Origin of the sequence: Escherichia sp. WS3063, assembly GCF_046486595.1 — a bacterium.
Lineage (GTDB): Bacteria > Pseudomonadota > Gammaproteobacteria > Enterobacterales > Enterobacteriaceae > Escherichia > Escherichia coli.
Genome location: NZ_JBJQKY010000008.1, coordinates 1 through 57,671, shown reverse-complemented (window position 1 = coordinate 57,671; position 57,671 = coordinate 1). Strand labels below are relative to the sequence as shown.

Genomic DNA, 57,671 nt, shown 5'->3' with positions numbered 1-57,671 from the left:
ATGACGGGCAGACTGGCGGTTAATCCTGCCGTCAGATACCCCAAACCGCTCAAAAAGCAGCCGCATAAACCAAAGACGACAATCTTTTTGGGTCCCAGCAAATCGGCGTAACGTCCGGCATGAGGGCGGCTCAGCAAGGTGGCGAAATATTGCAGGCTGATAACCAATCCTGCCCAAAAAGCGCTAAAGCCCATCACATCATGGACATAGCCCGGTAATACAGCGAGCGGCAACCCGATGGTGAGGTAGCTGGCGAAGTTAAACATGACAATGGAGACAATGCGCAAATTCAGGCGCAATCCGTTTAGCGCGGGTTCGGCTACGGGTTCGGGCATGAGGATCACCACATTTTTACAACAGTGTTTCATTTTTACCACGTGCTGACGTGAAAATCAGCAGTAAGAATCAGAATATTGCTGGCGTGACTCCCGCTACACTTAATACAAAAAGTCACAAGGAAGCCCCAATGGAAACCCCTCAACCCGATAAAACGGGCATGCACATTCTGCTCAAGCTGGCCTCGCTGGTGGTGATCCTCGCGGGAATTCACGCAGCGGCAGATATCATTGTGCAGCTGTTACTGGCGCTGTTTTTTGCCATCGTCCTCAACCCGCTCGTCACCTGGTTTATTCGTCGGGGAGTACAACGCCCCGTTGCCATTACGATTGTGGTGGTGGTGATGCTGATCGCACTAACCGCGCTGGTCGGCGTACTGGCGGCATCGTTTAACGAATTTATCTCTATGCTGCCGAAGTTTAATAAGGAGCTGACGCGCAAACTTTTTAAATTGCAGGAGATGTTGCCTTTTCTTAATTTGCATATGTCGCCGGAGCGAATGCTGCAGCGGATGGACTCGGAAAAAATGGTTACCTTCACCACGGCGCTAATGACCGGGCTTTCCGGGGCAATGGCGAGCGTGCTTTTGCTGGTGATGACCGTAGTTTTCATGCTGTTTGAAGTGCGCCACGTCCCTTACAAAATGCGTTTTGCGTTGAATAATCCACAGATTCACATCGCCGGACTACACCGCGCCTTAAAAGGTGTTTCGCACTATCTTGCATTGAAGACACTGCTAAGTTTATGGACAGGCGTAATCGTCTGGCTGGGGCTGGCGCTAATGGGCGTACAGTTTGCGCTGATGTGGGCAGTACTGGCGTTTTTGCTCAACTACGTGCCCAATATCGGCGCGGTAATTTCCGCCGTACCGCCAATGATTCAGGTGCTGCTGTTTAATGGCGTTTACGAATGTATTCTGGTCGGCGCATTGTTTTTAGTGGTCCATATGGTCATCGGCAATATTTTAGAACCACGGATGATGGGCCATCGCCTGGGGATGTCCACCATGGTGGTATTTCTTTCATTGTTAATTTGGGGATGGCTGCTCGGCCCGGTAGGGATGCTACTTTCGGTACCATTAACCAGCGTGTGTAAAATCTGGATGGAAACCACCAAAGGCGGTAGCAAACTGGCGATTTTACTGGGACCGGGCAGACCGAAAAGTCGATTACCGGGATGAGGCGACAAGTGTTACGATACGCACTTTCATTTTCCATTAAACGTTGGCCCTGATATGTATCGGATAGTTCTGGGGAAAGTTTCGACCTTAAGCGCAGCTCCTCTGCCACCGGGTTTACGCGAGCAAGCACCGCAAGGTCCACGACGCGAACGCTGGCTGGCGGGGCGTGCATTGCTTTCGCACACGCTTTCCCCGCTACCGGAGATCATCTATGGCGAACAAGGCAAACCTGCATTCGCGCCGGAAACGCCGCTATGGTTCAACTTAAGCCATAGCGGTGACGATATCGCCCTGCTGTTGAGCGATGAAGGCGAAGTCGGCTGCGATATCGAAGTGATTCGCCCGCGCGCCAACTGGCGCTGGCTGGCGAACGCCGTATTCAGCCTTGGGGAACATGCCGAGATGGACGCCGTGCATCCTGATCAGCAACTGGAAATGTTCTGGCGCATCTGGACGCGCAAAGAAGCCATCGTTAAACAGCGTGGCGGCAGCGCCTGGCAAATCGTCAGCGTAGACAGCACCTATAACTCCTCGCTGTCAGTCAGCCATTGTCAGCTAGAAAATTTAAGCCTGGCGATCTGCACCCCTACCCCCTTTACGCTCACCGCCGACAGTGTGCAATGGATCGATTCAGTTAACTGATCCGCCCACCCGACTGCCCATCTATTGATCCAGAACAGGTAATCAGTATGACGAATACTTAAAATCGTCATACTTATTTCCGCCATCTATTTTAATCCATTGGGGTTACCATGTTCTCTACACTCCGCCGCACTCTATTTGCGCTGCTGGCTTGTGCGTCTTTTATCGTCCATGCCGCTGCACCAGATGAAATCACCACCGCCTGGCCGGTGAATGTCGGGCCACTAAACCCGCACCTTTACACGCCTAACCAAATGTTCGCCCAGAGCATGGTTTATGAACCACTGGTGAAATATCAGGCAGACGGTTCGGTGATCCCGTGGCTGGCAAAAAGCTGGACCCATTCAGAAGATGGCAAAACCTGGACCTTCACCCTGCGTGATGATGTGAAATTCTCTAACGGTGAACCGTTTGATGCAGAGGCCGCGGCAGAAAACTTCCGCGCTGTGCTCGACAACCGTCAACGTCACGCCTGGCTGGAGCTGGCAAACCAGATTGTTGATGTCAAAGCTCTCAGTAAAACCGAGCTGCAAATCACCCTGAAAAGCGCCTACTACCCTTTCCTGCAAGAACTGGCCCTGCCCCGTCCTTTCCGCTTTATCGCCCCCTCGCAGTTTAAAAACCACGAAACCATGAACGGAATTAAAGCGCCGATTGGCACCGGGCCGTGGGTTTTACAGGAATCGAAACTGAATCAGTACGATGTCTTCGTCCGTAACGAAAACTACTGGGGCGAAAAGCCGGCGATTAAAAAGATCACCTTTAACGTGATCCCGGACCCGACTACCCGCGCAGTAGCGTTTGAAACCGGCGATATCGATCTACTATACGGTAATGAAGGGCTATTACCGCTCGATACCTTCGCCCGCTTTAGCCAGAACCCGGCTTACCACACCCAACTGTCACAGCCGATCGAAACCGTGATGCTGGCGCTCAATACTGCCAAAGCCCCCACCAACGAGCTGGCAGTCCGTGAAGCTCTTAATTACGCGGTAAACAAAAAATCGCTGATCGATAACGCGTTGTATGGCACCCAGCAGGTCGCCGACACCCTGTTTGCCCCTTCCGTGCCCTATGCCAATCTCGGCCTGAAACCGCGCCAGTACGATCCGCAGAAAGCGAAAGCGTTGCTGGAACAAGCAGGCTGGACGCTGCCCGCAGGCAAAGACATCCGCGAGAAAAATGGTCAGCCGCTGCGCATTGAACTGTCGTTCATCGGCACCGATGCGTTAAGCAAATCAATGGCCGAAATCATTCAGGCTGATATGCGCCAGATTGGCGCGGATGTCACGCTGATCGGCGAAGAAGAGAGCAGTATCTATGCTCGTCAGCGCGACGGTCGTTTTGGCATGATTTTCCACCGTACCTGGGGCGCGCCATACGATCCACACGCCTTCCTGAGTTCAATGCGCGTACCGTCGCACGCTGACTTCCAGGCACAGCAAGGTTTAGCCGACAAGCCACTGATTGATAAAGAGATTGGCGAAGTGCTGGCGACACACGACGAAACACAACGTCAGGCACTGTATCGCGACATTCTGACCCGTCTGCATAACGAGGCGGTTTATCTGCCCATCAGCTATATCTCAATGATGGTGGTTTCAAAACCGGAACTGGGTAACATCCCCTACGCGCCGATCGCCACCGAAATCCCGTTCGAACAGATTAAACCGGTGAAACCTTAATGTTGCGTTATGTATTACGCCGCTTTCTGCTGCTGATCCCGATGGTGCTCGCCGCCTCGGTGATCATTTTTCTGATGCTGCGCCTCGGCACCGGCGACCCGGCGCTCGATTATCTGCGTCTGTCTAACCTGCCGCCGACGCCGGAAATGCTGGCTTCTACCCGCACCATGCTGGGGCTGGATCAGCCGTTGTACGTGCAGTACGGAACCTGGTTGTGGAAAGCGCTGCATCTTGACTTTGGTATCTCATTCGCCAGCCAACGCCCGGTGCTGGACGATATGCTGACCTTCCTGCCCGCCACGCTGGAGCTGGCGGGTGCGGCGCTGGTATTAATTCTGCTCACTTCCGTGCCGCTCGGCATCTGGGCGGCGCGCCATCGCGACCGCCTGCCGGATTTCGCCGTGCGTTTTATCGCGTTTCTTGGCGTGTCGATGCCTAACTTCTGGTTGGCGTTTTTACTGGTGATGGCATTTTCAGTGTATCTGCAATGGCTGCCCGCGATGGGTTACGGCGGCTGGCAGCACATCATTTTGCCTGCGGTTTCCATCGCTTTTATGTCGCTGGCGATTAACGCGCGTCTGCTGCGCGCCAGTATGCTGGACGTCGCCGGTCAGCGTCATGTGACCTGGGCGCGACTGCGCGGCCTGAACGACAAACAGACCGAACGCCGCCACATCCTGCGCAATGCCTCGCTGCCGATGATCACCGCCGTGGGGATGCACATTGGCGAACTGATTGGCGGGACGATGATTATCGAAAACATCTTTGCCTGGCCGGGCGTCGGGCGCTATGCGGTGTCGGCGATTTTCAACCGTGACTATCCGGTGATCCAGTGCTTTACGCTGATGATGGTGGTGGTTTTTGTGGTCTGTAATTTGATTGTCGATTTGCTCAACGCCGCGCTGGACCCGCGTATTCGTCGTCATGAAGGAGCCCACGCGTGAACTTTTTCCTCTCCTCCCGCTGGTCGGTTCGCCTGGCGCTGATCATTATCGCCCTGCTGGCACTGATTGCGCTCACCAGCCAGTGGTGGCTGCCGTATGACCCACAGGCGATTGATCTGCCGTCGCGCCTGCTTTCACCGGATGCGCAGCACTGGCTGGGTACCGATCATTTAGGGCGCGATATTTTCTCGCGGCTGATGGCGGCGACCCGCGTGTCGCTCGGCTCGGTAATGGCCTGCCTGCTGCTGGTGCTGACATTAGGGCTGGTTATTGGCGGCAGCGCTGGGCTGATTGGCGGGCGCGTTGATCAGGCCACCATGCGCGTCGCGGATATGTTTATGACCTTCCCGACCTCGATTCTGTCGTTCTTTATGGTCGGCGTACTCGGCACCGGGTTGACCAACGTGATTATCGCCATCGCCCTGTCGCACTGGGCGTGGTATGCGCGCATGGTGCGCAGCCTGGTGATTTCGCTACGCCAGCGCGAGTTTGTGCTGGCGTCACGGCTTTCCGGCGCGGGCCATGTGCGGGTGTTTGTCGATCATCTGGCAGGCGCGGTGATCCCCTCGCTGCTGGTGCTGGCGACGCTGGATATTGGTCATATGATGCTGCACGTCGCGGGGATGTCCTTCCTCGGCCTCGGCGTGACCGCGCCTACCGCCGAATGGGGCGTGATGATTAACGACGCGCGCCAGTATATCTGGACTCAGCCGCTGCAAATGTTCTGGCCGGGGCTGGCGCTGTTTATCAGCGTGATGGCCTTTAACCTGGTGGGTGACGCACTGCGCGATCATCTGGACCCTCATCTGGTGACGGAGCACGCACACTAATGCCGCAACAGATTGAACTACGTAATATCGCGCTACAGGCCGCGCAGCCGCTGGTGCACGGCGTATCGTTAACCCTTAAACGCGGGCGTGTGCTGGCGTTAGTCGGCGGTAGCGGCAGCGGGAAATCACTGACCTGCGCCGCGACGCTGGGCATTCTGCCCGCAGGCGTTCGCCAGACGGCGGGGGAAATTTTAGCCGATGGCAAACCGGTTTCTCCCTGTGCCCTGCGCGGCATCAAAATTGCCACCATCATGCAGAACCCGCGCAGTGCCTTTAATCCGCTTCACACCATGCACACCCACGCGCGGGAAACCTGCCTGGCGCTGGGGAAACCCGCCGATGACGCTACGCTTACCGCTGCCATAGAAGCGGTGGGGCTGGAAAACGCCGCGCGCGTGCTGAAGCTCTACCCGTTCGAGATGAGCGGCGGCATGTTGCAGCGCATGATGATTGCGATGGCGGTGTTGTGTGAATCGCCGTTTATCATCGCCGATGAACCGACCACCGATCTCGACGTGGTAGCACAGGCGCGCATCCTCGATCTGCTGGAAAGCATTATGCAAAAACAAGCACCGGGAATGCTGCTGGTTACCCATGATATGGGCGTGGTAGCGCGTCTGGCGGATGACGTGGCGGTAATGTCTCACGGTAAGATTGTTGAACAGGGCGATGTAGAAACGCTGTTTAATGCCCCCAAACATGCGGTAACGCGCAGCCTGGTTTCCGCTCATCTCGCCCTCTACGGTATGGAGCTGGCATCATGACTTTACTTAACGTCTCCGACCTTTCCCATCACTATGCGCACGGTGGATTTAGCGGAAAACATCAACACCAGGCGGTGCTGAATAACGTTTCCCTGACCCTGAAAAGCGGCGAAACCGTCGCTCTGCTGGGGCGCAGCGGCTGCGGAAAAAGCACTCTCGCGCGGCTGCTGGTAGGCTTAGAGTCTCCCTCACAAGGGAATATTAGCTGGCGCGGCGAACCGTTGGCAAAGCTCAATCGCGCCCAGCGTAAAGCGTTCCGCCGCGATATTCAGATGGTATTTCAGGACTCCATCAGCGCCGTGAATCCGCGCAAAACCGTGCGCGAGATCCTGCGAGAACCGATGCGACACCTGCTATCGCTGAAAAAAGCCGAACAACTGGCGCGCGCCAGCGAAATGCTGAAGGCGGTCGATCTCGATGACAGCGTTCTAGACAAACGCCCACCGCAGTTAAGCGGCGGTCAGCTCCAGCGCGTCTGCCTGGCTCGCGCGCTGGCGGTCGAACCGAAACTACTGATTCTGGATGAAGCCGTTTCTAACCTTGATCTCGTGTTACAGGCGGGCGTCATTCGCCTGCTGAAAAAGCTACAACAACAGTTTGGCACTGCCTGCCTGTTCATCACTCATGACTTACGCCTGGTGGAACGCTTTTGCCAGCGAGTGATGGTGATGGACAACGGACAAATCGTCGAAACCCAGGTGGTGGGAGATAAATTAACCTTTTCCTCTAACGCCGGACGTGTGCTACAAAACGCGGTATTACCCGCATACCCCGTGCGCCGTCGCGCCACAGAAAAGGTTTAAGTCTATGCAACGAGTTACCATCACGCTTGATGACGATTTACTGGAGACGCTGGACAGCCTGAGCCAGCGTCGTGGCTATAACAACCGTTCCGAAGCTATCCGCGATATTCTGCGTAGCGCCCTGGCGCAAGAGGCCACCCAGCAGCACGGCACACAAGGTTTCGCAGTGCTCTCCTATGTGTATGAACACGAAAAACGCGACTTAGCCAGCCGTATTGTCTCCACCCAGCACCATCACCACGATCTCTCGGTCGCCACGCTGCATGTGCACATTAATCACGACGACTGTCTGGAAATCGCCGTGCTGAAAGGTGACATGGGCGACGTGCAGCATTTTGCCGATGACGTCATCGCCCAGCGCGGCGTGCGGCACGGGCATTTGCAGTGCTTGCCGAAGGAAGATTGAGTTATTTCTAAAACGAGGAAAGAAAAGATATTAACTGAACTTAATTTATAAAATTAAGTTCAGTTACATAGATAGATCCTGTAAAGGCAGATACTCTGCGTAATGCACGCCGCTAAAATTTATAAATGATTCAAACGCTCATTTAGCGTTTCAATAATATAAGTATTTACAGAGACTTGTTGCTGCGCAGCCGCATTATTAAGGCGTTCACTCAGCGATTCTGGATAGCGTAATGTAAAGGTCTTAATCTTTTCTGTACGCGCATACGGCTCAATACCCGCAGCTTTACAATCCTCAAGATACTCTCGCAGGGAAAGCTCCCCTTCTTTTTGCAGCCCCTGAATGCTGTCAGAGACAAAATCACAATAACCTGACAAGCCCAGGAATTTGCCACGAAATGCATTCAGTTCTGGCACGTAAGTGATAACAGCAGGTTGCCCGGCAATCTCCATAGAGTTTGGCGTCTTCAGTTTGATCATGGTTTTACCCCTATACTTAGTAACCAGTCACGCACGCTTTCTACAGCGCCTTTATCGGTATCTGGCGACGGATGAGGCCGATGGAAACACGCAACGCTCATATTTAGTATGAACTTACAACGCGAACCTCTTCCTTCCTTAATTTCTCCGCCTAATGCTTTAACCAGTGACTCTATATCAGACCACTTAATCCCTTGAGGAACAGGAGATTTAAATATTTGATCCAATGTATTTTTTTGTTTCTTCCGTAAAGCCTGTACCTGGGTTCTCATGGCATGTCCTTATGACTTCACTTTATGACATCAATAGTATGACATCACAATATGAAGTCAAGTTTCCCTTCCTTACGCCATTGTCCCAATCGTCTTCCTGAATCGCAGCAGTGCGATGGTGAAAAATGCGCCGCCAATTGCCATCAGCGTCAGGAACTGCGGCCAGACGATTTCGAATCCGGCACCACGGTAGAGAATGGCCTGCGCGAGGCTGACAAAGTGTGTCGTCGGCATGGTCAGCATAATGTCCTGCACCATCTGCGGCATACTTTCGCGCGGCGTGGAGCCACCGGAAAGCATTTGCAGCGGCAGCAGCACCAGAATCACCAGCAGCCCCAGTTGCGGCATCGAACGCGCTATCGTCCCCATAAAAATGCCGATTGACGTGGTGGCAAACAGACTCAGCGCCACGCCCAGCATAAACAGCGGGATCGAGCCTTCAATCGGTACGCCCAGCACGCCTTTCACCATCAGTACCAGCGATAATCCCGACACCACCAGCACCACCAGCCCCATCGACCAGACCTTCGCCATCATGATCTCAAACGGCGTTATCGGCATCACCAGTAAGTGTTCCACCGTGCCGTGTTCACGCTCGCGGATCAGTGCCGATCCGGTCAACACAATCGCCAGCATGGTAATGTTGTTGATGATCGCCATCACCCCGCCAAACCACGCGGGATCGAGGTTCGGGTTAAAGCGCATCCGGGTTTCCAGCGATACCAACGGTTCGCTGTTATCACGGTAGCGCGCGACAAAGCTGTTCACTTCACCGTTGATAATATTCTGGATATACCCGTTGCCGGTAAATGCCTGGCTCATGCGCGTGGCATCGACGTTCACCTGAATATCTGGCTGGCGTCCGGCGAGGACATCACGCTGAAAATTAGGCGGAATATTTATCGCGAAGGTATAGCGTCCGGCGTCCAGCCCGGCATCCATCTCATCGGCGGTGATCATCTCCGGTGGCAAAAACCACGGGCGATAGAAGCTGTTAACGATCCTGTTCGATAACTGCGATTGATCCATATCGGCAATGGCGATCGGCGCGAGGTTCAACGATCCTGGCGTAACGGTCGCTGACGAATACACCGACACCGTAAACGAGAAGACAATCAGCGTCAGCATCGCTTTATCACCGAGCAAACTGCGCAACTCTTTGATACCCAGATTAAAAATATTGCGTAAATGGCGCATCATCCCTCCTGTTTTTTCAGCAGCAGGATGCTTAAGCCCATCACCAGCGGGATGGCTATCAGCAACGGGATAAAAAGTTGCCACAAATCAGTCAGATCCAGCGCCTTCGAGAACGTTCCGCGGGCGATAGTCAGAAAATGACTGGTCGGGTAAACCTCGCCGATCCAACGTCCTGGACCTTCCAGCGAAGCTACCGGATCGATCATCCCGGAAAACTGCGTCGCCGGAATCAACGTGATGATCGCAGTGCCAAAAATGGCGGCAATCTGGCTTTTCATAAAAGTAGAGATCAGCAGCCCCATTCCGGTGGCAATGATGATATACAGCAGCGCCGCCAGGGTGAGCGTCAGGAAACTGCCTTTATGCGGTACGCCAAACACAAACACCGACAGGGCGCAGAGCAGGAAAAAGTTCAGCATTCCCAGCCCGATGTACGGTAGCTGTTTGCCAAGTAAAAATTCGCTACGGGTGGTGGGGGTAACGTAAAGGTTGATAATCGACCCTAGCTCTTTTTCCCGCACCACGCTAAGGGCGCTTAGCATTGACGGGATCATCATCAGCAGAAGCGGGATCACCGCCGGAACAATCGCTGGCAGGCTTTTTACGTCCGGGTTATAGCGATAGCGCGTCTCAATGTTCATCAGCCCGCTTTGGCTGGAGGGTGTGGATTGTCGGCTCGCCACATCCTGTAGCCAGCTCTGGTGCATGGCCTGCACGTAACCTTTTACCGTTTCGGCACGACTCGGCATCGCACCGTCGATCCAGACACCGAGTTCCACGGGCGTACCACGCGCGATATCGCGCCCGAAATTGGGTGGGATTTCAATAGCCACGGTGATATCGCCCGCACGCATCCGGCGATCAAGCTCGTCATAACTGGTGAGCGGCGGCTGCTCGATAAAGTAACGGGAACCGGAGAGATTGAGCGTCCACGCCTGGCTACTGACGGTCTGGTCGCGATCAAGCACCGCAAAGCGCAGATTTTCCACATCCATACTGATGCCGTAACCCATTATCAGCATCAGGATCACTGTTCCCATCAGCGCCAGCGTCGAACGGACCGGATCGCGGCGCAATTCCAGTGCTTCGCGGCGGCTGTAGCTAAACAAACGGCGCAGGCTAAATCCTTGACGCGGGGCGTGGCTGGTGTCGTGTATCACGGGCGGCGCTTCGGCTTCGCTGCTCTGCCCTGCCGCTTCCTGCAAATAGGCGATAAATGCCTCTTCCAGACTGGCGGCTCCGCGTTTTTCAACCAGCTCCTGCGGTGTACCGCTGGCAAGCACTTTTCCGGCGTGCATCAGGGAGATGCGGTCGCAACGTTCCGCTTCGTTCATAAAGTGAGTGGAGATGAAGATAGTCACTTTGTCCTGACGCGAGAGATCGACCATCAACTGCCAGAACATATCCCTCGCCACCGGATCGACACCAGAAGTAGGCTCATCGAGGATTAACATCTCCGGGCGATGAATCACCGCCACCGCCAGCGAAAGCCGCTGGCGAATGCCGAGCGGCAATGACTCCGGCAGAACATCTTCAACGTCGTTGAGCTTAAAACGCTCGCTCATTTCAGCCACTCGCGCGGGAATTTCCGCTTCCGGGATATGAAACAGACGAGCATGTAACTCCAGGTTTTGCCGCACGGTGAGTTCGTTATAGAGCGAAAACGCCTGCGACATATAGCCCACCCGGCGACGAGTATCGATATCTTTTGGATCAACCGGTTGCCCGAACAGCCACGCCTCACCTTCGCTGGCGGGCAGCAGTCCGGTGAGCATTTTCATGGTGGTGGATTTACCACAGCCGTTCGAACCAAGAAAACCAAAAATCTCCCCGCGTGGAATGCGGAAATTGACGTGATCAACGGCAACGAAGGAACCAAAACGCATGGTCAGATCGCGCGCTTCGATGGCAATCTCTGCGTTTTCAGGTTGATACGGTGGGATCACTACCGCCTGATGCGCCTGGCGTTGCGCTTGCGGTAACAGATTTATAAATGCTTCTTCCAGCGTGGCGCTTTGCGTTTGCTGCCGCAGCTCTTCGGCGCTGCCAGTTGCCAGCACTTCTCCGGCATTCATCGCTACCAGCCAGTCGAAGCGTTCGGCCTCTTCCATATAGGCGGTGGCGACCAGCACGCTCATATTGCTCTGCCGCTGGCGAATACTGTCGATCAGATCCCAGAACTGGGCGCGGGAGAGCGGGTCAACCCCCGTTGTTGGCTCATCAAGAATCAACAGTTCCGGGTCGTGAATTAACGCACAGCACAGCCCAAGTTTTTGCTTCATCCCGCCGGAGAGTTTCCCTGCCGGACGATCGCGAAACGGTGCTAACCCGGTGCTGGTCAGCAGCTCATTGATTCGCACTTCCCGCTCCGCTTTGTCGTGACCGAACAGGCGAGCGAAAAAATCGACGTTTTCATACACCGACAAGGTGTGGTAGAGATTTTTGCCCAGCCCCTGCGGCATCCAGGCGATGCGCGGGCAAACGTCACGGCGATGCTTCGGGTCGCGCATATCGCCGCCCAGCACCATCACATTGCCCTGCTCAATGACGCGGGCACCGGAAATCAACGACAACAAGCTCGACTTCCCGACGCCATCCGGACCAATCAGCCCGACCATACAGCGGGCCGGAATATCGAGAGTGATATTGTTCAGCGCAACGGTTTTTCCATAATGCTGGCTCACGCCCGCCAGTTGCGCGACAGGCGGGACGGGAACCAGTTCCAGATGCGTCATTGCGGCAACCTCACCGCCAGGTCTTCAGGCCACGGAAGTTCTTCATTCACCCGCACCCACGCTACGCCCGGCAAACCGGTTTTGACATATTCCAGATGCTGCTGGAGTAATTCCGGTGGGATACGCGCTTTGACACGGAACATCAGTTTCAGCCGTTCATCGTTGGTTTCGACGGTTTTTGGCGTGAACTGGGCGACGCTGGCGACAAAACTGATGGTTGCAGGAATACGCAGATCTGGCGCGGCATCGAGGATCAGCCGGGCTTCACCGCCCAGTTTCAGCGTGCCCGCCTGTTCGGTTGGCAGGAAGAAGGTCATATAGACGTCGCTGAGATCGACCATATTCAGTACCCGACCACCTGCCGCCAGCACTTCGCCTGGCTCGGCAACCCGATACTGCACGCGTCCGTCACGCGGGGCTTTCAGTTCGCTGTCATCGATATCTGCGGCAATGCGCCGTTCAGTGGCTTGCGCGGCTTCGACGCGAGTTTGCGCCTGAATGATATTGGTGCGTGCCGCCTCTATAGCGGCTTTAGAAGCAGAAACCTGGGCTTTTGCTGATTCCAGCGCAGCTCGGGCGCTCTCAGCGGCGGCGCGGTCGTCATCCAGCTGTTGCGCAGAAATTGCCCCCCGTTGGGCCAGTGAGCGGGAACGCGTATGACGTTTTGCTACGGAGTCCAGTTCTGCCTGGCGTTGATTAACCAGCGACTGTGCGGCACGAGTTTCGCTTTGGCGTTGCTCCAGCAAAGCCTGCGCGGCGGCAACGGCACTTTGTGCTTCTTTGATTTGCGCGATGGCTTCCATTCGCTGTTCCTGCAACACGCGAGTATCCATCTTCGCCAGCACTTCACCTTCTCGAACAAACTGGCCTTCTTTCACCAGAATGGTGTCGATACGCCCGGCAATTTTGCTGGCGATATCCACTTCCGTCGCTTCAATGCGCCCATTACTGACAGCAAAGCCTTCCGGCACACCTGCCGGGCGCAACAGCCACCACGCCACGATAGCGGCCACCGCCAGTAACCCGACAACCCACCACGCCAGATGGCGCTTACTCTTATCCATAATCGACCCGCCATAATCCCTGTAAGCAAACGACGCGTGTTACAACTGCCGCCGAACGACGTTCAGCGGATTCTTCCATCCGGGATAAGAAGGAAACGGCAAATACGACCAGCGCGCAGAGCATTGAGCGCCAACGTGGAAGGCTTAGTGAAAACGGGTAGTAATGTTGTCATCATCAGCATTCCTGGCCGTAAATGAAACACGCATACTCATAAGTGTGATCTATAAAACTGGCTGACAAAACGGTATCCATCCTGTTGGATAGCGTTTCACGCCTGTTCAGTTGCAGGAACAGAGCATTCCTTATTACGTTTTATCAACAGTCTCAACCAGATAGTAACATTAATATTCATGTTGTCTATGGTTCAGAGCTGTAACATTGTGCGCCTTCTAATCAAAGGCATAAGTCCATTTTTGTTTTTTTCATGCTGGTAAGACTTCCAGGGAGTGGTTATCTCAGGCCCCGCACCAGGGTTAATTTGGCAATTATGCATGCTGAACATTCTTCCAGCATGTTTACTGTCACGGGCGTTAAGACCTAAAACTGTCCCCGTTTCACCTATGCGTTCTCTCCCACCATTTCCGTTATGTGCAACAACTTGATTTATACCTAACATTTGTGAGCATGCTAATAGTGCTTCAAGTTTAGGTCTGTAATCTGTCGAAACAGAAAAATAACGATTAAAGGATCGACAAGAGATAGCCCGGCTAGTTTTAAATTTTTTACCATTAATTATAGTATGATGCTTTTTATTAATAATTGCCGCTAATTCGACCGGATCGAGAGCATTGGTCATTTCATCAATAGAGACTGTTATCGGTCCTATAATGTAACGTTTTCGCTGATCATCAAAAGTTATCCCATGATGATTTGCCATTATTTTGTATTTGGGGTCATAGAAACATACAGGATAATCTTTTATCCCGTCGTAGGTATCCTCATCAAGTGGTTTCATACGCGTGAAGTTCTGCATATAGTTACCATTGCAATTCGTTTCATGATTACCAGCTAATACATGAAAATTTTCATTGATACTCATTATGCGTTTTAACAAATCGATGATAAATTGATCGCCACAGATATTACTAAATCGATCGCCGGTTTGGTCCCCCAGAAACGTACATGGCGTCACTGCGCCTTTATTAATAACTAAATATGGCTGAATACTTTCTAAAACAACATCTCTTCTGTTCAGAATACTGATTATTGTATTAACATTAATGTCTAGTTCCTCATTAATGTTTTCCCTTAATAAAACATTGAGAACTTCATCTTCTATATTAAGCAACTGGCTAAGAAAATTTACTCCTTCAGCCATAATTCCCAAATGTCCCGTTGCGAAAAGCGCGTACAAAACTGCACCGACTGAGCCATCGGTATCACCAAAATAGGTTGGTCTGGTACTTGTGGGATCAACGGGTGAACAATTGGAGAAATAGATTCTGTCAGCGAACTGGGGTTTTATAATTGTTTCGAATTTAATATCAGATACATTATATTGCGATATTTTCCAGTCCCAGATGGGTTTGTACGACTCAGTAACTGCAACATCATTAGCATTATCATTTACTGTCATATTATTAAGTAAATAAACAATGCTGCACCAATTAATATCGGTATCATCAAGAGGGCAACCGTAATTTTTACTATTAATTGTCACAATAAACTGATAACTATTATTCCTACGTAGAATATGGGCACGCATGCCCGATAGCATACTATATTTTTCTGAATGATTCGTTTCTATGGTAAATGAAATTTTGTCATCTTGAAAAGATTGTTGGAAACGTTCTATTTGCCAATCATCAATTTTTTCCACAACTTCACCGAGCATTGTCCTGGCAATACTTGATATATCATCACCTATACCATTTGCAATATACCCAAACAGTTCTTTAGTGAAGTTAGTAACATGCTCTTGCACCATATCATTTGTTGCGATAGTCGTTATACTGTCGTTAGTACCTGCCACAGTTCCAAGTTTCATCTTTTACCTCATATAATTCACCGCAAGGAATACATAGTTATCATTTAATCTTATGACATACACCTCATGTTCGACGGGAAAATAATTATATTTTTCACAAATCATTCAGCCTTAAAGCATAATATGAAATTTCTTATCTCATAGTAGAGAAAGTCCCTAAAGATTGTAGAGGCGTCATCAGTACATGCCTCTACAATCGATTAAGAAAAACTATGAAATACTGGCAGGATTAAAAAGACATACCACAGCACTCATGGGGTTTTAATGTGGTTGAAAACAACTAAGCCCTGGGACACCTTTTTTATCACCACGTTCGTTAGGTGCTATCTTCCAGGAATTTAGCCCCATGATATAATTATCAATTTTTTGATGCTGATCTACCCCTAATCCATAATGGCCATATTTCTGTTTACTTTTTTTGAGCGTCTGTCCACATTTGAAGATATCTTCAGGTTTTGGTCTGAAAGCAGTAGTGTTATTAAAATAATTGTCATATACAGGTGTGGATGCTATAGCATTGCTTCTAATTAGATGGATAAGACGATCATCCATGTGTTGTTTATGTTTTTTATTAAATATATTTGCTAATTCCTCAGGATCAATTGGGTCTTTCATCTGATTAAATGGAACCTGCAAAGCACCTAGACAATAACATTCATTTTCTTCATTTCTTATTATTCCGTGATGACTGGTTAAAACTTTCGTTTCTGAGTCATAATTACAAACATCGAGCGTTTTAATTAAGTTATATGTATCACCGGAAGAGAGTTTATGATTTGCTAGTCGTGCACTATAGTTACCATTAAAATTGATTTCATGATTTCCAGCCAGAACGACGACATTTTTATTTATACGACTATCTTTATTACCCTCCATGTTTCGCATAGAATTTAGCAAAGTAAGGATATATTTATCACCAAAAATAGTACTAAATCTATCGCCTGTATGATCCCCAAGGAAGATACAAGGGGTAATCGCATCGCCTTTTAAAAAAACATGTTGATGCAACTCATTCAAGAACATGTCTCTCTTATCTAATAAAGTGAAGAGTTTTTTCAACTTTTTATTTTCATATGCGAATGAAGCCATGTCTTCGTGTTTTAATAAATCACATAATAAACTCCACCCCTTTTCCCTGATGCCTATATGCCCTGAAACGAGCAATGCATAAAGTACAGCGCCTACTCTTCCATCTGTATCGCCAAAATAAGCCGTGTTGGCATTTTGTGGGTTAATCACACCACACTGTTTATAAAAGTCTATTTTTGAAAAAACAGATTCAACATAGCTATCAAACTTTTCCTTAGTAAACGTCTCTTTAGAGACAGCCCAACGCCAGTCAGGTTTGAAATTACCACTAAGAAGAGTAAAGAAATTTCTCTCTATGATAGAAAACCCATCAACTTTATAAATTATGTCTGATTTATCCCCGGAGAAATTAATAAAATAATAACCGTCCTTACGCTCAATCGTAACGGTAATGGGAGACGATAATTTTATCACATGGTTATTGTCTGGTATAATTGTAAAGATAAACGTGTCAGTAGTATTATCGGCGAAACTATTATATTCTTTAATATCTATAGATGGCTCACTATTGTAAAACCATATTTTTTCTATCTGAGAACTATGTTCAGTTACGTTCCAGCAGCCATGTTGCAGGAAATAGATGATATGCAGGCCAAAATCGTTATCTATTTGCAAATGTTTATCCAGCTTATCAATTTCAACTATCTTTGAACGATGTTTTTTATCAACCTTTCCATGGTGTTGATGACTGTTAACTTTATCTGAATGCTTATCTTGATGGTTTGAAGAGATGTGCTTAAATATATTGTGAAATACTTTCATAAATAACCCGTGATATTTTTGACTTGTTAGTAACAAAATAAATGACACATGTCTGAAAGACATATTTACGATGATACAAAGCAATAATACTTATATGTTCGATGATTTTAAGCACCGATACCATCCGGTCTTTTACCAAATAATGAAAAAGAATCCCTCCCTGGAAGATAATTGTAAAAAACAACAGAATAAGAATTAATCTTAGGATAAATATTTATTTACCATGGCCTTTTGAACGCTGAAAAGTAGCGCTCTGCAAAGTAAATCCCGCTATAGTTATGCTATGCATTTGTCTTTAATGATATCTCGTCATTATATTAACAGGCTGAAATTATCATTAATGCACATTTCAATATTAGCAGGGATACCTGAGGAGTTTAAAGTGAACATATATATCGGGTGGCTTTTCAAATTAATCCCTTTAATTATGGGCTTAATTTGTATCGCGTTAGGTGGCTTTGTACTGGAAAGTTCTGGGCAAAGTGAGTATTTCGTCGCGGGTCATGTGCTCATTTCTCTGGCAGCCATATGCCTGGCATTATTCACTACCGCATTTATTATCATTTCGCAGCTCACGCGCGGCGTTAATACGTTTTACAATACATTGTTCCCCATTATTGGCTATGCGGGGTCAATTATCACCATGATATGGGGTTGGGCACTGTTAGCAGGCAATGATGTGATGGCAGACGAGTTTGTTGCCGGCCATGTTATTTTTGGCGTTGGTATGATTGCCGCCTGTGTATCGACAGTGGCAGCATCATCCGGTCACTTTCTGCTCATTCCTAAAAACGCAGCGGGGAGCAAGAGCGACGGAACACCGGTACAGGCTTATTCTTCATTAATCGGTAATTGCCTCATTGCCGTTCCCGTTTTACTCACCCTGCTCGGTTTCATTTGGTCTATTACGCTGTTACGTAGTGCTGACATAACTCCGCATTATGTCGCCGGTCACGTATTGCTTGGGTTAACCGCAATCTGTGCCTGTCTAATTGGCCTTGTTGCCACAATCGTCCATCAAACACGTAATACGTTCTCATCCAAAGAACACTGGCTGTGGTGTTATTGGGTTATTATTCTCGGCTCAATCACGGTGCTGCAGGGCATATACGTCTTAGTCAGCTCCGATGCAAGCGTCCGACTGGCTCCCGGCATTATTCTCATTTGCCTCGGAATGATCTGTTACAGCATATTCTCAAAAGTCTGGCTACTGGCACTGGTCTGGAGACGTACCTGTTCGTTAGCCAACAGAATACCGATGATTCCCGTCTTCACCTGCCTGTTTTGCCTTTTCCTGGCATCGTTTCTTGCGGAAATGGCGCAGACCGACATAGGGTATTTTATTCCTTCGCGGGTTCTGGTCGGTTTGGGAGCGGTATGCTTTACGTTGTTCTCAATCGTTTCAATATTAGAAGCGGGTTCTGCTAAAAAATAATTGCAACGTACCGGATAAACCAGCGTTGATTATTTGCGTAACGCTGGTTTTTCTTAGGTATCATGAAATAACGCAGCATTAATGCATAGTGGTTAAGTATAAATAAACAGCAAAGTTGCTGATTTTTTCAACCTGTTCATATTTTATAAAGATCTGGCCACTGGGGGAGTTTTAATCACCTTTCCCTCCACCTTATATTAAGCATGGAGGGTTTCAGTTCACAGGCTCATTAGAAAATAATCACAAGATAACCACTATCAAAATTAGCTCATTTTTAATGCGACTCTAATAATTTTCATCTTTAGGAAATAGCTCAGGACGACTTCGCTGCAATCAAATCCTGCGCACAAGCCCACGCACTCGACCACGCCCACTGGAAGTTATAGCCTCCCAGCCAACCAGTGACGTCCATCACTTCACCGATGAAGTACAGCCCAGGCACTTTGCGCGCTTCCATCGTCCGTGAAGAGAGTTCGTTGGTGTCCACGCCGCCGAGCGTCACTTCGGCAGTGCGATAGCCTTCAGTGCCGTTGGGTTGTACGCGCCAGTCGGTCAATGTGCTAATCAGTGCCTGTTGGTCACGCACGTTGAGCTGTTTTAGCGAAACATCCGGGATTTGCCCGAGTTGCTGTAAGCGTTCAACCAACCGCTTCGGTAGATGAACCGCCAGTGTGTTTTTCAGGCTCTGATTCGGATGTGCATTACGCTGCTCATTCAGGAAGGTTTCGAGGTCCACATCCGGTAGTAGATTGATGCTGACAAATTCACCCGGTTGCCAGTAGCTGGAAATTTGCAACACCGCCGGTCCAGATAAGCCGCGGTGGGTGAAGAGTAAGTTCTCACGGAAAACGGTGCCGTTTTCAGCGGTAATCACGGAAGGCACCGCCACGCCCGCCAGCACCTGTAACTCTTCGAGCAACGGTTTATGCAGAGTGAATGGCACCAGGCCCGCGCGGGTCGGCAGCACGTTGAGGCCAAATTGTTCGGCAATCTTATAACCAAACGGCGATGCGCCCAGCCCCGGCATTGACAGCCCACCGGTCGCGATGACCAGCTTTTCGCAACCGACAGTCATGCCGTTCAGTTCAAGCGTGAAGCCTGTTTCATCCTTCGCCACACTCAGCACTTCGCTACGCAATCTGAAGGTCACATTGCCCTTCTCGCACTCATCCACCAGCATGTCGACAATCTGCTGCGCGGAGTCATCGCAGAAGAGTTGCCCTAACGTTTTCTCGTGCCAGGTGATGCCGTGTTTATTGACCAGATCAATGAAATCCCACTGGGTAAAACGCGCGAGTGCAGACTTACAAAAATGCGGATTCTGGCTCAGATAAGCGCCCGGTTCGACATAAAGGTTGGTAAAGTTGCAGCGCCCACCGCCAGACATGAGGATTTTGCGCCCTGGTTTTTTACCATTATCGATCAGCAGAACCCGGCGTCCTGCCTGACCTGCCAGCGCAGAACAGAACATACCTGCCGCACCAGCGCCTATAATAATGGCATCAAACCTTTCCACGTTGCGCTCCTCTAAGAAAAAACGGGCGTGAATTGTAAAGATTCCTCAGTGGTCGCACCAGCATCAATATTACTAAAAGGAAGTATTTGCCTGAATTATATAAGATAATTATTTTTTGAGTGAAATCCATACAGGAGGCAAATCAAAAAAAGTCTATATTTCACTTTGCCCGCGCCGCGAAAGTCACTGATAATGCGCCGCGTTCATGTCCTCAAAATGGCGTAACGTCCTATGCTACATTTGTTTGCTGGCCTGGATTTGCATACCGGGCTGTTATTATTGCTTGCACTGGCTTTTGTGCTGTTCTACGAAGCCATCAATGGTTTCCATGACACAGCCAACGCCGTGGCAACCGTTATCTATACCCGCGCGATGCGTTCTCAGCTCGCCGTGGTTATGGCGGCGGTGTTCAACTTTTTGGGTGTTTTGCTGGGTGGTCTGAGTGTTGCCTATGCCATTGTGCATATGCTGCCGACGGATCTGCTGCTTAATATGGGATCGTCTCATGGCCTTGCCATGGTGTTCTCTATGTTGCTGGCGGCGATTATCTGGAACCTTGGTACCTGGTACTTTGGTTTACCTGCATCCAGCTCTCATACGCTGATTGGCGCGATCATCGGGATTGGTTTAACCAATGCGTTGATGACCGGGACGTCAGTGGTGGATGCACTCAATATCCCGAAAGTATTAAGTATTTTCGGTTCTCTGATCGTTTCCCCTATTGTCGGCCTGGTGTTTGCTGGCGGTCTGATTTTCTTGCTGCGTCGCTACTGGAGCGGCACCAAGAAACGCGCCCGTATCCACCTGACCCCAGCGGAGCGTGAAAAGAAAGACGGCAAGAAAAAGCCGCCGTTCTGGACGCGTATTGCGCTGATCCTTTCCGCTATCGGCGTGGCGTTTTCGCACGGCGCGAACGATGGTCAGAAAGGCATTGGTCTGGTTATGTTGGTATTGATTGGTGTCGCACCAGCAGGCTTCGTGGTGAACATGAATGCCACTGGCTACGAAATCACCCGTACCCGTGATGCCATCAACAACGTCGAAGCTTACTTTGAGCAGCATCCTGCACTGCTGAAACAGGCTACCGGTGCTGATCAGTTAGTACCGGCTCCGGAAGCTGGCGCAACGCAACCCGCGGAGTTCCATTGCCATCCGTCGAATACCATTAACGCGCTCAACCGCCTGAAAGGCATGTTGACTACCGATGTGGAAAGCTACGACAAGCTGTCGCTTGATCAACGTAGCCAGATGCGCCGCATTATGCTGTGCGTTTCTGACACTATCGATAAAGTGGTGAAGATGCCTGGTGTGAGTGCTGACGATCAGCGTCTGTTGAAGAAACTGAAGTCCGACATGCTTAGCACCATCGAGTATGCGCCGGTGTGGATCATCATGGCGGTCGCGCTGGCGTTAGGTATCGGTACGATGATTGGCTGGCGTCGTGTGGCAACGACTATCGGTGAGAAAATCGGTAAGAAAGGCATGACCTACGCTCAGGGGATGTCTGCCCAGATGACGGCGGCAGTGTCTATCGGCCTGGCAAGTTATACCGGGATGCCGGTTTCCACTACTCACGTACTCTCCTCTTCTGTCGCGGGGACGATGGTGGTAGATGGCGGCGGCTTACAGCGTAAAACCGTAACCAGTATTCTGATGGCCTGGGTATTTACCCTTCCGGCTGCGGTACTGCTTTCCGGCGGGCTGTACTGGCTCTCCTTGCAGTTCCTGTAATCGTACGCACCAAAACGAGCGGGTCAGTTTACTGGCCCGCTTTTTTTATGCGTCATTATTGCTGAAGTGCTTAATGCCAAATCATCAATGCAATCAGGCTGACCACCACCAGACCACACAATGCGCTGGTCAGAATAAACTGCCGACGCACCCGCTCACAGCGGCGAATAAACTCATCATCGTGATGATCGCGATAACGTTGGGCATAGATATACCAAACGAGACGCACCTGTTTGTTGGGTTGGCCATGTGAGGTAAAAAAGCCCCCTCCATCAACATATTGATAGAGCAATGGATCGCAGTTACGCAGTACCACTAACAACGCGCGTAGTGATGAGAAATAGCGCGCCATGTTAACAATGCAAACGACACATAAAGCCCAAAATAATGCGACGGTGCTTATCATACCTCCTCCCCGGCGACCTGCCCGCGGAGTTCCACCCCGGGGCTACCGCTCCCGATACGCTGCCAATCAGTTAACACCAGGTCCTGGAGAAACCGCTTTTGTGGTGACCAACATCCGAGCGGCTCTATAGATAGTGTAGGAGATCAGGTTGTTTTTTTTCCAGAAGGTTAACCACTATCAATATATTCATGTCGAAAATTTGTTTATCTAACGAGTAAGCAAGGCGGATTGACGGATCATCCGGGTCGCTATAAGGTAAGGATGGTCTTAACACTGAATCTTTACGGCTGGGTTAGCCCCGCGCACGTAGTTCGCAGGACGCGGGTGACGTAACGGCACAAGAAACGCTAGCTGGCCAGTCATCGACAACTTTATGGAAGGAGTAACACTATGGCTTATAAACACATTCTCATCGCGGTCGACCTCTCCCCGGAAAGCAAAGTTCTGGTAGAGAAAGCAGTCTCTATGGCTCGCCCCTACAATGCGAAAGTTTCTCTGATCCACGTAGATGTAAACTACTCTGACCTATACACCGGGCTTATTGATGTGAATCTGGGTGATATGCAGAAACGCATCTCTGAAGAGACACATCATGCACTGACCGAGCTTTCCACTAATGCAGGCTACCCAATCACTGAAACCCTGAGTGGCAGCGGCGACCTGGGCCAGGTTCTGGTCGATGCAATCAAGAAATACGATATGGATTTGGTGGTTTGTGGTCACCACCAGGACTTCTGGAGCAAACTGATGTCTTCCGCACGTCAGCTGATCAACACCGTTCACGTTGATATGCTGATTGTTCCGCTGCGCGACGAAGAAGAATAATCTTCCCTCTACGACGTGTTCCTGAACGCCCGCATATGCGGGCGTTTTGCTTTTTGGCGCGCCTTGTTACCTTGCAGCGTAAACACCTTATCTGGCCTACGGTCTGCGTACGCAATCAAAATCCCCTGCCAATACAACATTTAACACCATCATATTTTCCATCATTAGTGTGATCAGCTGGTTATTTTCTGTTGTAATAGTGTATTAATCTATTCACCGCATCAATATTAAGAATCTCTGACAGATGTAAACTTTTTCGCGCGTTATCCCTTACGCGTTCATACTTTTCAGGATGGTATTGGAAGGTTAATAAATATGAATACAACAACACCCATGGGGATGCTGCAGCAACCTCGCCCATTTTTCATGATCTTTTTTGTCGAGTTATGGGAGCGATTCGGCTACTACGGCGTGCAGGGCGTACTGGCTGTTTTCTTCGTTAAGCAGCTTGGATTCTCGCAAGAACAGGCTTTTGTCACTTTTGGTGCTTTTGCTGCGCTGGTCTATGGCCTCATTTCCATTGGCGGCTATGTCGGCGACCACCTGCTGGGGACCAAACGCACCATTGTTCTCGGAGCACTTGTGCTGGCGATTGGCTACTTCATGACCGGCATGTCGCTACTTAAGCCTGACCTGATTTTCATCGCCCTGGGGACTATCGCTGTCGGTAACGGCCTGTTTAAAGCTAACCCAGCCAGCTTGCTTTCGAAGTGCTATCCGCCGAAAGATCCGCGGCTTGATGGCGCATTTACCCTGTTCTATATGTCGATCAACATCGGCTCGTTGATAGCGTTATCGCTGGCCCCTGTGATCGCTGATAGATTCGGCTATTCAGTCACCTACAACCTGTGCGGTGCGGGATTAATTATCGCGCTATTGGTTTACATCGCCTGTCGCGGAATGGTGAAAGACATTGGTTCTGAACCCGACTTCCGGCCGATGAGCTTCAGCAAACTGTTGTACGTGTTACTTGGCAGCGTGGTGATGATCTTCGTCTGTGCATGGCTGATGCACAACGTAGAAGTCGCCAATCTGGTGCTGATTGTTCTCTCCATCGTCGTCACCATCATTTTCTTTCGTCAGGCATTCAAGCTGGATAAAACCGGGCGCAATAAAATGTTTGTCGCCTTTGTCCTGATGCTCGAAGCGGTGGTGTTTTACATTCTCTACGCCCAGATGCCAACGTCGCTGAACTTCTTTGCCATCAACAACGTGCATCATGAAATTCTCGGCTTTTCCATCAACCCGGTCAGCTTCCAGGCGCTTAACCCGTTCTGGGTGGTACTCGCCAGCCCAATACTGGCAGGTATCTACACGCATTTGGGTAACAAAGGCAAAGACCTCTCGATGCCGATGAAATTTACTCTCGGTATGTTTATGTGCTCGCTGGGCTTTTTGACGGCTGCAGCTGCGGGAATGTGGTTTGCTGATGCACAAGGACTGACATCGCCGTGGTTTATCGTGCTGGTTTACTTGTTCCAGAGCCTGGGTGAACTGTTTATTAGCGCCCTTGGCCTGGCGATGATTGCTGCCCTGGTGCCGCAGCATTTGATGGGCTTTATTCTCGGGATGTGGTTCCTGACGCAGGCTGCCGCGTTCTTGCTGGGCGGCTATGTGGCAACATTTACCGCAGTACCAGACAACATTACCGATCCGCTTGAGACGTTGCCCGTCTATACCAACGTGTTTGGTAAGATTGGCCTGGTTACGCTGGGCGTTGCGGTGGTGATGCTGCTGATGGTGCCGTGGCTGAAACGCATGATTGCGACACCCGAAAGCCATTAATTATTCTTGCAGAAAGCAGGGTAGCGATAACGCTACCCTGCTTTACTTTTACACCGGCGTTCCGGCATAAATATCAAAGCGATGCCCTTTAGTGACTACCGCGTTTGGCGTGGCGACATTCGCCAGCGGCGGCGCATAGTCCGGACGCTTCACCACCACGCGTTTGGTTGCCAGCAACCGCGCAGGCTCCAACAATCCATCGGCATCAAGATCCGGCCCCACCAGCGACTGAAACACGCGCATCTCTTTTTTCACCAGCGCGCTTTTCTGCTTATGCGGGAACATTGGGTCAAGATAGACCACCTGCGGACGCGGGGTGATATCGCTCAGCGCCGTCAGACTGGAGGCGTGAATCAACTGCAAACGTTCCTGTAACCAGCCGCCGATTTCCGCATCCGCATAACCACGCGCCAGACCATCGTCGAGCAACGCGGCAACCACCGGATTGCGCTCCAGCATCCGCACGCGGCAGCCGACCGAAGCCAGCACAAAGGCATCGCGCCCTAATCCTGCGGTGGCGTCCACCACATCCGGCAAATAATCGCCTTTAATGCCCACTGCTTTTGCCACCGCTTCACCACGTCCGCCGCCGAATTTGCGTCGGTGCGCCATCGCTCCGCCAACAAAATCAACAAAGATGCCGCCAAGTTTCGGCTCATCACGCTTGCGCAGTTCCAGGTGCTCCGGCGTTAACACCAGCGCCATCAGGTTGTCTTCATCGTGCTCCAGCCCCCAGCGAGCCGCCAGAACAGATAAGGCGCCGTCTCCGGCGCCTGTTTCATCAATTAAGCAGATTTTCACTGAATGATCAGCCCTTAATGCCGTAATGCTCCAGCATCGCATCCAGCTGTGGTTCACGACCACGGAAGCGTTTGAACAGCTCCATCGGCTCTTCTGAACCGCCACGGCTCAGAATGTTGTCGAGGAACGACTGCCCAGTTTCACGGTTGAAAATGCCCTCTTCCTCAAAACGCGAGAAGGCATCTGCTGCCAGTACATCGGCCCACAGGTAGCTGTAGTAACCTGCCGCATAACCACCGGCAAAAATGTGGCTGAAAGCATGCGGGAAACGGCCCCATGACGGAGACGGTACCACGGCAACCAGTTTCTTGATTTCTGCCAGAGTTTCGAGGATTTTCGCTCCCTGATCCGGGCGGAACTCGGCATGGAGGCGGAAATCGAACAGACCGAACTCCAGCTGGCGCAGAATAAACAGCGCCGCCTGGTAGTTCTTCGCCGCCAGCATTTTATCCAGCAACTCTTTCGGCAGCGGTTCGCCGGTTTCATAGTGACCGGAGATAAACGCCAGCGCCTCCGGCTCCCAGCACCAGTTTTCCATAAACTGGCTCGGCAGTTCGACCGCATCCCACGGCACCCCGCTGATACCAGACACTCCAGCGGTTTCAATGCGGGTCAGCATATGATGCAGGCCGTGACCGAACTCGTGGAACAGGGTGATCACTTCGTCATGGGTAAACAGCGCCGGTTTACCATTTACCGGGCGGTTGAAGTTGCAGGTCAAATACGCGACCGGTTTTTGCAGCGAACCGTCTGCTTTACGCATCTGGCCTACGCAGTCATCCATCCACGCCCCGCCGCGCTTGTTTTCACAGGCGTACAGGTCGAGGTAGAAACTGCCGCGCAGTTCGTTGTTTTCGTCATACAGTTCGAAGAAACGGACATCCGGATGCCAGACATCAACATCTTTACGCTCTTTAGCGGTGATGCCGTAAATACGTTTCACCACTTCAAACAGGCCGTTAACCGCTTTGTTTTCCGGGAAGTACGGACGCAGTTGTTCGTCACTGATGCTGTAGAGGTGCTGTTTCTGTTTTTCGCTGTAGTATGCGATATCCCACGGCTGCAACTCATCCACGCCAAATTCGGCTTTAGCGAAGGCACGCAGTTGCGCCAGCTCTTTTTCGCCTTGTGGACGCGCGCGTTTTGCCAGATCGGTTAAGAAATCCAGCACCTGCTGTGGGTTTTCTGCCATTTTAGTAGCAAGGGATTTAAAGGCATAGTTTTCAAAGCCCAGCAGTTGCGCCAGTTCGTGACGCAGCGCGAGGATCTCTTCCATCACCTTGCTGTTGTCCCACTTACCGGCGTTCGGGCCTTGATCGGAAGCGCGGGTGCTGTAAGCGCGATACATCTCTTCACGCATAGCCTGGTTGTCGCAGTAGGTCATTACCGGCAGGTAGCTTGGGATATCCAGCGTCAGCAGGTAGCCTTCAAGTTCTTTCGCTTCAGCCTGGGCTTTTGCCGCAGCCAGCGCGCTTTCTGGCATCCCCGCCAGCTCCGCTTCGTCGGTAACGAGTTTGGTCCAGCCCATCGTCGCATCGAGGACGTTGTTGCTGTACTGGTTGCCCAGTTCAGAAAGACGGGTAGCAATTTCGCCGTAACGCTGCTGTTTCTCTTTCGGCAGACCGATGCCAGAGAGTTCGAAGTCGCGCAGTGCGTTATCAACCGCTTTTTTCTGCGCCGTGTTCAGCGTGGCGTAATGATCGCCATCGCGCAGGTCGCGATATGCCTTATACAGCCCTTCATGTTGCCCTACCCAGGTGCTGTATTCTGACAGCAGCGGCAGGGTTTGTTCGTACGCTTCACGCAGTTCCGGGCTATTTTTCACCGAGTTCAGGTGGCTGACCGGAGAGAAGATACGCCCCAGCACATCGTCCACTTCCGCCAACGGCTGGCAGAGATTTTCCCAGGTGTACGGTGCCCCTTGCGCTACTACGCGCTCCACATTTTCGCGGCAGTCGTTCAGCGCCTTAGTCACGGCAGGAACGACATGTTCCGGGAGAATTTTAGAAAACGGAGGCAATTCAAAGGGAGTCAGTAACGGATTCGTCATTAGCGCAGTCCTGGTTAAAGAGGTTAAGGAAGCGCTCAACAGGCGCTTTACATAATGTGTGTAGCATGGGGTTAAGTGTAGTGAATTTCAATGAGAAACGTTACGCTTTCGCGGCGGCGGCCTCTTTTCGGTATACTGTTCTGATAGGCTTTTGTGCGCCCCGAATACGGGCCGATTTTTACTTACCGGAACACCTTTACCCATGCTCAGTTATCGCCATAGCTTTCACGCTGGCAACCACGCCGACGTCCTTAAACATACCGTTCAGAGCCTGATCATTGAGTCGCTGAAAGAGAAAGATAAACCGTTTCTTTATCTCGATACCCACGCAGGGGCCGGGCGTTATCAGTTAGGCAGCGAACATGCCGAGCGTACCGGCGAATATCTCGAAGGTATCGCCCGTATCTGGCAGCAGGACGATTTGCCTGCGGAGCTGGAGCCGTACATCAATGTGGTAAAACACTTCAACCGTAGCGGTCAGTTGCGTTATTACCCCGGTTCGCCGTTGATTGCTCGTCAGTTACTGCGTGAACAGGACAGCCTGCAACTGACCGAACTGCACCCGAGCGATTACCCGTTGCTGCGTTCTGAATTTCAGAAAGACAACCGTGCGCGCGTGGAAAAAGCCGACGGTTTCCAGCAGCTTAAGGCCAAACTGCCGCCGGTTTCCCGCCGTGGTTTAATCCTTATCGACCCGCCGTATGAAATGAAAACGGATTATCAGGCGGTGGTCAGCGGCATCAACGAGGGGTATAAACGTTTTGCCACGGGCGTTTATGCACTGTGGTATCCAGTGGTGCTGCGTCAGCAAATTAAGCGCATGATCCACGACCTGGAAGCGACCGGCATTCGCAAAATTCTGCAAATTGAACTGGCGGTGCTGCCAGACAGCGATCGCCGTGGCATGACCGCTTCCGGCATGATTGTGATTAACCCACCGTGGAAGCTGGAACAGCAGATGAATAACGTGCTGCCGTGGCTGCACAGCAAACTGGTTCCGGCAGGCACTGGTCACGCTACCGTCAGCTGGATCGTGCCGGAGTAATTGCAGCCATCGCTGGCACCTATTACGTCTCGCGCTACAATCGCGGTAATCAACGATAAGGACAATATGTCATGACTAAACACTATGATTACATCGCCATCGGCGGCGGCAGCGGCGGTATCGCCTCCATCAACCGCGCGGCTATGTACGGTCAGAAATGCGCGCTGATTGAAGCCAAAGAACTGGGCGGCACCTGCGTGAACGTCGGCTGCGTACCGAAGAAAGTAATGTGGCACGCGGCGCAAATCCGTGAAGCGATCCACATGTACGGTCCGGATTATGGTTTCGATACCACTATCAATAAATTCAACTGGGAAACGTTGATCGCCAGCCGTACCGCCTATATCGACCGTATTCATACCTCCTATGAAAACGTGCTCGGTAAAAATAACGTTGATGTAATCAAAGGCTTTGCCCGCTTCGTTGATGCCAAAACGCTGGAAGTTAACGGTGAAACCATCACGGCCGATCATGTCCTGATCGCCACCGGCGGTCGTCCGAGCCACCCGGATATTCCAGGCGTGGAATACGGTATTGATTCCGATGGTTTCTTTGCCCTTCCTGCTTTGCCAGAGCGCGTAGCGGTTGTTGGCGCGGGTTACATCGCCGTGGAACTGGCGGGCGTGATTAACGGCCTCGGCGCGAAAACGCATCTGTTTGTTCGTAAACATGCGCCGCTGCGCAGCTTCGACCCGATGATCTCTGAAACTCTGGTCGAAGTGATGAACGCCGAAGGTCCGCAGTTGCACACCAACGCCATCCCGAAAGCGGTAGTGAAAAATGCCGATGGCAGCCTGACGCTGGAGCTGGAAGATGGTCGCAGTGAAACGGTGGATTGCCTGATTTGGGCGATTGGTCGCGAGCCTGCCAATGACAACATCAACCTGGAAGCCGCTGGTGTAAAAACCAACGAAAAAGGCTATATCGTCGTCGATAAATATCAAAATACCAACGTTGAAGGTATTTACGCGGTGGGCGATAACACGGGTGCAGTGGAACTGACACCGGTGGCAGTTGCAGCGGGTCGCCGTCTCTCTGAACGCCTGTTTAATAACAAGCCGGATGAGCATCTGGATTACAGCAACATTCCGACCGTGGTCTTCAGCCATCCGCCGATTGGGACTGTTGGTTTAACGGAACCGCAGGCACGCGAGCAGTACGGCGACGATCAGGTGAAAGTGTATAAATCCTCTTTCACCGCGATGTATACCGCCGTCACCACTCACCGCCAGCCGTGCCGCATGAAACTGGTATGCGTTGGACCGGAAGAGAAGATTGTCGGAATTCACGGCATTGGTTTTGGTATGGACGAAATGTTGCAGGGCTTCGCGGTGGCACTGAAGATGGGCGCAACCAAAAAAGACTTCGATAATACCGTCGCCATTCACCCGACGGCGGCAGAAGAGTTCGTGACCATGCGTTAAATGTTAAAGGGCTAAGAGTAGTGTGCTCTTAGCCCTTAGCTACGTTTCCGCTATCAGTTCAGAAGCTGAAGCAGAAAGCGGATCAGTTCCAGCAGCGCAATTAACGCCCCAAGAACGATGATTGCTTTATCAATCACCCGTGTTCTCCATACGATGGAGTGAGAATGCATCCGCTTACTCATCCATTGCCTGTCACGGCGCATGCCCTATTGTTAGATAATGGCATTCTCACTCCGGCCAGAGCATCAGTTAACGGCACCACCCGTACCACTGATCAGGACTTTGAAAGCGTTTATGCGCATTGCCAGAGTGAAAATGCCTCAGAGCTAACTGGATAATCATACAGTATATTCAGGTTATAAAACCAGCATGTCCTTGCAATAGTTTCAGTATGGTATTAGCATTGATGCGTTAGATGATGGCATTCTCACTCCAGCCAGAGCCACCAACTCAGGGCTGGAAAGTAAAAAAACCGACGCAAAGTCGGTTTTTTTACATCCGGATTCGGACAAGGCTTAATATGACGATGACCCAGTGAAAGTATATAAATCGTCACTGCGATATATACCGAAGTGCCCCCTCCGCCAGCTGAAGAAATCGCTAATTCTTGCAATGTTAGCCACTGGCTAATAGTATTGAACCGTTAGATAAGAGCTCTCTCACCCCAGCCAGAGCCACCAACTCAGGGCTGGAAAGTAAAAAACCGACACAAAGTCGGTTTTTTTACGTCCTGATTCAGGTCTTTTCCAATAAATACCCAACTCTTAACTCACATCTATTACCTTCCTCTGCACATACGCATTCGTTAAACCATATATGTTTTTGACTTATCCGCTTCGAAGAGAGACACTAAGTGCAACAATCAGGAGCGCAATATGTCATTTCTGTTACCCATCCAACTCTTCAAAATTCTTGCCGATGAAACCCGTTTGGGCATCGTTTTACTGCTCAGCGAGCTGGGAGAGTTATGCGTCTGCGATCTGTGCACTGCCCTCGATCAGTCGCAGCCCAAGATCTCCCGCCATCTGGCATTACTGCGTGAAAGTGGGCTATTGCTGGACCGCAAGCAAGGAAAGTGGGTTCATTACCGTTTATCGCCGCATATTCCAGCATGGGCGGCGAAAATTATTGAGCAGGCCTGGCGATGCGAACAGGAAAAGGTTCAGGTGATTGTCCGTAACCTCGCCAGACAAAATTGTTCCGCAGACAGTAAGAATATTTGTAGTTAAAAAATTTATCTAAACACATATGAATATTCGAATGTGTTTTATCAAGGAGGCATGATGTTACTGGCGGGCGCTATCTTTGTCCTGACCATCGTATTGGTTATCTGGCAGCCGAAAGGTTTAGGCATCGGCTGGAGTGCGACACTGGGCGCCGTACTGGCGTTAGTTACTGGCGTGGTCCATCCGGGCGATATTCCGGTGGTGTGGAATATCGTCTGGAACGCGACGGCGGCGTTTATAGCCGTCATTATCATCAGCTTGCTGCTGGATGAGTCCGGCTTTTTTGAATGGGCGGCGCTGCACGTCTCACGCTGGGGCAATGGGCGCGGTCGCTTGCTGTTTACCTGGATTGTCCTGCTCGGTGCTGCCGTTGCAGCTCTGTTTGCCAATGATGGCGCGGCGCTTATTTTGACACCGATTGTCATCGCCATGCTGCTGGCTTTAGGGTTCAACAAAGGCACTACGCTGGCGTTTGTTATGGCGGCCGGATTCATTGCCGATACCGCCAGCCTGCCGCTTATTGTCTCCAATCTGGTGAATATCGTTTCGGCAGATTTCTTTGACCTCGGCTTTCGCGAATACGCCTCGGTGATGGTGCCGGTGGATATCGCTGCAATACTGGCTACCCTGGTGATGTTGCATCTCTATTTCCGCAAAGATATTCCGCAGAACTACGACATGGCGCTGCTAAAATCTCCCGCAGAAGCGGTTAAAGATCCTGCCACCTTCAAAACTGGCGGGGTTGTTTTACTGCTTCTGCTGGTGGGATTTTTCGTCCTGGAACCGCTCGGCATTCCGGTAAGCGCCATTGCGGCAGTGGGCGCGCTGATATTATTTGTCGTCGCTAAACGCGGTCATGCGATTAATACGGGTAAGGTGCTGCGCGGTGCGCCCTGGCAGATTGTCATCTTCTCGCTCGGCATGTATCTGGTGGTTTATGGCCTGCGCAATGCCGGATTAACGGAATATCTTTCTGGCGTACTCAACGTGCTGGCGGATAACGGCCTGTGGGCGGCGACGCTCGGCACCGGATTCCTCACCGCCTTCCTCTCTTCTATTATGAACAATATGCCGACGGTACTGGTTGGCGCGTTGTCCATTGATGGCAGCACGGCGTCTGGTGTCATCAAAGAGGCGATGGTTTATGCCAACGTGATTGGCTGCGATTTGGGGCCGAAAATTACACCGATTGGTAGCCTGGCAACGCTGCTCTGGCTGCACGTACTTTCGCAGAAGAATATGACTATCAGCTGGGGATATTACTTCCGTACAGGGATTATCATGACCCTGCCGGTGCTTTTTGTGACGCTGGCTGTGCTGGCGCTACGTCTCTCTTTCACTTTGTAATGAGATATTGATATGAGCAACATTACCATTTATCACAACCCGGCCTGCGGTACGTCGCGTAATACGCTGGAGATGATCCGCAACAGCGGTACAGAACCGACCATTATCTATTATCTGGAAACACCGCCAACGCGCGATGAGCTGGTCAAACTCATTGCCGATATGGGGATTTCCGTACGCGCGCTGCTGCGTAAAAACGTCGAGCCGTATGAGGAACTAGGCCTTGCAGAAGATAAATTTACTGACGATCGGTTAATCGACTTTATGCTTCAGCACCCGATTCTGATTAATCGCCCGATTGTGGTGACGCCGCTGGGAACTCGCCTGTGCCGCCCTTCAGAAGTGGTGCTGGAAATTCTGCCAGATGCGCAACAACGCGCGTTCACCAAGGAAGATGGCGAGAAAGTGGTTGATGAGGCGGGTAAGCGCCTGAAATAGCTAAAGGGGGATATGCCCCCTTATTTGTTCTTCGTGGCCCCTTCGCCATGTGTTTTGCTATTTACGCAGCACTCCTCGCGTAAGAATTCAATTATCGCTTCCAGCATTGCATATTGCGAAACACACATCAGCGTCCGACTCTCACGGTTTTGTTTGACCAGTCCTACCGATACCAGTGCTGAGATATGGTGGCTGAGTGTGGAGCCAGGTATCCCAAGCTGCTTTTGCAACTCACCGACCGGCAAACCTAGTTCCCCCGCTTTGACCAGGTGTTTGAATATGAACAAACGGGTCGGGTGACCTAGCTCTTTCAGCGCTTTAGCAACTTCTTCCAACTGCATATGACACCCCCTTTGTCTGGTTGATATTTCGATAATACCAGAAATATCTTGATCTGAATTTTATTTCGATTATTCTGGAAATATAGATTTATTCAATGAGGTTACGTATGAGTAGTTGGCTTGCGATGCTGCAAGATGCCGCAGAAATGTTTGTGTTTCTCGCCGTCGAGCTTTCTTTGCTGTTTATAGTGATTAGTGCCGGTGTGAGCCTGATAAGACAAAAGGTGCCAGACCATAAAATCCAGCAGATAATGGGGGCCAGAAAAGGGAGAGGTTATCTCCTGGCTGCTCTGTTGGGAGCCGTTACCCCGTTCTGTAGTTGCTCGACAATCCCCATGTTACGTGGATTGTTATCAGCGAAAGCCGGGTTTGGTCCGACCCTCACTTTTTTATTTGTTTCCCCATTACTTAATCCCATTATCGTCGGGTTAATGTGGGTGACCTTTGGCTGGAAAGTTACCTTGTTGTACGCGATTATCGCCGCCGGCGTCTCCGTACTTGCCAGTATTATCCTGGATTCCCTGGGATTTGAACGTCATATCATTGCCAGTAAAAGCTCATCAGCAAATTGTTGTGCTCAAGCCAAAACTTCGCCGGGGACGACATATACGCCAATAAAAGTGAGTTGCTGTAGTCCAGCGGCTAAAGCCATTGAGAAACCTGTAGTAAACTGTTGCAGTACCAAAGCTGTGGTAAGTATTAATCCCATAAAACTAGCCACCAAAGATGCGTTGCAACAGTTTAAAGATGTACTGCCATATCTTTTGTTAGGGGTATTAATAGGCTCTTTTATTTATGGCTTTATTCCCTCAGAGTGGATTGCCGCTCATGCAGGGGCAGATAATCCCTTCGCCATCCCATTGAGCGCCGTTGTCGGTATTCCGCTATATATCCGGGCAGAGGCGGTTATCCCTCTGGCATCTGTTCTGATGACAAAAGGAATGGGTCTGGGAGCATTAATGGCATTAATCATCGGCAGTGCCGGCGCAAGCCTGACGGAAGTGATATTACTTAAATCAATGTTCAGAATACCGATGATAGTTGCATTCCTGACGGTTATCTTAGGTATGGCTATCTTGATGGGCTACTTGACTCAAATGCTATTTTAAATAGATGCCAGCAGTAAACTATAAGGAGCATTGTGAGTGCCTTATCCTTCTGAGTAGAAAATCATAGATAGGATAATCCTTAAAAATCACAAATAACTTAACTAATGCTTTGAGAATGATGACGGATCCGTCAGTAAGTCATCAATCGACAATCACCACGCAATCATGCTTCTCTGACATTGTATCGGAGAAGCAATGCCTCTTTGTCTCAGTGCTATCCCCCCTTTTAAAGGGCAGATTTCAGTCGCCAATACAACACATTTTTAAATACACTTTAACCTGGTTCATTATTACACATCTAAAACATCACGAAAATATCACTTCACACACTATCGGAGAACATCATAACTTTTTAAAATGAGCGCTTTTTGATAGTTGTTAACGTTTTCCTTTACGATACTATCACTGCCCTTTTTTATACACAAATATTATCGGGTGGAAATGAAAGGGAAGTTAAAGGTAATTATATCAGGAAGATATGACGCATTGTGTTTATTTCCGCGTAGAAAAAATCCATTCCTGCTCTAATTCTTCGATTTACAAAAATTTAGCGAAATAGATGAACAATAAGGAATGTTATGTCAATTGACTTTACCCCAGGTATGATAAATACATATCACGGCGATATTTATAACCGCACAACAGATACCGACAATGTTAAAACACCAGACACACCGATGTGGCCTTGTGATAATCAGGAAGAACAGCAACCCATTAATTTTTCATTGTCTGAAGAAGGATATAACGCTGAACAATTTGATTTAGCGCAACAACAACTCCAACAAATTAATGCGTGCCACACGAACACCACATATACAAATGCAGACTACTCAAAAGTTGTGGCTCAACTTGTAAAACTTATTAATAACATTGAAACGATAAGTTCGACACCACTTACGCAACAGACACAATCAATACTTAATCAGATTAATAACATTAGATACGAAAAGAATAAAAACTCTGAATCTAAAATCATTGTTGTCTTTAATCCTAAGCCCAATAAGCCAATCATAACTAAAATTCTCGTAGAAGAGGGAATACCAGTAAGATTCAGTGTCCAAACCGTTTCTTCCGAAAATAAAAATTTTTCTGGGCAACGAACTGATTTACCAACTGATATAAAAGATATTCAAAGCTTGTACCAAAAAATGACAAGGTTGTATATTGAGCACAGTGAAAATGAAAACAGGATGAAAGTCTTTGCTGGAACCAACTTTATTGATTTCAATATGACAGGACAGGACCTGTCCGGGTTCGTTCTAACCTTGTCAAGGTTTTATTTCGAAGATCTACTTAATGTAAACTTCACTGACGCAAATTTATTTGATACTATTTTTTCACATAAGGAAAACCCCATCACAAATTTACATAAAGATGAACAATATGTTGACAAACAAATCAATGGTTTATTTTCAACATTATTAACCATTAATGACAACTCTTTAAGAGCAAAAGCGGAAATTGCTTCGACAATAATAGAATTATTAGAGACCAGGGTAAACAATCTTTCATACAACGACATAATAAAATATCAGAAAGAATTCCAAAAAGAATGTTACAAGCAAGTTAAAAATTTTACAACACCCTCTCGATACAATAGAATTAAAAAATGGGCACAAATGTCTGAATATCAATTCGAAATATTTCAACACGATACGTTTCATCCTAAAAAAATGTCATACGCACCTTATTTAAAGAGATCGCTACCTGATGAAAAAACTATAAATTATGGGGTGGAAATAGAAACACCAACTGGCAAAAGAATTCGCTTATCAAATCATTACCAGAATATAATCCCATAATATTGAACATTAGCACTTTATAATCATTGAATAAAAATAGATTTTATGCACCTTTAAAAAAAGGCTATTTTATGGGGCGATGGATACTCATGTCACGCCCCAAAATTAACAGAATTAAACTAAACAGAAGGGATATAAACATCAGACAGGTTTACGTTACTATCAGGCATATCGCCTCAGAATCAGATGAAAACTATAAAGAAATATCTATTATGGTTTTAATATTTGTTGATAAGGATAGTAACATGAACATGACAAAAGGTGCACTCATCCTCAGCCTTTCATTTTTGCTTGCCGCATGTAGTTCAATTCCGCAAAATATCAAAGGCAATAACCAACCTGATATTCAAAAAAGTTTTGTTGCTGTTCATAACCAGCCGGGGTTATATGTTGGCCAACAAGCGCGCTTTGGTGGGAAGGTTATCAACGTTATCAATGGCAAAACGGATACGTTGTTAGAAATCGCTGTATTACCGTTGGATAGCTATGCGAAGCCTGATATTGAAGCCAACTATCAGGGCCGACTGCTCGCCAGACAAAGCGGCTTCCTTGATCCAGTGAACTATCGTAATCACTTTGTTACCATCCTCGGTACCATTCAGGGTGAACAACCTGGCTTTATCAATAAAGTCCCGTATAACTTCCTCGAAGTGAATATGCAGGGCATCCAGGTGTGGCATTTGAGAGAAGTGGTTAATACCACCTATAACCTGTGGGATTACGGCTATGGTGCATTCTGGCCGGAACCGGGCTGGGGTGCGCCTTACTACACCAACGCGGTGAGTCAGGTAACACCTGAGCTGGTCAAATAACACCACCGAAAGATGCAGATGCTTTCTCAGCATCTGCATCATGCATTACATCAAATTAATACACAGCCAGCTAATTATTATTATAAGCCCTGTCCTGTTAATTACCTTTGGCAAACTGATTATAAAGTTAATGTCCGCACCAGGAGTCGGTTATGTTTCTTATAATTACCAGGGATACGATGTTCTTCACTGCGATGAAAAACATTCTGAGTAAAGGTAATGTCGTTCATATACAGAACGAAGAAGAGATCGACGTAATGTTGCATCAGCATGCCTTCGTCATTATTGATACATTAATGAATAATGTATTTCATTCTAATTTGCTCACTCAAATTGAACGATTAAAACCTGTCCATGTGATTATTTTCTCTCCCTTTAATATTAAACGCTGCCTGGGGAAAGTACCGGTGACCTTTGTTCCGCGAACTATCACCATCATCGACTTTGTCGCACTCATCAATGGCAGTTACTGCTCTGTGCCTGAAGCGGATGTGTCCCTTTCGCGCAAGCAGCATCAGGTTCTGAGCTGCATTGCGAATCAAATGACAACGGAAGATATTCTGGAGAAACTGAAAATATCGCTAAAAACGTTCTACTGCCATAAACACAATATCATGATGATCCTCAATCTTAAGCGGATCAATGAGTTGGTACGCCATCAGCATATTGATTATCTGGTGTGATCGATTGATTAATATAAAGAGGCCCAGCAATAAATAGCCAGACCTCCCTTTAATTATACGTTATGCAGTAACGCCTTCCGGTATCAGCGAAGCAATTTGCTTACGCCATTGCGCTTGCTCCTGTTCGCCTTCTGTACGTTGACCATAAAGTTGCGCTATCTGCGTACCATCATGGGCAAACAATTCCAGACTGGTCACATAACCGTCACTAGCAGGTTTACGGGTTACCCAGGTTTCAGCAATGCTCTCTTCTAATAGATGAAGAGTAAACGTCGGGTTAAAAATATTCAGCCAACCTTTCATTGGCACCACTTTTTCTACCACACCGGTGAAAATCTGTACGCAGCCACGGTTGCCAACAAACACCATGATTTCATTGCCATCCTGCTGTGCAGATTCAAGAATTTGCGCCAACGCACTGTTGGATACTTTGCAGGCCAAATCGTCTGCCACCAGATTGAACGCCTGTTGGCGCGTCAGGTTGTGGCGCTTGAGCAACGTAAAAAACTGATGAACGTCGGTCATCGCCCGCCACTCTTGCTCGACCACACTGGCATCGGCTCGCGTTTGAACAACTGGCGCATCAACGGCTTTTAACTCAAGCGGCGTATTCTCATCGGTGATAAACCGTGCCAGAAGCTCACTCCATGCCGCCATATCGGTATTGTCGGTGGCATAAACTTTTAGTAATGCATCGCCCTGATGATCAAAGAACTGAATACTCTGGCGTTCGCCACGAGCCGTGTTTTCTTTGATGTGGAAAACACTGGCCCATTGATTGAGAAACAGACGTAAATCCAGCGCGCGCGGATTGAGGATCAATCCGGCATGTCCGTTCAAATGCTGGTTTGTGAACGCACCAACTTGCTCATGGACTGCATATTCATTACGGCAAATACATTTGGTTTCGCCAACACTTTCGAGCGCCGCCAGAATTTCACGGATATCGCCGCGCATCCGCCACGCGTCGTGCGTGACGCGCGCAAATGCCAGTTCTGCTTCGCTGATATTCATTAAACCTGCGATGTCACGCGCGTACTTTCCGGGATTTTGTTCTTTTAACTCAAGCCAGCGTGTGTAGTGGTTCATTGTCTCTCTTCCTTCCAGATAAATGCCCCGAAATATCGGGGCAGATGATTACCATTGATAACTCACGAAAATTTTTCCGTTACGACCATCCTGTGGGATGCCTTGCGGCGACCAGTACTCTTTATCGAAGGCGTTGCCCAATACCAGAGTAGTGGTCATGCCTTTGAGCGCCTGTTGTCCTTGATAACTGACGTAGAAATCATTCACACCATAGCCAGGTTGTTTGCTGTAACTGCTGCTGATATGTGTTGAGCGATCGGCAAACGTACCAACCCACCCAACAGAGAAGCCACTGTGAGCGATCGGAATATTCAGGGTACTGGTAACGGTATCCGGGTTAATGCTGGAGATATATTCCCCAGTATCGGTGTCTTTGCCGCGGGTACGGTTATAGGCCACATCAAGGCTAAACAGATCAGTGGTATATTTCGTCATTACATCCCAGCCCCAGATTTTGGCGTTCGGGACGTTATACGACATAGTTGTCGCCGCCGCGAAATCGACGGTCGTGGAGATGTAATCCTTCGCTTTGGTATCAAAGTAGCTGGCTTTAAATTCCAGAGCATCATTGGACAACATCAGGTCATCAAAACGCAGCCCAAAACCGTACTCCTGAGTTTCGTTAGTTTCCGGACGTAAGTTCGGGTTTGGCACCCAATAGTTGGTATAGAAGCGACCAATCGAGAAGTGCTTAGAATCGTTATACATTTCGCCCATCGTCGGGGCGCGGAATGCCTGGGCATATGAGCCAAATAACATCAGCCAGTTGGTCGGGTTGATAGTCATCCCCGCACGAGATGACCATTTGTCAGCATCAACATCTTTGTAGCCGTCGCTGCTACCGCGATAACTGTCATAGCGGGTTCCGCCAAGCAGAGTAATCGGCAGATCGCGTAAGGTGATCTCATCCTGTAGCCAGCCGGAGCTAAAATCGATTTTTGCTTGCGGGAAGCCCGTCGTCGCGCCGCCCGGATGTTGTTCCTGACGATAATACTCACCGCCATATGTCAGTAAGTGAGAAGCGAAACTGTCGGCAAATAGAGTGGAACGGTTCTCCAGCCTGGCTCCTTTTGTTATCTGTTCACGATACTCGCCGGAACTCCCCGTGTTTTGCGCATTAATACGGACTTCCGACCAGTAAATTTTTGCATCTGCATTTAACCAGTCGTTGCCCTGCGGGGCGAGTTTATAAGAAAGCTGCGCATCGCGTTGAATTGTTGAACGATCAACCATCGGGTTGCTGCTATCAGAAGCCTCAACAGTCTGCGGATTTTTTGGTTCACGCGCGTCGTTGTTGTAGTAACGCACTAAACCGCTCAGAGACTGGGCTGAATCAATTTGCCAGGTCCCTTTCGCCAGCATGTTATTAATGGACTCGTCATTCGGCGCGGTTTCACCATTGCTCTGGCGTAAATCACCCCGATCGCGACTGGACCAGGCCACAATACCATCCAGATTTTCAGTTCGCCCAAACGCGCTCGCGCCTAATCCCAGGCTATGGTCCCCCGTGCCGCCAGTACCAAAGACACGAAAACCACTGCGTTGTCCTTCCTGCAATAAATCTTTTGCATCGACCGTATCGTAGGAGATCACTCCACCCAGCGCGCCACTGCCATACAGTAATGCTGAAGGTCCGCGAACAATCTCAACACGCTTGATCAGCGCCGGATCGAGAAAAGTGCCATTCAGGTGTCCGGTATCCGTTCCCTGGCGAACACCATCGACAAGAACCAGCACGCCGCGATGATCATAGCCACGCATATTTACATCCTGACCGTTGGTTCGTCCGGTACCATCAAGAGTAATTCCAGGAACATGACGCAGCAGATCGGTGGCTGAAGTAGCCGTTTGATTTTCAGGAGCGGAAGTGTCGATAACGCTGACCATCATAGGCGCTTCGAAGGAACTACGTGCATTCCCGGTTGCCGTAACGGTCATGGTTTCAGTAGCAAAAGCAAATGTTGGCAAGGTGGCAGAAACAGCCAAAGCCAACAAACTCAAACGCAACGAGGTAAATTGCGGACGTGACATAGCGATTCTCCATGAGGAAAATAAAAAATGCTGGCTGCCTGGGTTAATACCGGGGTGGCTGGCGAAAAATAAATTTATTTACAATTCAAATGATTAGATATCACCACGGGAAGCTATTAGCGTATATATCCCGTAAAATTGCCGAATATTTCTGATAATTCAGCAAAAGCACGCCCTCTTTGTCAGGCAAAGTAGTACGCCACGTCTGAAGTGAAGAGTGCTGTGCGTTTTCCCTTACAAAAGATATGATTTTGTTATCCATGATGTCATATTTTGTTAAACTCAAACGTGATAATGAGAATTATTATCGATCAATTTTTTATGATCAAGCTTTTTTTAACCGCCATTAACACAATAAACAGGGGGTTATGAAATCTATCCAGCATCCAGAAAACCATCCTGTGTTTATGACTATCCCCCCACAACCTCATCACAAAACGTTGTCGTTAACAGTGATAATTTTCTCTTCTCTTTGCTCTGCAAGCCGCGATATCTCCGGGTTCTCAGCTTTTTCCCGCGCTGAAATTTAATCGGTAACAAGAACATTAGCTGACGAAGCATCTTGATAAAAATCAAAAATAAATACGCTTGTAACGCCGTGCGTATTGAATCGACGGTTGTATTTCATATATAACTCAAATGATAATCATGATCATTCTCAATTTGATAAGAGTTCTCACATTATGCCAAGGATCATCACCAGGCCGTTTCTTTTTTCCCCACTAACGTTATGTATTTCAGCCGTGGTCTCTGCCGCGAAGACCATGGTAAAACGAAAAAAATTGTTTACGGCATTACTGGCTCTTAGCTGGACTTTTAGCGTAACGGCTGCCGAACGTATCGTGGTCGCAGGAGGATCGCTGACGGAGCTAATCTACGCGATGGGCGCTGGCAAACGCGTGGTTGGTGTCGATGAAACGACATCTTATCCACCAGAAACCGCCAGACTGCCGCATATTGGTTACTGGAAACAACTCAGCAGCGAAGGCATTTTGTCACTTCGCCCGGATAGCGTAATTACCTGGCAGGATGCCGGGCCACAAATTGTGCTCGACCAACTACGAGCGCAGAAAGTCAACGTCGTCACCCTGCCGCGTGTGCCTGCCACCCTTGAGCAGATGTACGCCAACATTCGCCAACTGGCAAAAACGCTACAGGTTCCTGAACAAGGCGAGGCGCTGGTGACACAGATCAACCAACGCCTGGAGCGAGTACAGCAAAACGTGGCGGCCAAAAAAGCCCCGGTTAAAGCCATGTTTATTCTCTCCGCAGGCGGAAGTGCGCCACAGGTTGCCGGTAAAGGCAGCGTCGCGGACGCCATTCTTTCGCTTGCCGGAGCAGAAAACGTCGCTACCCACCAGCAGTACAAAAGCTACAGCGCGGAATCGCTGATTGCGGCTAACCCTGAAGTGATTGTCGTCACCTCACAAATGGTCGATGGCGATATTAATCGGCTACGTTCTATTGCCGGAATTACCCACACCGCCGCCTGGAAGAACCAGCGCATTATCACCGTTGATCAAAACCTGATTCTGGGAATGGGTCCGCGTATTGCTGATGTCGTTGAGTCTTTACACCAGCAGCTTTGGCCGCAATAAATGGATTTAAATCAGACGAATGAACACAAATAACACCCTGGATCTCACGCCACATTTTGCTTTAGACGGTGATCAGCCCTTTAAAGACAGGCGCGCCATGATGCCGTTTCGTGGGGCCATTCCAGTTGCCAAAGAGCAACTGGCACAGACCTGGCAAGAGATGCTCAATCAAACGGTATCACCACGTAAGCGACTGGTTTATCTACACATTCCTTTTTGTGCAACACACTGCACGTTTTGTGGTTTTTATCAGAACCGTTTTAATGAAGATGCGTGTGCTCATTATACCGACGCCCTGATTCGTGAAATAGAACGGGAAGCAGACAGCGTATTGCATCAGTCTGCCCCCATCCACGCGGTCTATTTCGGTGGCGGTACGCCTTCCGCGCTTTCGGCACACGATTTGGCCAGAATCATCACCACATTACGAGAAAAGCTGCCACTGGCCCCTGATTGTGAAATCACTATCGAAGGCCGGGTACTGAATTTTGACGCTGAGCGAATCGATGCTTGCCTTGATGCAGGAGCAAACCGCTTCTCAATTGGTATTCAGTCGTTTAACAGCAAAATCCGCAAGAAAATGGCCCGCACCTCGGATGGCCCAACCGCTATTGCGTTTATGGAAAGCCTGGTCAAACGCGACCGTGCCGCGGTGGTCTGTGACCTGCTGTTTGGTCTGCCGGGTCAGGATGCGCAAACCTGGGGAGAAGATCTGGCTATTGCCCGCGATATCGGTCTCGACGGCGTCGATCTCTATGCGCTCAATGTCCTGCCCAATACACCGCTGGGCAAAGCCGTGGAAAATGGGCGCACTACCGTGCCCTCTCCGGCAGAACGTCGCGATCTTTACCTGCAAGGGTGTGATTTTATGGACGATGCCGGTTGGCGCTGCATCAGTAACAGCCACTGGGGCCGTACCACACGCGAACGCAATCTCTATAACCTGCTGATTAAACAAGGTGCCGATTGTCTGGCCTTTGGTTCTGGAGCCGGTGGTTCGATTAATGGTTACTCCTGGATGAACGAACGCAATCTTCAGACCTGGCATGAATCCGTCGCGGCAGGCAAAAAACCGCTGATGATGATCATGCGTAACGCCGAACGTAACGCGCAGTGGCGTCATACCTTGCAGTCGGGCATTGAAACGGCGCGTGTACCGCTGGACGAACTTACGCCACATGCCGAAAAACTCGCGCCGTTACTGGCCCAGTGGCACCAAAAAGGCTTAAGCCGCGATGCGTCAACGTGTCTGCGGTTGACCAATGAAGGTCGTTTCTGGGCAAGCAACATTTTGCAGTCTCTTAATGAACTGATTCAGGTACTTAATGCGCCAGCAATTGCGCTTGAAAAACCATAACAGGAGTGATTTATGAGCCATGTCTCGTTACAGGAATTTTTGAAAACGGAGCCGGACGGTACGCTGGAGGCGATCGCCGAACAATACAACACCACGCTGCTGGAGGTAGTGAAAAATCTGCCCTCTCCGACTGTTGTGTCAGGTGATAAATTCGATACTGTCTGGGATACCGTCTGCGAATGGGGCAACGTCACCACGTTAGTACATACTGCCGATGTCATCCTCGAATTTAGCGGCGAACTGCCTTCGGGTTTCCACCGCCACGGCTATTTCAACCTACGCGGAAAGCACGGCATGTCCGGGCATATCAAAGCAGAAAACTGCACACATATTGCCTTGATCGAACGTAAATTTATGGGCATGGACACCGCATCCATTCTCTTTTTCAACAAAGAAGGCAGCGCAATGCTGAAAATCTTCCTCGGCAGGGATGACCATCGTCAGCTCCTGAGCGAACAGGTCAGCGCCTTCCATGCTCTGGCAGCATCGTTAAAGGAACACGCCTGATGACGCCGTGGCTACTCTTTGGCGCAGGCGGAAAAGGTGTGGGTGCCAGAACGCTTGAACTGGCGCTGGCGGAACAACGTCCGGTCGTTGCTGTCATTCGTCATGCTGATGCCGCCACGAAACTGGCGCAACAAGGCGTAAAGGTTTTTACAGGCGACGCCTGTGATGCCAGCGTAGTCGCGGCTGCTTGCCGCGCAGCTGGCCCGGATGCGCTTATCATCTCAACAATGGGCGGAGCTCAGGATTATCTGGCGCACAGAACAGTGATTGACGAGGCCGAGAAGGCTGGCATCAGTCGCATGATTCTGGTGACCTCTTTGGGATGCGGCGATAGCTGGCCGTTTTTATCAGAGCGGGCAAAGGCTGCGTTTGGTCAGGCGGTACGGGAAAAAACGCTGGCGGAAAGCTGGTTGCAAACCAGCCAGCTTGATTATGCCATTCTCCGCCCTGGCGGTCTGCTTGATGGTGCGGCAACGGGCAAAGCACAACGGATACAAAATCAGGAGTGTCATGGTTTTGTTCACCGTGCCGATGTCGCCGCACATATCCATGAACTGGCAAATGCGCCAGCACTTAACCAGCAGGTCTACAGTCTGATTGAACCGGACCTGAAACCGGCGTGATCCCCCGGCGCGGTATGTCCGCGCCGTAATGTCGTAACGGAGTTTTGCGTGCTCAAGGATTCACTCTCTTCCGCCAGGGTCTTTATGGGGCTATCACTATTATTGCTCGCTCTGGTGCTGTTTGGTGCCAGTCAGGGAGCGTTAAAGATCAGTTTTGATGCCCTTTTTGATGAGGAATACCGCGATATCTGGCTCAATATTCGTCTACCACGGGTTTTGCTGGCGGTGCTGGTAGGTGCAGCGTTGGCAACCGCCGGGGTAATTATGCAAGGGCTTTTTCGCAACCCAATGGCTGACCCTGGATTACTTGGCGTCAGTAGCGGTTCTGCATTAATGGTTGGCGTTGCTATTGTGCTGCCCTTCTCCTTCCCAGTGGTGCTGGTGCTCTATGAGCAAATGGTGTTTGCCATTGCCGGAAGTTTAGTGGTCTGCACCATCATTTTTCTCATCACGCAGCGCCATCGCGATGGCAGCATGATGCAATTATTACTCGCCGGTATCGCCATCAATGCCCTGTGCGGCGCAGCGATCGGCATCCTGAGCTATATCGGCGATGAGCAGCAGCTACGACAACTCACATTGTGGATGATGGGCAATCTTGGACAGGCGCAATGGCCGACGTTATTGGTTGCCAGTTCATTCATCCTACCGGCCATTATCGCAACAACTTGTCTCGCCGGAACGCTGAATTTACTGCAGCTCGGTGATGAAGAAGCCCACTACCTCGGCGTGAACGTGAAGCGTAAACGCCAGCAATTACTGTTAGTGAGCTCACTGCTCGTTGGTGCTGCCGTATCGGTAAGCGGCATTATCGGCTTTATTGGCCTGGTGATCCCGCATCTGATTCGCATGACTACCGGGGCAAATCACCGCTGGCTAATCCCTTGTTCCGCCCTCGCCGGAGCCTGTTTATTGCTGATGGCAGACACGCTTGCCCGCACGCTGGTACAGCCAGCAGAAATGCCCGTGGGATTATTAACCAGCCTGCTTGGTGGCCCTTATTTTATGTGGTTGATTCTGCGCAACCGGAGGATCACATGATCAGCGCCCAGAATCTGGTTTATAGCCTTCAGGGGCGGCGTCTGACTGATAATGTCTCGCTGACTTTTCCCGGTGGGGAAATTGTTGCCATCCTCGGCCCTAATGGTGCGGGAAAATCTACGCTGCTTCGCCAGCTAACCGGCTATCTTCAACCTGATAGCGGCGAATGTCGGTTGTTTAATAAGCCATTAAATGAATGGTCGATTACTGAACTGGCGAAACACCGGGCCGTGATGCGTCAAAATAGCCACATGGCGTTTCCATTCAGCGTACAAGAAGTTATCCAGATGGGGCGGCATCCGCATCGCACTGGTAATCAGGATAATGAAACAGCACAAATAATGGCGTTATGTGACTGTCAGGCGTTAGCAAACCGCGACTATCGGCAATTATCCGGTGGTGAACAACAGCGCGTGCAATTAGCGCGCCTGCTGGTACAACTCTGGGAACCTACTCCCTCACCGAAATGGTTATTTCTTGATGAACCAACTTCGGCGCTGGATATTCACCATCAGCAGCACTTGTTTCGTTTATTACGCCAGTTAGTTCACGAACGGCAGTTCAATGTTTGTTGCGTATTGCACGATCTAAATCTTGCCGCGCGTTATGCAGACCGTGTTGTATTAATGCAAAAAGGAAAGGTTATCGCAAATGGTAAGCCGCAGGACGTATTGACACAGCAGGCGCTGACCATGCTCTACGGCGCGGATATTACCGTACTTAAAGATCCTGCCAACCATTCACCACTGATCGTCCTCGATCATTAAAACCAACAGGAGTACCGCACTGGTACTCCTGCGAATAAATAACTATACAGATTAGCTAATTGAAACACCTTTCACCCCTGCCATACCTTTTAATAATCGCAACAGATCTTCTATCGACGTCGTGGCATGAAGCTGGATATCAATGGCGACCACTTCATGATCTTCATTTTCCTGCAACGAAACTAAATCCGTTTTTATTTTTTGCTGCTTAAACCAGTCGAGCATTGATACCGTATTACCGTTCACTAATGTCAGCTGTAAATGGTAATTTTTGTTCATCAGGCGGAAGGTTAATTGATGGAAGACTTCCAGCACCAGCAAGGTCATCACTGAACCATAAATACCCAGTTCGTACATACCGCTGCCAATAACCATACCAATGGCGGCGGTCACCCAGATATCCGCTGCCGTCGTCAGACCTACAATATTTTGGTTACGAACGAGAATGTTACCTGCACCGATAAACCCGACGCCCGTCACCACCTGAGCAGCAATACGGCTGGGGTCCAGTCCGACGTGACCTAAAGACAGCACGTCAGCAAAACCATATTTCGAAACAATCATAAACAGGGCGCTTCCCATGCCAATTAATACATGTGTGCGTAACCCTGCTCCTTTGCCGCGCATTTGCCTTTCCATGCCAATAGCGCCACAGGCAATTACCGCAAGTATAAGTCGTATAATAAATTCTGCTGTCATATAAAAATGCAAAAAGGAGCAGCAAGATGGCTCAACTTGCTACTCCTTTTTACTTGTACCTTATTAATTCGGCAAGTCATTAGATGCTTGATTTTTGAAGGTATACAAATTTTTCTGCGGGTTTTTCTTGCAGTATTCGATCACTTTAGGAATTTGAGTGAGATCGGTTTCATTTAAAGTAACGGTATCGCCACCTTTATATACTGTTTCTTCATGCAGCATCCACCACGCAACTGGTGTCATTGCCTTTGGATTCAGATCAATAAATTCCTGGCAGGTCATATCTTTAGCGGATTCATTGGCTGCCAGCGCAGATTGTGCGTTCACCAGTGACAAAGCCGCTACAGCGCCCATAAAAATAAACGCTTTACGGAGAGATGAAATGTTCATTTTGTAACCCATTCAATATAGAGATTATATACAAACAGGAGGAATAGCTGCTTTTAAAGAAGATATTCCGGCCTGTTCAATATGCAAGGAAATACGATGTAACGCATTCCCGGAATTACATATCTTTCTTAATTTTGTCCCATTCGCCTTTAACTTTATCTTTAAAGCTGGCTTTTTTATCCTGAGTACAAGCCTGAACGATAGCTGGGGTTACGGTTGCAATACCCTGAACATCTAAAACCGCATCTTCTGGTTTATCTTTGTTGTTCAGTGCTTCAGCAAAACCAACTGCAGTTGGCTGGAAGGATTCGTCCACAGCCAGGAAATCTTCACAGGTCCAGGAGTTGACCGGTTTTTTGTTATCAGCTGCTTTTTGTGCATCCGCTGCATTGCTCACTACTGGCAGAAGAAGCAGACCACCAAGAATAACGCCTAATACTTTTTTCATCGTAATATCCTCAACTATAAAGTGAAAGAGCCGTCACGAATCAATTTCGACACTGAGGTTATAACCTGGTTTTCTGTATATGTCATGTTGATGGAAAATATCAAAATCAGATATTTTTATTTCAATACAATGAGTTACAGATGCATCAGATACTGTAATTAGGAAATTTTTATTAAATCGACTGCATTCTTACACGCGTTTTTGGCATAGATTGATAGCAGGGGATTTTCTTCTTAATTTTATAGGGTGGTTCTATGTTATATATAGATAAGGCAACAATTTTGAAGTTTGATCTGGAGATGCTTAAAAAACATCGCAGAGCAATCCAGTTTATTGCCGTGCTGCTGTTTATCGTCGGGTTGCTGTGTATCAGTTTTCCGTTCGTCTCTGGCGATATTTTAAGCACAGTAGTGGGTGCATTATTAATCTGCTCGGGTATTGCGCTTATTGTCGGGTTATTCAGCAACCGCAGTCATAATTTCTGGCCGGTATTATCCGGTTTCCTCGTCGCAGTCGCCTATTTATTGATCGGCTATTTCTTCATCCGCGCACCAGAGCTGGGCATTTTTGCCATTGCGGCATTTATTGCCGGTTTGTTCTGTGTGGCAGGGGTTATTCGCCTGATGAGTTGGTATCGTCAGCGTTCAATGAAAGGCAGTTGGCTACAGCTCGTTATTGGTGTGCTGGATATCGTCATTGCCTGGATATTCCTTGGTGCTACGCCGATGGTGTCGGTAACGCTGGTTTCCACACTGGTGGGAATTGAACTGATATTTAGCGCCGCCAGTCTGTTCAGCTTCGCCAGTTTGTTCGTTAAAAAGCAATAATTATCCCTATTTCCACTTGGATCATAGTCACATTAAGTGACTATGATCCAGTTAATACTCTCTTAGCTATACAGTGTTTCAGTTCAATTACGCACTATCATTGAAACAATTGCCTGCTGTTGATTATTTCAACCTACTGAATTTAATCTGATTTTTTCATTCCATGGCAAATTAGCCATTTCAAACATTATCATGGCTGATATTTTCCGTGGTCAGGTTTAATGTTTTAAAAGTGCTGTGGGAAAGTGAACAAAGAGTTCCGTAAGCGTTGATGCTATAGGCGGTTAAATAAGTAATCCGGGTTCATTTTTTTGCAACTGGCGTTGATTACATTGCATAAATATCCGTGTCTCCAGACGCTATATAAAAACCTGAAGACATGAATGAGTTATTTAATCAGGTAATTTCAATGCGTTAAAAGAAAGCTGGCAATCCAATTGCCAGCCTAAGTCGAAACAAGGAGACTCGATATTTAAATCGGATTACATTTTAACTTTAGTAATATTCTTCAGAGATCACAAACTGGTTATTGATAACTTATTCTTGGGCAGTAATCCGCAAAAGTTAACCTTTTGTTTACTGGTTACAAACTGATAACAACCAGGAATCTTACTTAGGATCAATATATGGAGTGCGTGATGGATAAATCTGAAGTATTGATTAGTGTTAATAGACGTATTAGTTCACGAAGGGCAAAGTTCTTATAGGCGTTTACTATATTGAACAACGATTCGGACAAGGATGTAAATAATGAAAAGGATGACATGTTCGAAACGATAACGGCTAAGGAGCAAGTTATGATTTTTCTCATGACGAAAGATTCTTTTCTTTTACAGGGCTTTTGGCAGTTGAAAGATAATCACGAAATGATAAAAATCAATTCCCTGTCAGAGATCAAAAAAGTAGGCAATAAACCCTTCAAGGTTATCATTGATACCTATCACAATCATATCCTTGATGAAGAAGCGATTAAATTTCTGGAGAAATTAGATGCCGAGAGAATTATTGTTTTGGCACCTTATCACATCAGTAAACTAAAAGCTAAAGCGCCTATTTATTTTGTCAGCCGTAAAGAAAGTATCAAAAATCTTCTTGAGATTACTTATGGTAAACACTTGCCCCATAAGAATTCACAACTATGTTTTTCACATAATCAGTTCAAAATTATGCAACTGATTCTGAAAAACAAAAATGAAAGCAATATCACGTCAACGCTCAACATTTCGCAACAAACATTAAAGATTCAGAAATTCAACATTATGTACAAGCTGAAATTAAGACGTATGAGCGACATCGTCACCCTGGGTATCACATCTTATTTTTAGTAAGGACATAAGCAACTGAAATTGATGGCTGGCATGACGAGGGATGCAGATGCTGATTTCAATACCCCCGGTGATTATTGAAGGAGAGACGAAAACGACTTTATTCCCCTGGTATGTGTATCCACCAGTAGAACCCTTCGTTGCCCGAATGCTGGCAGAAACTGTTGGCAGAACGGCAACATTTTTTTTGTCGTTGACCTCACCATGTCGATCACTGTGCTTGCATCCCATCTTACTGGCTGACAACCCCACTATGCCGCTGGTCTGTAAATCCCTCATATCTCTCCTCGCGCGCAATTTAAAGAACCGTTATTTCTCAAGAATTTTCAGGGACTAAAATGAACAGAAGAAGAAAACTGTTAATACCGTTGTTATTCTGCGGCGCGATGCTCACCGCCTGCGATGACAAATCGGCGGAAAACGCCGCCGCCATGACGCCTGAGGTCGGTGTCGTCACACTCTCCCCCGGTTCGGTCAATGTGTTGAGCGAATTGCCTGGTAGAACCGTTCCTTATGAAGTTGCCGAGATACGTCCCCAGGTGGGCGGTATTATCATTAAACGCAACTTTATCGAAGGCGATAAAGTGAACCAGGGCGATTCGCTGTATCAGATTGATCCTGCGCCTTTACAGGCAGAGCTGAACTCCGCCAAAGGCTCGCTGGCGAAAGCGCTCTCTACCGCCAGCAATGCCCGCATCACCTTTAACCGCCAGGCATCGTTGCTGAAGACCAACTACGTTAGCCGTCAGGATTACGACACCGCGCGCACCCAGTTGAATGAAGCAGAAGCCAATGTCACCGTCGCCAAAGCGGCTGTTGAACAGGCGACTATCAACCTGCAATACGCAAATGTCACCTCGCCGATTACGGGCGTCAGCGGGAAATCGTCGGTGACCGTCGGCGCACTCGTTACCGCTAATCAGGCAGATTCGCTGGTTACCGTACAACGTCTGGACCCGATTTATGTCGATCTCACGCAGTCGGTGCAGGATTTCTTGCGCATGAAAGAAGAGGTCGCCAGTGGGCAAATCAAACAGGTTCAGGGCAGTACGCCAGTACAGCTCAATCTGGAAAATGGTAAACGTTACAGCCAGACTGGCACGCTGAAATTCTCCGACCCAACGGTAGATGAAACCACGGGCTCCGTGACGTTACGGGCGATTTTCCCCAACCCAAATGGTGACTTGCTGCCTGGCATGTATGTCACGGCATTAGTGGATGAAGGTAGCCGCCAGAATGTATTACTGGTGCCGCAGGAAGGCGTCACCCACAACGCCCAGGGTAAAGCAACGGCACTCATTCTGGATAAAGACGATGTCGTGCAGCTACGCGAAATTGAAGCCAGCAAAGCCATCGGCGACCAGTGGGTTGTCACCTCTGGCTTGCAGGCTGGCGATCGGGTGATCGTTTCCGGTTTGCAACGCATTCGTCCGGGTATCAAAGCACGAGCAATTTCCTCCAGCCAGGAAAACGCCAGCACCGAATCGAAACAATAACGTTGCAGGCTTAAGGGGACTTTCATGGCTAACTATTTTATTGATCGCCCGGTTTTTGCCTGGGTACTTGCCATTATTATGATGCTTGCAGGTGGTCTGGCGATCATGAACTTACCGGTTGCGCAGTATCCGCAGATTGCGCCACCGACCATTACCGTCAGCGCTACCTATCCAGGTGCCGATGCGCAAACGGTAGAAGACTCGGCCACTCAGGTGATTGAGCAAAATATGAATGGGCTTGATGGCCTGATGTACATGTCTTCAACCAGTGATGCGGCGGGTAATGCCTCTATTACTCTGACCTTCGAGACTGGGACATCGCCTGATATCGCACAGGTTCAGGTGCAAAATAAACTGCAACTCGCTATGCCTTCATTACCTGAAGCGGTGCAGCAGCAGGGGATTAGCGTCGATAAGTCGAGCAGTAATATCCTGATGGTAGCGGCGTTTATTTCTGATAACGGCAGCCTCAACCAGTACGATATCGCCGACTATGTAGCGTCTAATATCAAAGACCCGCTAAGCCGTACCGCGGGCGTTGGTAGCGTACAGCTCTTTGGTTCCGAGTACGCCATGCGTATCTGGCTGGACCCGCAAAAACTCAATAAATATAACCTGGTACCTTCCGATGTTATTTCCCAGATTAAGGTGCAAAACAACCAGATTTCCGGTGGTCAACTGGGTGGCATGCCACAGGCGGCAGACCAGCAACTGAACGCCTCGATCATTGTGCAGACGCGTCTGCAAACGCCGGAAGAATTTGGCAAAATCCTGTTGAAAGTTCAGCAAGATGGTTCGCAAGTGCTGCTGCGTGATGTCGCCCGCGTCGAACTTGGGGCGGAAGATTATTCCACCGTGGCGCGCTATAACGGCAAACCTGCTGCCGGGATCGCCATCAAACTGGCTACCGGAGCAAACGCCCTGGATACCTCGCGAGCGGTGAAAGAGGAGCTGAACCGTTTATCAGCCTATTTCCCCGCAAGCCTGAAGACGGTTTATCCTTACGACACCACACCGTTTATCAAAATTTCTATTCAGGAAGTTTTCAAAACGCTGGTTGAGGCTATCATCCTCGTCTTCCTGGTCATGTATCTGTTTTTGCAGAATTTCCGCGCCACAATCATCCCGACGATTGCCGTACCGGTGGTTATTCTCGGGACGTTTGCGATCTTGTCGGCGGTCGGTTTCACCATCAACACGTTAACTATGTTCGGGATGGTGCTGGCGATAGGGTTACTGGTGGATGACGCCATCGTGGTGGTGGAGAACGTCGAGCGTGTCATTGCGGAAGATAAGCTACCGCCGAAGGAAGCGACGCATAAATCGATGGGGCAGATCCAACGTGCGCTGGTCGGGATTGCCGTTGTTCTTTCCGCAGTGTTTATGCCGATGGCCTTTATGAGCGGTGCGACCGGGGAGATCTACCGCCAGTTCTCCATCACGCTGATCTCCTCCATGCTGCTTTCAGTATTTGTAGCAATGAGCCTGACCCCTGCCCTGTGCGCCACCATTCTGAAAGCCGCGCCGGAAGGCGGTCATAAACCTAACGCCCTGTTCGCACGCTTCAACACGCTGTTTGAAAAATCAACTCAGCACTATACCGATAGCACCCGCTCGCTGTTGCGTTGTACCGGTCGCTACATGGTGGTCTACCTCCTGATTTGCGCCGGGATGGCGGTGCTGTTCCTGCGCACGCCGACCTCTTTCTTACCAGAAGAGGATCAGGGGGTATTTATGACCACCGCGCAGTTACCTTCCGGTGCCACCATGGTTAACACCACGAAAGTGCTACAACAGGTGACGGATTATTATCTGACAAAAGAGAAAAATAATGTTCAGTCGGTGTTTACCGTTGGTGGCTTTGGCTTCAGTGGTCAGGGGCAAAACAACGGTCTGGCGTTTATCAGCCTCAAGCCGTGGTCTGAACGTGTCGGCGAGGAAAACTCGGTTACCGCGATTATTCAGCGGGCAATGATTGCGCTAAGCAGTATCAATAAAGCCGTCGTCTTCCCGTTCAACTTACCCGCGGTGGCTGAACTGGGTACCGCGTCAGGTTTTGATATGGAACTGCTGGACAACGGTAACCTGGGGCACGAAAAACTAACCCAGGCGCGAAACGAGCTGTTATCACTGGCAGCGCAATCACCGAATCAGGTCACCGGGGTTCGCCCGAACGGCCTGGAAGATACGCCGATGTTCAAAGTGAACGTCAACGCTGCGAAAGCCGAGGCTATGGGCGTGGCGCTGTCTGATATCAACCAGACAATTTCCACCGCCTTCGGCAGCAGCTACGTGAACGACTTCCTCAACCAGGGGCGGGTGAAAAAAGTGTATGTCCAGGCAGGCACGCCGTTCCGTATGTTGCCGGATAACATCAACCAATGGTATGTACGCAACGCCTCTGGCACGATGGCACCGCTTTCTGCCTACTCGTCTACCGAATGGACCTATGGTTCACCGCGACTGGAACGCTACAACGGCATCCCGTCAATGGAGATTTTAGGTGAAGCGGCGGCCGGGAAAAGTACCGGTGACGCCATGAAATTTATGGCAGACCTGGTCGCTAAACTTCCGGCTGGCGTCGGCTACTCATGGACCGGACTGTCGTATCAGGAAGCGTTATCCTCAAACCAGGCTCCCGCGCTATATGCCATTTCACTGGTCGTGGTGTTCCTCGCCCTCGCCGCACTTTATGAAAGCTGGTCAATTCCGTTCTCGGTGATGTTGGTTGTTCCGTTAGGCGTCGTTGGCGCATTACTGGCCACCGATCTACGCGGCTTAAGTAATGACGTCTACTTCCAGGTTGGTTTGCTGACCACCATCGGGCTTTCCGCCAAAAACGCCATCCTGATTGTCGAATTTGCCGTTGAGATGATGCAGAAAGAAGGGAAAACGCCGATAGAGGCGATCATCGAAGCGGCGCGAATGCGTTTACGCCCAATCCTGATGACCTCTCTGGCCTTTATTCTCGGCGTGCTGCCGCTGGTTATCAGTCATGGTGCCGGTTCTGGCGCGCAAAACGCGGTAGGTACCGGCGTAATGGGCGGGATGTTTGCCGCAACAGTGCTGGCAATTTACTTTGTTCCGGTCTTTTTCGTTGTAGTGGAACATCTCTTTGCCCGCTTTAAAAAAGCGTAACGTGTAAATGAGAGTAAGGTTGAACGTGAAGGTTCAGCCTTACTCTTTCCTGCTAACCATTCACCACTCAACAACCAGCTAACCGTCAGGAATACCAGGCTTAGTACACAGCACTGAAAGTAGAAACCACTCCAGCCATTCGTCATCAATTTGAACAGCACAATACTGACCCACATTCCCGTAATCGTATGAATTGTCAGCTTAATAATCCCAAACATGCCGAGTCTTTTCCTCCTGAAAATACCTATACCGCCTGGCAAACTGCGAAAGAGAACTAGCCGGTAGCCCGGCAGAAATCATCAGGGAAGAGTTTCACATGAAGCAGGTGTGAGATCCTGACCAATATTCAAATGCAAAATATGTCAGGAAAAGGTACCTGGCGAATGTTGCGCAAACTGATGTGGTGTTACACCATAATATTGTCGAAATGTGTTTATAAAGTACGACGTACTGCTATAGCCACATTTTTCCGCAATAGTATGCAGAGGAATTTGACGTAACTCGAGTAATCGTCTGGCCATCGACATCCTGGAGGCGAGTAATATTTTACTGAAACAGGTATTTTCATCCTGCAACTTTTTTTTGATGAGACTCTCGCTGGTATACATTCTTTCCGCAATATCGCGCAGATACCAACGTTTGGCGATATCAAAGCTAATAAGGCGTTCAACTTTTCCTGAAACAGTACTGATACTATTGAAAAGTAAGGGGATCAGTTCTTTCTTATGAGAAAACATCGATAAACAGGAAAGATAGAGCATTTTGCTCAGTATCGGCGAATTTACCCCGGAGTCATTGAAACTATCAAAAATCGCCGTCACCAGCGGCATGGGGGGTGACTGGTTAATTAACAGACGGTCTTTGCTATGTAACCCTAAATTGCGTGGTATCTGACGAATATTTTGTAAGTAATGGCAAACTGTCAGCTCATCGATATCCAGTCGTCGTGTATCCGGTGAACAAAACGCAAAATCGTCTGCCAAATTTTTATCCAGCAGCAGGATACTCTCGTTATGCAACGATATTTTTTGCTGTTCATGATAAATATCGAATGAACGACGAACGAGGATCACCGAGCAGACATGAGTCATGACTATCCCTTATATTTCATTACTGCGATTATTTCAATTTCAGTATACTAATGAAATGATGCCAGACTGTTTCTTAGCGCAAAAACTGCCAGATTTGGTAGGACCAAAATTTATCCACAAAGTAGTTTTGCATAACAGTTAATTGACAATAAGTAAATGCAACACGAATATATTTTCGCACAGCGTATAGCTTATGTTTATAAAAAAATGGCTGATCTTATTTCCAGTAAAAGTTATATTTAACTTACTGAGAGCACAAAGTTTCCCGTGCCAACAGGGAGTGTTATAACGGTTTATTAGTCTGGAGACGGCAGACTATCCTCTTCCCGGTCCCCTATGCCGGGTTTTTTTTATGTCTGAGTAAAACTCTATAATCTTATTCCTTCCGCAGAACGGTCAGTGCCGTAAAAATTCCCTTGCGCAGCTATACTTGCCGCCGGGCCACAGTTCGGTAATTCCTGCGCCGATCGCTCCTGATACTCTGTGGGCGTCATCCCATAATAATTTCGAAAAACGTAAATGAAATACGACACGCTGTGATATCCACAGGATACTGCAACTCGCTTAATTGAAACCCCATATATAACAATAAGTTGTAAAGCACGCTGCATCCTACACTCAGTAAGCAACTGTGAATATGACGTACCTTCTTCGCGCAATTTTTTCTTTAACAGGCTTGGACTCATCAACAATTCGCTAGCGATTCGGGCTAATGTCCACTCATGGGCGATATTATTATTGATGACCGTACAAACTCGTGTTCGCATATTCGGTTGCAACACGTTCAGAAGTAACGGTATAAACTGCGTATCCTCAAGAAAAACAGATAACAACGCAAAGATTAATGCCCTTTTACGTAGCATTTCTGCATAGCGAAGATTCTTATTCTGCGACAGTTGCGCAACTTCCTGAAAAACAGGAATATCTCTGATACAGTGATGAACGAGTAATGAAGGAGCTTTTTTATGTGCATGAAGTTTTAATGCCTCCTCCTTGAGCATCGGGAGAAATAATGAAAGCGTGTCTCTTGAAACTAATACGAAATTCTCAACACACTTATCCACTTGAATTTGGCTTGCATCCGCAAAAACCAGATCACGGTAATGACTCCAACTTATTGATAGTGTTTTATGTTCAGATAATGCCCGATGACTTTGTCATGCAGCTCCACCGATTTTGAAAACGACAGCGACTTCCGTCCCAGCCGTGCCAGGTGCTGCCTCAGATTCAGGTTATGCCGCTCAATTCGCTGCGTATATCGCTTGCTGATTACGTGCAGCTTTCCCTTCAGG

Annotated in this window: 55 protein-coding genes and 1 pseudogene (1 of these 56 running past the window's edge); 31 read left to right on the top strand and 25 right to left on the bottom strand. The window is 49.0% G+C overall.

Annotation, left to right across the window (positions count from 1 at the left end):
• Positions 1 to 368: the 5' portion of an MFS transporter gene (locus ACJHYW_RS10375; RefSeq protein ID WP_001361521.1), read on the bottom strand. It extends 883 nt beyond the left edge of the window; only the first 368 of its 1,251 coding nucleotides appear in the window; it begins with the start codon at positions 366 to 368; the stop codon falls past the left edge of the window.
• A 98-nt stretch (positions 369 to 466) separates the two neighbouring features.
• Between ACJHYW_RS10375 and ACJHYW_RS10370 the strand changes: the two genes are divergently transcribed.
• The 8 genes from ACJHYW_RS10370 (at position 467) to nikR (ending at position 7,590) form a co-directional block, all read left to right on the top strand.
• Entirely contained in the window at positions 467 to 1,516 is a 1,050-nt protein-coding gene (locus tag ACJHYW_RS10370) for an AI-2E family transporter (RefSeq protein ID WP_001361522.1), read from the top strand.
• Positions 1,517 to 1,570: 54 nt separating this feature from the next.
• Positions 1,571 to 2,158: a 4'-phosphopantetheinyl transferase AcpT gene (gene acpT / locus ACJHYW_RS10365; protein ID WP_000285789.1), complete on the top strand. Its 588-nt coding sequence runs from the start codon at positions 1,571 to 1,573 to the stop codon at positions 2,156 to 2,158.
• A 110-nt stretch (positions 2,159 to 2,268) separates the two neighbouring features.
• Positions 2,269 to 3,843, top strand: a complete 1,575-nt coding sequence (gene nikA / locus ACJHYW_RS10360) for a nickel ABC transporter substrate-binding protein (protein WP_000493131.1) — start codon at positions 2,269 to 2,271, stop codon at positions 3,841 to 3,843.
• Positions 3,843 to 4,787 carry a nickel ABC transporter permease subunit NikB gene (gene nikB, locus ACJHYW_RS10355; protein ID WP_000947080.1) on the top strand — a complete coding sequence of 315 codons (945 nt, stop codon included), beginning with the start codon at positions 3,843 to 3,845 and terminating at the stop codon, positions 4,785 to 4,787. Before nikA ends, nikB begins: the two co-directional genes overlap by 1 nt.
• The gene (gene nikC / locus ACJHYW_RS10350; RefSeq protein ID WP_001008963.1) at positions 4,784 to 5,617 is read left to right on the top strand and encodes a nickel ABC transporter permease subunit NikC; all 834 of its coding nucleotides are present in this window, start codon (positions 4,784 to 4,786) and stop codon (positions 5,615 to 5,617) included. Before nikB ends, nikC begins: the two co-directional genes overlap by 4 nt.
• The gene (nikD, locus tag ACJHYW_RS10345; protein WP_001136211.1) at positions 5,617 to 6,381 is read left to right on the top strand and encodes a nickel import ATP-binding protein NikD; all 765 of its coding nucleotides are present in this window, start codon (positions 5,617 to 5,619) and stop codon (positions 6,379 to 6,381) included. The genes nikC and nikD overlap by 1 nt, the downstream gene beginning before the upstream one ends.
• Positions 6,378 to 7,184: a nickel import ATP-binding protein NikE gene (nikE, locus tag ACJHYW_RS10340; protein ID WP_061092823.1), complete on the top strand. Its 807-nt coding sequence runs from the start codon at positions 6,378 to 6,380 to the stop codon at positions 7,182 to 7,184. The genes nikD and nikE overlap by 4 nt, the downstream gene beginning before the upstream one ends.
• Before the next feature lie 4 nt (positions 7,185 to 7,188).
• Positions 7,189 to 7,590, top strand: a complete 402-nt coding sequence (gene nikR / locus ACJHYW_RS10335) for a nickel-responsive transcriptional regulator NikR (RefSeq protein WP_001190062.1) — start codon at positions 7,189 to 7,191, stop codon at positions 7,588 to 7,590.
• A gap of 119 nt (positions 7,591 to 7,709) precedes the next feature.
• Here the strand turns inward: nikR and ACJHYW_RS10330 are convergent, their stop codons facing one another.
• From ACJHYW_RS10330 to ACJHYW_RS10295, 8 genes are all read right to left on the bottom strand, one after another.
• A complete protein-coding gene (locus ACJHYW_RS10330; RefSeq protein ID WP_000593555.1) occupies positions 7,710 to 8,069 on the bottom strand; it encodes a type II toxin-antitoxin system HicB family antitoxin in 360 nt (119 codons plus the stop codon).
• Positions 8,066 to 8,341, bottom strand: coding sequence for a type II toxin-antitoxin system HicA family toxin (locus ACJHYW_RS10325; protein WP_001260301.1), 276 nt, complete (start codon positions 8,339 to 8,341; stop codon positions 8,066 to 8,068). The genes ACJHYW_RS10330 and ACJHYW_RS10325 overlap by 4 nt, the downstream gene beginning before the upstream one ends.
• 72 nt (positions 8,342 to 8,413) lie before the next feature.
• Positions 8,414 to 9,538, bottom strand: a complete 1,125-nt coding sequence (locus tag ACJHYW_RS10320; protein WP_001314210.1) for an ABC transporter permease — start codon at positions 9,536 to 9,538, stop codon at positions 8,414 to 8,416.
• Positions 9,538 to 12,273, bottom strand: a complete 2,736-nt coding sequence (gene rbbA, locus ACJHYW_RS10315; RefSeq protein WP_061092822.1) for a ribosome-associated ATPase/putative transporter RbbA — start codon at positions 12,271 to 12,273, stop codon at positions 9,538 to 9,540. Before rbbA ends, ACJHYW_RS10320 begins: the two co-directional genes overlap by 1 nt.
• Positions 12,270 to 13,337 (bottom strand): HlyD family secretion protein, encoded by a 1,068-nt coding sequence (locus ACJHYW_RS10310; protein WP_000361497.1) that lies wholly within the window; start codon positions 13,335 to 13,337, stop codon positions 12,270 to 12,272. The genes rbbA and ACJHYW_RS10310 overlap by 4 nt, the downstream gene beginning before the upstream one ends.
• Positions 13,338 to 13,399: 62 nt before the next feature.
• A complete protein-coding gene (gene yhiY / locus ACJHYW_RS10305) occupies positions 13,400 to 13,513 on the bottom strand; it encodes a protein YhiY (protein WP_001315057.1) in 114 nt (37 codons plus the stop codon).
• A gap of 189 nt (positions 13,514 to 13,702) precedes the next feature.
• Entirely contained in the window at positions 13,703 to 15,325 is a 1,623-nt protein-coding gene (locus ACJHYW_RS10300; protein WP_001361524.1) for a DUF4049 domain-containing protein, read from the bottom strand.
• Positions 15,326 to 15,586: 261 nt separating this feature from the next.
• Entirely contained in the window at positions 15,587 to 17,176 is a 1,590-nt protein-coding gene (locus ACJHYW_RS10295) for a DUF4049 domain-containing protein (RefSeq protein ID WP_000862333.1), read from the bottom strand.
• Between the two features lie 382 nt (positions 17,177 to 17,558).
• Between ACJHYW_RS10295 and ACJHYW_RS10290 the strand changes: the two genes are divergently transcribed.
• Positions 17,559 to 18,611, top strand: a complete 1,053-nt coding sequence (locus ACJHYW_RS10290; protein WP_001028902.1) for a DUF2776 domain-containing protein — start codon at positions 17,559 to 17,561, stop codon at positions 18,609 to 18,611.
• 313 nt (positions 18,612 to 18,924) lie between these two features.
• Here the strand turns inward: ACJHYW_RS10290 and ACJHYW_RS10285 are convergent, their stop codons facing one another.
• Positions 18,925 to 20,127: an NAD(P)/FAD-dependent oxidoreductase gene (locus ACJHYW_RS10285; protein ID WP_000439205.1), complete on the bottom strand. Its 1,203-nt coding sequence runs from the start codon at positions 20,125 to 20,127 to the stop codon at positions 18,925 to 18,927.
• 231 nt (positions 20,128 to 20,358) lie between these two features.
• Between ACJHYW_RS10285 and pitA the strand changes: the two genes are divergently transcribed.
• Positions 20,359 to 21,858: an inorganic phosphate transporter PitA gene (gene pitA / locus ACJHYW_RS10280; RefSeq protein WP_000902780.1), complete on the top strand. Its 1,500-nt coding sequence runs from the start codon at positions 20,359 to 20,361 to the stop codon at positions 21,856 to 21,858.
• 70 nt (positions 21,859 to 21,928) lie between these two features.
• On the opposite strand, the gene uspB is transcribed toward pitA, so the two are convergent.
• Positions 21,929 to 22,264, bottom strand: a complete 336-nt coding sequence (uspB, locus tag ACJHYW_RS10275; RefSeq protein WP_000626187.1) for a universal stress protein UspB — start codon at positions 22,262 to 22,264, stop codon at positions 21,929 to 21,931.
• 390 nt (positions 22,265 to 22,654) lie between these two features.
• Here uspB and uspA point away from each other — a divergent pair, with 390 nt between their 5' ends.
• Positions 22,655 to 23,089, top strand: coding sequence for a universal stress protein UspA (uspA, locus tag ACJHYW_RS10270; protein ID WP_000323571.1), 435 nt, complete (start codon positions 22,655 to 22,657; stop codon positions 23,087 to 23,089).
• A 96-nt stretch (positions 23,090 to 23,185) separates the two neighbouring features.
• Here the strand turns inward: uspA and ACJHYW_RS10265 are convergent, their stop codons facing one another.
• The gene (locus ACJHYW_RS10265) at positions 23,186 to 23,239 is read right to left on the bottom strand and encodes a protein YriB (protein ID WP_211180512.1); all 54 of its coding nucleotides are present in this window, start codon (positions 23,237 to 23,239) and stop codon (positions 23,186 to 23,188) included.
• 165 nt (positions 23,240 to 23,404) lie between these two features.
• Between ACJHYW_RS10265 and dtpB the strand changes: the two genes are divergently transcribed.
• Positions 23,405 to 24,874, top strand: coding sequence for a dipeptide/tripeptide permease DtpB (gene dtpB / locus ACJHYW_RS10260; RefSeq protein ID WP_001098652.1), 1,470 nt, complete (start codon positions 23,405 to 23,407; stop codon positions 24,872 to 24,874).
• Positions 24,875 to 24,922: 48 nt separating this feature from the next.
• Here dtpB and rsmJ read toward each other — a convergent pair whose 3' ends face one another.
• Complete coding sequence (gene rsmJ, locus ACJHYW_RS10255) at positions 24,923 to 25,675, bottom strand: 16S rRNA (guanine(1516)-N(2))-methyltransferase RsmJ (protein WP_000686607.1); 753 nt, start codon at positions 25,673 to 25,675, stop codon at positions 24,923 to 24,925.
• Between the two features lie 7 nt (positions 25,676 to 25,682).
• Positions 25,683 to 27,725 carry an oligopeptidase A gene (gene prlC, locus ACJHYW_RS10250; protein ID WP_061092821.1) on the bottom strand — a complete coding sequence of 681 codons (2,043 nt, stop codon included), beginning with the start codon at positions 27,723 to 27,725 and terminating at the stop codon, positions 25,683 to 25,685.
• A gap of 202 nt (positions 27,726 to 27,927) precedes the next feature.
• On the opposite strand from prlC, the gene rlmJ reads away from it, so the two are divergent.
• Positions 27,928 to 28,770 (top strand): 23S rRNA (adenine(2030)-N(6))-methyltransferase, encoded by an 843-nt coding sequence (gene rlmJ / locus ACJHYW_RS10245; protein WP_001361525.1) that lies wholly within the window; start codon positions 27,928 to 27,930, stop codon positions 28,768 to 28,770.
• Between the two features lie 71 nt (positions 28,771 to 28,841).
• Positions 28,842 to 30,194 carry a glutathione-disulfide reductase gene (gorA, locus tag ACJHYW_RS10240; RefSeq protein WP_000160826.1) on the top strand — a complete coding sequence of 451 codons (1,353 nt, stop codon included), beginning with the start codon at positions 28,842 to 28,844 and terminating at the stop codon, positions 30,192 to 30,194.
• 53 nt (positions 30,195 to 30,247) lie between these two features.
• Here the strand turns inward: gorA and dinQ are convergent, their stop codons facing one another.
• Complete coding sequence (gene dinQ / locus ACJHYW_RS10235) at positions 30,248 to 30,331, bottom strand: damage-inducible type I toxin DinQ (protein ID WP_001295215.1); 84 nt, start codon at positions 30,329 to 30,331, stop codon at positions 30,248 to 30,250.
• A 738-nt stretch (positions 30,332 to 31,069) separates the two neighbouring features.
• Between dinQ and arsR the strand changes: the two genes are divergently transcribed.
• Genes arsR through arsC form a run of 3 tightly spaced genes read left to right on the top strand, consistent with a single transcriptional unit; the run spans position 31,070 to position 33,205 of the window.
• Positions 31,070 to 31,423, top strand: a complete 354-nt coding sequence (gene arsR / locus ACJHYW_RS10230; protein ID WP_000008961.1) for an As(III)-sensing metalloregulatory transcriptional repressor ArsR — start codon at positions 31,070 to 31,072, stop codon at positions 31,421 to 31,423.
• Between the two features lie 54 nt (positions 31,424 to 31,477).
• Positions 31,478 to 32,767 (top strand): arsenite/antimonite:H(+) antiporter ArsB, encoded by a 1,290-nt coding sequence (gene arsB / locus ACJHYW_RS10225; protein WP_061092820.1) that lies wholly within the window; start codon positions 31,478 to 31,480, stop codon positions 32,765 to 32,767.
• Positions 32,768 to 32,779: 12 nt separating this feature from the next.
• Positions 32,780 to 33,205: a glutaredoxin-dependent arsenate reductase gene (arsC, locus tag ACJHYW_RS10220; protein ID WP_000065788.1), complete on the top strand. Its 426-nt coding sequence runs from the start codon at positions 32,780 to 32,782 to the stop codon at positions 33,203 to 33,205.
• A gap of 20 nt (positions 33,206 to 33,225) precedes the next feature.
• Here arsC and ACJHYW_RS10215 read toward each other — a convergent pair whose 3' ends face one another.
• Complete coding sequence (locus ACJHYW_RS10215; protein ID WP_061092819.1) at positions 33,226 to 33,546, bottom strand: ArsR/SmtB family transcription factor; 321 nt, start codon at positions 33,544 to 33,546, stop codon at positions 33,226 to 33,228.
• A gap of 107 nt (positions 33,547 to 33,653) precedes the next feature.
• Here ACJHYW_RS10215 and ACJHYW_RS10210 point away from each other — a divergent pair, with 107 nt between their 5' ends.
• The 4 genes from ACJHYW_RS10210 (at position 33,654) to ACJHYW_RS10195 (ending at position 37,952) form a co-directional block, all read left to right on the top strand.
• Positions 33,654 to 34,655: a permease gene (locus ACJHYW_RS10210; RefSeq protein WP_061092818.1), complete on the top strand. Its 1,002-nt coding sequence runs from the start codon at positions 33,654 to 33,656 to the stop codon at positions 34,653 to 34,655.
• Between the two features lie 578 nt (positions 34,656 to 35,233).
• A complete protein-coding gene (locus tag ACJHYW_RS10205; protein WP_061092817.1) occupies positions 35,234 to 36,457 on the top strand; it encodes a hypothetical protein in 1,224 nt (407 codons plus the stop codon).
• Positions 36,458 to 36,702: 245 nt separating this feature from the next.
• A complete protein-coding gene (gene slp, locus ACJHYW_RS10200; protein WP_001057453.1) occupies positions 36,703 to 37,269 on the top strand; it encodes an outer membrane lipoprotein Slp in 567 nt (188 codons plus the stop codon).
• Between the two features lie 152 nt (positions 37,270 to 37,421).
• Positions 37,422 to 37,952 carry a helix-turn-helix transcriptional regulator gene (locus tag ACJHYW_RS10195; protein WP_000478615.1) on the top strand — a complete coding sequence of 177 codons (531 nt, stop codon included), beginning with the start codon at positions 37,422 to 37,424 and terminating at the stop codon, positions 37,950 to 37,952.
• Between the two features lie 60 nt (positions 37,953 to 38,012).
• Here the strand turns inward: ACJHYW_RS10195 and chuS are convergent, their stop codons facing one another.
• Complete coding sequence (gene chuS, locus ACJHYW_RS10190; RefSeq protein WP_001017193.1) at positions 38,013 to 39,041, bottom strand: hematinate-forming heme oxygenase ChuS; 1,029 nt, start codon at positions 39,039 to 39,041, stop codon at positions 38,013 to 38,015.
• 48 nt (positions 39,042 to 39,089) lie between these two features.
• Entirely contained in the window at positions 39,090 to 41,072 is a 1,983-nt protein-coding gene (gene chuA, locus ACJHYW_RS10185; RefSeq protein ID WP_000089580.1) for a TonB-dependent heme/hemoglobin receptor ChuA/ShuA, read from the bottom strand.
• 683 nt (positions 41,073 to 41,755) lie between these two features.
• Here chuA and chuT point away from each other — a divergent pair.
• From chuT to ACJHYW_RS10155, 6 genes are read left to right on the top strand one after another with little or no spacing between them, the layout of a single operon-like run.
• The gene (gene chuT, locus ACJHYW_RS10180) at positions 41,756 to 42,670 is read left to right on the top strand and encodes a heme ABC transporter substrate-binding protein ChuT (RefSeq protein ID WP_001361527.1); all 915 of its coding nucleotides are present in this window, start codon (positions 41,756 to 41,758) and stop codon (positions 42,668 to 42,670) included.
• A gap of 19 nt (positions 42,671 to 42,689) precedes the next feature.
• On the top strand, positions 42,690 to 44,027 hold the full coding sequence (hutW, locus tag ACJHYW_RS10175) for a heme anaerobic degradation radical SAM methyltransferase ChuW/HutW (protein ID WP_001095639.1): 1,338 nt from the start codon (positions 42,690 to 42,692) through the stop codon (positions 44,025 to 44,027).
• A gap of 12 nt (positions 44,028 to 44,039) precedes the next feature.
• Positions 44,040 to 44,534, top strand: coding sequence for a heme utilization cystosolic carrier protein HutX (hutX, locus tag ACJHYW_RS10170; protein ID WP_000020032.1), 495 nt, complete (start codon positions 44,040 to 44,042; stop codon positions 44,532 to 44,534).
• Positions 44,534 to 45,157, top strand: a complete 624-nt coding sequence (chuY, locus tag ACJHYW_RS10165) for an anaerobilin reductase (protein WP_000189342.1) — start codon at positions 44,534 to 44,536, stop codon at positions 45,155 to 45,157. The genes hutX and chuY overlap by 1 nt, the downstream gene beginning before the upstream one ends.
• Before the next feature lie 48 nt (positions 45,158 to 45,205).
• Complete coding sequence (gene shuU, locus ACJHYW_RS10160) at positions 45,206 to 46,198, top strand: heme ABC transporter permease ShuU/ChuU (RefSeq protein WP_000910402.1); 993 nt, start codon at positions 45,206 to 45,208, stop codon at positions 46,196 to 46,198.
• Positions 46,195 to 46,965, top strand: a complete 771-nt coding sequence (locus ACJHYW_RS10155) for a heme ABC transporter ATP-binding protein (RefSeq protein WP_000622316.1) — start codon at positions 46,195 to 46,197, stop codon at positions 46,963 to 46,965. The genes shuU and ACJHYW_RS10155 overlap by 4 nt, the downstream gene beginning before the upstream one ends.
• 51 nt (positions 46,966 to 47,016) lie before the next feature.
• On the opposite strand, the gene ACJHYW_RS10150 is transcribed toward ACJHYW_RS10155, so the two are convergent.
• The 3 genes from ACJHYW_RS10150 to hdeA all read right to left on the bottom strand — a co-directional run bounded on the left by ACJHYW_RS10150 (position 47,017) and on the right by hdeA (position 48,502).
• A complete protein-coding gene (locus ACJHYW_RS10150; RefSeq protein WP_000123131.1) occupies positions 47,017 to 47,664 on the bottom strand; it encodes an MgtC/SapB family protein in 648 nt (215 codons plus the stop codon).
• A gap of 63 nt (positions 47,665 to 47,727) precedes the next feature.
• Complete coding sequence (gene hdeB / locus ACJHYW_RS10145) at positions 47,728 to 48,054, bottom strand: acid-activated periplasmic chaperone HdeB (protein ID WP_001298717.1); 327 nt, start codon at positions 48,052 to 48,054, stop codon at positions 47,728 to 47,730.
• 115 nt (positions 48,055 to 48,169) lie between these two features.
• Entirely contained in the window at positions 48,170 to 48,502 is a 333-nt protein-coding gene (gene hdeA / locus ACJHYW_RS10140) for an acid-activated periplasmic chaperone HdeA (RefSeq protein ID WP_000756548.1), read from the bottom strand.
• A 254-nt stretch (positions 48,503 to 48,756) separates the two neighbouring features.
• Here hdeA and hdeD point away from each other — a divergent pair, with 254 nt between their 5' ends.
• Both hdeD and gadE read left to right on the top strand, forming a co-directional pair.
• Positions 48,757 to 49,329 (top strand): acid-resistance protein HdeD, encoded by a 573-nt coding sequence (hdeD, locus tag ACJHYW_RS10135; protein ID WP_000965671.1) that lies wholly within the window; start codon positions 48,757 to 48,759, stop codon positions 49,327 to 49,329.
• Positions 49,330 to 50,126: 797 nt separating this feature from the next.
• The gene (gadE, locus tag ACJHYW_RS10130) at positions 50,127 to 50,654 is read left to right on the top strand and encodes an acid resistance transcriptional activator GadE (RefSeq protein WP_000576690.1); all 528 of its coding nucleotides are present in this window, start codon (positions 50,127 to 50,129) and stop codon (positions 50,652 to 50,654) included.
• Here the strand turns inward: gadE and ACJHYW_RS10125 are convergent.
• Positions 50,604 to 50,933 (bottom strand): hypothetical protein, encoded by a 330-nt coding sequence (locus ACJHYW_RS10125; RefSeq protein WP_001205317.1) that lies wholly within the window; start codon positions 50,931 to 50,933, stop codon positions 50,604 to 50,606. The two genes, gadE and ACJHYW_RS10125, sit on opposite strands and share 51 nt — an antisense overlap.
• A gap of 107 nt (positions 50,934 to 51,040) precedes the next feature.
• Between ACJHYW_RS10125 and mdtE the strand changes: the two genes are divergently transcribed.
• A complete protein-coding gene (gene mdtE / locus ACJHYW_RS10120) occupies positions 51,041 to 52,150 on the top strand; it encodes a multidrug transporter subunit MdtE (RefSeq protein ID WP_001340474.1) in 1,110 nt (369 codons plus the stop codon).
• A gap of 24 nt (positions 52,151 to 52,174) precedes the next feature.
• Entirely contained in the window at positions 52,175 to 55,288 is a 3,114-nt protein-coding gene (gene mdtF, locus ACJHYW_RS10115) for a multidrug efflux pump RND permease MdtF (protein WP_061092816.1), read from the top strand.
• 362 nt (positions 55,289 to 55,650) lie between these two features.
• Here mdtF and gadW read toward each other — a convergent pair whose 3' ends face one another.
• The 3 genes and pseudogenes from gadW to ACJHYW_RS10100 all read right to left on the bottom strand — a co-directional run.
• Positions 55,651 to 56,379: an acid resistance transcriptional activator GadW gene (gadW, locus tag ACJHYW_RS10110; protein ID WP_000150006.1), complete on the bottom strand. Its 729-nt coding sequence runs from the start codon at positions 56,377 to 56,379 to the stop codon at positions 55,651 to 55,653.
• A 368-nt stretch (positions 56,380 to 56,747) separates the two neighbouring features.
• Positions 56,748 to 57,476: pseudogene (gadX, locus tag ACJHYW_RS10105) on the bottom strand (acid resistance transcriptional activator GadX); the annotation flags it as partial.
• A gap of 17 nt (positions 57,477 to 57,493) precedes the next feature.
• Positions 57,494 to 57,671: IS1 family transposase (locus tag ACJHYW_RS10100; RefSeq protein ID WP_000663719.1), on the bottom strand; the 178-nt coding region annotated here is incomplete at its 5' end.

Coding starts and splice junctions, on each gene's coding strand:
- ACJHYW_RS10310 (WP_000361497.1), bottom strand. CDS start 13,337: ATGGATAAGAGTAAGCGCCATCTGGCGTGGTGGGTTGTCGGGTTACTG.
- nikB (WP_000947080.1), top strand. CDS start 3,843: ATGTTGCGTTATGTATTACGCCGCTTTCTGCTGCTGATCCCGATGGTG.
- ACJHYW_RS10210 (WP_061092818.1), top strand. CDS start 33,654: ATGAGTAGTTGGCTTGCGATGCTGCAAGATGCCGCAGAAATGTTTGTG.
- acpT (WP_000285789.1), top strand. CDS start 1,571: ATGTATCGGATAGTTCTGGGGAAAGTTTCGACCTTAAGCGCAGCTCCT.
- chuA (WP_000089580.1), bottom strand. CDS start 41,072: ATGTCACGTCCGCAATTTACCTCGTTGCGTTTGAGTTTGTTGGCTTTG.
- ACJHYW_RS10125 (WP_001205317.1), bottom strand. CDS start 50,933: ATGAGGGATTTACAGACCAGCGGCATAGTGGGGTTGTCAGCCAGTAAG.
- rbbA (WP_061092822.1), bottom strand. CDS start 12,273: ATGACGCATCTGGAACTGGTTCCCGTCCCGCCTGTCGCGCAACTGGCG.
- ACJHYW_RS10295 (WP_000862333.1), bottom strand. CDS start 17,176: ATGAAAGTATTTCACAATATATTTAAGCACATCTCTTCAAACCATCAA.
- ACJHYW_RS10195 (WP_000478615.1), top strand. CDS start 37,422: ATGTTTCTTATAATTACCAGGGATACGATGTTCTTCACTGCGATGAAA.
- nikD (WP_001136211.1), top strand. CDS start 5,617: ATGCCGCAACAGATTGAACTACGTAATATCGCGCTACAGGCCGCGCAG.
- arsR (WP_000008961.1), top strand. CDS start 31,070: ATGTCATTTCTGTTACCCATCCAACTCTTCAAAATTCTTGCCGATGAA.
- nikA (WP_000493131.1), top strand. CDS start 2,269: ATGTTCTCTACACTCCGCCGCACTCTATTTGCGCTGCTGGCTTGTGCG.
- prlC (WP_061092821.1), bottom strand. CDS start 27,725: ATGACGAATCCGTTACTGACTCCCTTTGAATTGCCTCCGTTTTCTAAA.
- dtpB (WP_001098652.1), top strand. CDS start 23,405: ATGAATACAACAACACCCATGGGGATGCTGCAGCAACCTCGCCCATTT.
- arsB (WP_061092820.1), top strand. CDS start 31,478: ATGTTACTGGCGGGCGCTATCTTTGTCCTGACCATCGTATTGGTTATC.
- chuY (WP_000189342.1), top strand. CDS start 44,534: ATGACGCCGTGGCTACTCTTTGGCGCAGGCGGAAAAGGTGTGGGTGCC.
- pitA (WP_000902780.1), top strand. CDS start 20,359: ATGCTACATTTGTTTGCTGGCCTGGATTTGCATACCGGGCTGTTATTA.
- uspA (WP_000323571.1), top strand. CDS start 22,655: ATGGCTTATAAACACATTCTCATCGCGGTCGACCTCTCCCCGGAAAGC.
- mdtF (WP_061092816.1), top strand. CDS start 52,175: ATGGCTAACTATTTTATTGATCGCCCGGTTTTTGCCTGGGTACTTGCC.
- ACJHYW_RS10320 (WP_001314210.1), bottom strand. CDS start 9,538: ATGCGCCATTTACGCAATATTTTTAATCTGGGTATCAAAGAGTTGCGC.
- arsC (WP_000065788.1), top strand. CDS start 32,780: ATGAGCAACATTACCATTTATCACAACCCGGCCTGCGGTACGTCGCGT.
- ACJHYW_RS10215 (WP_061092819.1), bottom strand. CDS start 33,546: ATGCAGTTGGAAGAAGTTGCTAAAGCGCTGAAAGAGCTAGGTCACCCG.
- slp (WP_001057453.1), top strand. CDS start 36,703: ATGAACATGACAAAAGGTGCACTCATCCTCAGCCTTTCATTTTTGCTT.
- nikR (WP_001190062.1), top strand. CDS start 7,189: ATGCAACGAGTTACCATCACGCTTGATGACGATTTACTGGAGACGCTG.
- hdeA (WP_000756548.1), bottom strand. CDS start 48,502: ATGAAAAAAGTATTAGGCGTTATTCTTGGTGGTCTGCTTCTTCTGCCA.
- ACJHYW_RS10205 (WP_061092817.1), top strand. CDS start 35,234: ATGTCAATTGACTTTACCCCAGGTATGATAAATACATATCACGGCGAT.
- hutX (WP_000020032.1), top strand. CDS start 44,040: ATGAGCCATGTCTCGTTACAGGAATTTTTGAAAACGGAGCCGGACGGT.
- ACJHYW_RS10370 (WP_001361522.1), top strand. CDS start 467: ATGGAAACCCCTCAACCCGATAAAACGGGCATGCACATTCTGCTCAAG.
- ACJHYW_RS10150 (WP_000123131.1), bottom strand. CDS start 47,664: ATGACAGCAGAATTTATTATACGACTTATACTTGCGGTAATTGCCTGT.
- chuT (WP_001361527.1), top strand. CDS start 41,756: ATGCCAAGGATCATCACCAGGCCGTTTCTTTTTTCCCCACTAACGTTA.
- mdtE (WP_001340474.1), top strand. CDS start 51,041: ATGCTCACCGCCTGCGATGACAAATCGGCGGAAAACGCCGCCGCCATG.
- uspB (WP_000626187.1), bottom strand. CDS start 22,264: ATGATAAGCACCGTCGCATTATTTTGGGCTTTATGTGTCGTTTGCATT.
- nikE (WP_061092823.1), top strand. CDS start 6,378: ATGACTTTACTTAACGTCTCCGACCTTTCCCATCACTATGCGCACGGT.
- ACJHYW_RS10155 (WP_000622316.1), top strand. CDS start 46,195: ATGATCAGCGCCCAGAATCTGGTTTATAGCCTTCAGGGGCGGCGTCTG.
- hdeB (WP_001298717.1), bottom strand. CDS start 48,054: ATGAACATTTCATCTCTCCGTAAAGCGTTTATTTTTATGGGCGCTGTA.
- hutW (WP_001095639.1), top strand. CDS start 42,690: ATGAACACAAATAACACCCTGGATCTCACGCCACATTTTGCTTTAGAC.
- rlmJ (WP_001361525.1), top strand. CDS start 27,928: ATGCTCAGTTATCGCCATAGCTTTCACGCTGGCAACCACGCCGACGTC.
- gadW (WP_000150006.1), bottom strand. CDS start 56,379: ATGACTCATGTCTGCTCGGTGATCCTCGTTCGTCGTTCATTCGATATT.
- ACJHYW_RS10325 (WP_001260301.1), bottom strand. CDS start 8,341: ATGAGAACCCAGGTACAGGCTTTACGGAAGAAACAAAAAAATACATTG.
- ACJHYW_RS10300 (WP_001361524.1), bottom strand. CDS start 15,325: ATGAAACTTGGAACTGTGGCAGGTACTAACGACAGTATAACGACTATC.
- chuS (WP_001017193.1), bottom strand. CDS start 39,041: ATGAACCACTACACACGCTGGCTTGAGTTAAAAGAACAAAATCCCGGA.
- yhiY (WP_001315057.1), bottom strand. CDS start 13,513: ATGATGACAACATTACTACCCGTTTTCACTAAGCCTTCCACGTTGGCG.
- hdeD (WP_000965671.1), top strand. CDS start 48,757: ATGTTATATATAGATAAGGCAACAATTTTGAAGTTTGATCTGGAGATG.
- ACJHYW_RS10330 (WP_000593555.1), bottom strand. CDS start 8,069: ATGATCAAACTGAAGACGCCAAACTCTATGGAGATTGCCGGGCAACCT.
- gorA (WP_000160826.1), top strand. CDS start 28,842: ATGACTAAACACTATGATTACATCGCCATCGGCGGCGGCAGCGGCGGT.
- gadE (WP_000576690.1), top strand. CDS start 50,127: ATGATTTTTCTCATGACGAAAGATTCTTTTCTTTTACAGGGCTTTTGG.